Below are 57,671 nucleotides of genomic sequence, written 5' to 3'. Positions count from 1 at the left end.
AGAAGGCGGTCGAGGCCGTCGGCGGGCAGTACAAGGAGGTGGGCACCAGCAGCGCGACCGATACGGCCGGCCAGGTGTCCTATGTGAACACGCTGACCCAGCAGGGCGAGAACGCCATCATCCTGTCGGCGCAGGACCCGAACGCGCTGTGCACCTCGCTCAAGCAGGCGATGTCCGCGAAGGTCAGTGTCGTCACGTACGACTCGGACACCGCCCAGGACTGCCGGCAGGTGTTCATCAATCAGGCCAGCGCGGAGGCACTCGGGCGCTCCGAGGTGCAGCTGCTGGGCAAGGAGCTGAACTACCAGGGCGACATCGCGGTGCTGTCCGCGGCGCAGACGGCCACCAACCAGAACGCCTGGATCGGGTTCATGCAGGACGAGCTGAAGGACCCGAAGTACGCGAAGATGAAGCTCGTCAAGGTCGTCTACGGCAACGACGACGCGCAGATGTCGTTCCAGCAGACCCAGGGCCTGCTGCAGTCGGACCCGAACCTCAAGGGCATCATCGCGCCGACCACGGTGGGCATCAAGGCGGCCGCTCAGTACCTGGACGGCTCGCAGTACAAGGGCAAGGTGCAGCTGACCGGCCTCGGCGACCCGAACGACATGCGCCAGTACGTCAAGGACGGCACGGTGCAGGCGTTTGAGCTGTGGGACGAGGTCAAGCTCGGTGAGCTGGCCGGGTACACCGCCGCGGCGCTGGCCTCGGGCATCATCACCGGCGAGAAGGGCCAGAGCTACACCGCCGGCGAGCTGGGCAAGTACACCATCGGCGACAACGGCGAGGTGGTCCTCGGCGACCCGACGGTGTTCAACGCGCAGAACATCGACCAGTACCAGTTCTAGAGCCACCCGCGCCCCGGGGGCCCGCGCAGGCGGGTCCCCGGCGGCGTGCGGGGGCCGCGACCCAAACACCGGAAGGACGGACGCACCATGCGACGAATCTGTTTCCTGCTCAAGGTGCGTGCCGAGTGCATCGACGAGTACCGGCGCCGGCACGAGGCCGTCTGGCCGGAGATGTGCCAGGCGCTGCACGACACCGGCTGGCAGAACTATTCACTGTTCCTCCGAGAGGACGGCCTGCTGGTCGGTTACCTCGAGACGGAGGACTTCGAGGCGGCCAGGGCGGCGATGAACGCCACCGACGTGAACGCCCGCTGGCAGGATGAGATGGGCCCGCTGTTCGAGGCGCTGGACGGCACCGCGCCCGATGAGGCCATGCGGCCGTTGGCCGAGATCTTCCACTTAGCGTGAATCATCGGGCGGCGCGACCGGCCGGTTCGCGCCGCCACGCCGGGCCCCCAGCGGACAGCCCGAGGTCCGGCCCGCCGGCATTTCGGGACCGTCAGATCATGGTGGGGATCCCCCCTCCTGGGGCGGATCGCCACCATGATTTCGAGCGGGTGGGCTCGCGATGGCTGGGTCAGCAGCGGCCGGCGGCCATGTCCATGAGCCGGCCGAGCACCCGCGGGCCGGCCACCCGCACGCCGTCGTGCTCGTACTCGTTGGTCACCCAGACCCGGCTGTTCGCGACCGCGGCGGCCGTGCCCAGCTGCAGGCCCGCGTCGACGTACATGTCGTCGAAGTAGACCACCGCGAACAGCGGCACCTCGTTGTCGGCCAGCCGGGCCGGATCGTACAGCGCCGGCCAGTCGTCGGCGGCGGCCAGCAGGTCGGCGGCCTCGGCGAACGGTGCCAGGGCGGCGATCTCCCGGAACATCCAGGGGTACATCATCTCGCCGGTGAACAGCAGCGGATCGGCGTCGGCTGAGAATTCCGGCCGCTGGTCCAGGGCACGCTGCGCCGCCCAGCGGGTCGGTGCGCCCGGCTGCCCGTAGCAGTACTCCTGCAGGGCGAACAGGGGGCCCTCGGTGAACCCGGTCGCGGCCATCACCTGGTGCCGGAAGACGTCGGACAACTCGCCGCGCTGCCACGCCTCCTCCAGCATCCAGTGCACCCGGGTGAACCCGTCGCCCATGCCGAAGTTGTTGCCCAGCAACCGCAGCCGCCGGGTGGTCAGCCGGTCGCCGTCGGGCAGCCGCACGTCGGTCGAGTCCAGGTGATCGGCGATCTCGCGAACCAGCGCCGCGTCCTGCGGGAAGCGCCGGTAGTACTCACGGTTCTTCGCGGCCACCCGCGGGTAGGTCCGGGCGTACACGTCGTCCGCGGTCACCGACAGGCCGGCCAGCCCGCCGGTCACGAAACAGGTACGCAGGCCCTGCGGTGCCCGGGACAGGTAGGTGAGGGTGACGAACCCGCCGTAGCTCTGCCCGAGGGTGTCCCAGGTGGCTCCGCCGGCGATCCGGGCGCGCAGGATCTCGGCGTCCGCCACGATGCTGTCGGCGCGCATCAGCCTCAGGTAGGTGGCCAGTCCCCGGGGCTCGATGCCGGCCATGGTCCGGGCGTTCACCGGGGTGCTGCGGCCGGTGCCGCGCTGGTCGAGCAGCAGCACGCGGTGGGTGTTCAGCGCGTGGCCCAGCCAGCTGTCCGGACCGGTCGGCCGGGGCGACTTGCCGCCGGGGCCGCCCTGCAGGAACAGTAGCCAGGGCAGCTGCTCGCCGGCCTTGTCGGCGGCGACCACCTCCCTGGCGAACACGTCGATGGTCGGACCGTCCGGGTCGGCGTGGTCCAGCGGCACCGCGACGACGTGGTCCTTGACGGCCAGTCCCGAGATCATCACCATGCCGCTACGGTACCGGCCGGCGTCGATCCCGCCGCACGCGGCGCGGGAGCGTACTCCGGCACGCGCGAGACCTTGACAGGGTTGGGACGGCGCCGTACACATTCAGGTCATAGAGAGCGCTCTCTTATTCCGTCCCGTACCACCTCCGGCCAGGAAACGACCACGTTGCGGCGTGCCGTGCCGCGGGTGAGTCGCGTCCGGGCCGGAGCTGAGAGCGCGATCTGCGCTGGACAGGAGACATCGTGTCCGTTCTACCGCGCATTGGCCGCAGCACCGGCCGCGAGCCGAGATCACCCAGGAGGCTGTCCGGGCTGGCCGCGCTGGCGCTGCTCGCCGGGTGCCTGACCGGCGCCGTGAGCGCCACCGTGATCGGCGCCCCCGCGGCGCTGGCCGACCCGGTCCCACCGCCGCCGTCGGGCTGGACGACGGTGTTCGGCGACGACTTCGCCGGTACGGCCGGCTCGCCGCCGGCGGCGGCGAACTGGTTCTACGACATCGGCACCGGGTACGGCACCGGCGAGCGGGAGCAGACCACCAACTCGACCAACAACGTGTACCTGGACGGCAACGGCCACCTGGTACTCAAGGCGATCAACAACGGCGGGACGTGGACGTCCGCCCGCATCGAGAGCACCCGGGACGACTTCCAGGCCCCGCCCGGCGGGAAGCTGGAGATGACCGCGTCCATCCAGCAGCCCAACCCCGCCAACGGGCTGGGCTACTGGCCTGCCTTCTGGGCCCTGGGCTCGCCGATGCGCGCCGGTGGCGGCTGGCCACAGTCCGGTGAGATCGACATGATGGAGGACGTCAACGGCCTGAACGAGGCGTCCCAGACGCTGCACGACTCGGCCAACAGCCCCGGCCACGCGCTGATCCCGTGCCCCGGCGCGGGCTCCACCTGCCAGACCGGGTACCACACCTACTCGGTCATCATCGACCGGACCAACACCAGCGCCGAAACCCTGCAGTTCCTCATGGACGGCGTGGTCGAGAGCACCATCACCGAGGCGTCGGTGGGCACCGCGGCCTGGCAGGCGGCGATCGACCACGGGTTCTTCATCATCTGGGACCTGGCCATGGGCGGCAACTACCCGGACGGCATCTCGGGCCAGACCACGCCGACCGCGGCCACCTCCTCGGGCGCGTCGATGAGCGTGGCCTACGTGGCCGTGTACGAGCAGGGCGGCAACTCCACGCCGACCGGTGCGGCCACCGCGACCGGGCCGGTGCACGGCATCAACGGGCTGTGCCTGACCAACCAGAACTCGCTGAACACCGAGGGTAACCCGATGGGTGTGAGCGCCTGCAACGGTACCTCGGGCCAGAACTGGTCGCCGTACAGCGACGGCACGGTACGGGTGCAGGGCGGATGCCTGGACGTGGTCAGCGCCGGTACGACCAGCGGAACCAACGTCGACTGGTACCCGTGCAACGGCACCAACGCGCAGCTCTGGACGCACCAGGCCAACGGTGAGCTGGTCAACCCCAACTCCGGCCTGTGCCTGTCCGATCCGGGCGGCAACACCGGCGCCCGGCTGGTCATCGAGACCTGCACCGACTCGGCCCAGCAGCAGTGGACCCTGCCCACCGGCAGCGGCGGCGGTGGTGGCAACACGGTGACGGTGACAGGCCCGGGCAACCAGAGCGCCACCGTCGGCAGCCCGGTCAGCCTGCAGATGCACGCCAGCGACTCGGCGTCCGGCCAGACCCTCACGTACAGCGCCGCCGGCCTGCCCGCGGGCCTGTCCATCAACGCCTCCTCCGGGCTGATCTCCGGCACCCCGACCGCCGCGGGTACCTCGAACGTCACGGTCACCGCCAGGGACACCACCGGGGCGGCCGGCGTCGCGTCGTTCAGCTGGACCGTGAACCCGAACGGCGGCGGGACGGGCACCTGCGGTACCACCAATGTGGCGCTGGGCCGTCCGGCGACCGCGTCGTCCACGGAGAACGCCGGGACGCCGGCGGCCGACGCGGTGGACGGCAACGCCGGGACCCGGTGGTCGTCCGGGTTCGCCGATCCGCAGTGGCTGCAGGTGGATCTGGGGTCGACCCAGTCCATCTGCCAGGTGGTGTTGAACTGGGAAGCGGCGTACGCGACCGCGTACCAGATCCAGACGTCGGCCAACGGCACCACCTGGACCACCGTCTACTCCACCACGACGGGCACCGGCGGCGTGCAGACCCTGAACGTGTCCGGCTCCGGGCGCTACATCCGGGTGTACGGCACGGCCCGGGCCACCCAGTACGGGGATTCGCTGTGGGAGTTCGGCGTGTACACGACCGGCGGCGGTAGCACCGGGGGCGGCTGCGGCACCACCAATGTCGCGCAGGGCCGTCCGGCGACCGCGTCGTCCACGGAGAACGCCGGGACGCCGGCGGCCAACGCGGTGGACGGCAACGCCGGGACCCGGTGGTCGTCCGGGTTCGCCGATCCGCAGTGGCTGCAGGTGGATCTGGGGTCGACCCAGTCCATCTGCAAGGTGGTGCTGAACTGGGAGACGGCGTACGCGACCGCGTACCAGGTCCAGACCTCGGCCAACGGAACCACCTGGACGTCGATCTACTCGACCACCACCGGCACCGGCGGGGTGCAGACCCTGACCGTGTCCGGCTCCGGGCGTTACCTGCGCGTCTACGCCACCGCTCGGGCCACCCAGTACGGCGACTCGCTCTGGGAGCTGCAGGCGTTCGCCAGCAGCTGAGGGCGGACCACGCAGCGACGGGGCCGCGGGCAGTCGCCCGCGGCCCCGGACCGCGTGCCGACCCTCCGCACAGATCTTTTAGAGCTTAAATTTTCTGCCGTTGAACCCTTGACAGGGCATCGACACTACGACGAGTCTCTATCTCCAAGACGTTCGCTCCCGGCCCGCCCGCGGACCGCGGAGACTCCATCGCCACGCCTGACGCGCCGCACCGCGGTGCGGCCCGCCCGTGCGCCCGTCCCCCCGGGAGTCTTCATGCGCCACGCCTTACCCCGAGCCAGACGCCTGCTGCCGCGCGCCGGCGCCGCCCTGCTGCTCGCCATCGGCGGGCTCGGCGTGGCCGGCACCGCCGCGCACGCCGCCACCCAACCGTGGATGAACACCGCGCAGACCCCGCAGGATCGGGCCAATGAGCTGCTGGCCGCGATGACCCAGGCGGAGAAGCTGACGATGCTGCACGGCGGCGCGTCGTGCGGGTACGTCGGGTGCGTGGACGGCAACACCCGCCTGGGTATTCCGCCGCTGCACCTGCAGGACGGCCCGGTCGGTGCCGGCGACGGGTTCACCGGCGTGACCCAGCTGGCCGCCCCCGTGGCCGGCGCGGCGAGCTGGGACACCGACCTGATGCGGCAGTACGGCCAGGTGCTCGGCGCCGAGCAATGGGGCAAGGGCACCAACGTGGTGCTCGCGCCGACCATCAACATCGTGCGGGACCCGCGCTGGGGCCGGGCCTTCGAGTCGCTGGGTGAGGACCCCTACCTGGCCGGGCAGCTGGCCGCGACGGAAATCCAGGGCATCCAGAGCCAGGGCCCGATGGCGCAGGTGAAGCACTACGCGGTCTACAACCAGGAGACCAACCGCAACTCCACCGCCGACAACGCGATAGTTTCCGACCGCGCGGAGCGGGAGATCTACCTGCCGGCCTTCCAGGCCGCCATCCAGCAGGGCCAGGCCGACTCGGTGATGTGCTCGTACTCCGCGATCAACGGCCCGTTCGCCTGCGAGAACGGCCCGCTGCAGAACGGCATCCTCAAGGGGGAGCTGGGCTTCACCGGGTTCGTCACCTCCGACTGGGGAGCCACCCACTCCACCGTCGCCTCGGCCAACAACGGCCTGGACATGGAGATGCCCGGCAACACCTACTACGGCACCCCGCTGACCTCGGCGGTCAACTCCGGTCAGGTGTCACAGTCCACAATAGACGACCACGTACGGCGCATCCTGGTGTCGATGTTCCGCCAGGGGCTGTTCGACACCGCGCAGACCGGCTCCACCGGTGCGGTGGTCACCACCAGCGCGCACGCGGCCGTAGCCAAGCAGGTGGCGGCCGAGGGCAGCGTCCTGCTGAAGAACTCGTCGGTGCTGCCGATCGGCTCGTCGGTGCACTCGATAGCGGTGATCGGTGACGACGCCGGCACCGACGCGATGTCCCAGGGCGGCGGCAGCGCCGGGGTCAACCCGCCGTACCTGGTCACCCCGTACCAGGGCATCAGGACCCGGGCCGGATCGGGTGCCACGGTCAGCTTCGCGCAGGGCGTGGCCTCGTCCAGCGGGCAGCTTCCGCCGGTGGACACCTCGTACCTGACCCCGTCGTCGGGCACCGGCACCGGCCTGTTCGGCCAGTACCACAACAGCACCGACCTGTCCGGTGCCGTGGTGGCCAGCCGGGTCGACGGAGGCGTGGACGCGGTGTACGGCGGCGCCTCCCCGGCTCCCGGGGTCAACGCCACCAACTGGTCGGTGAAGTGGACCGGCACCCTGCACCCGCCAACCACCGGCAGCTACCAGTTCTCGCTCAACAGCGACGACGGCAGCCGGCTGTTCGTCAACGGCCAGCAGGTCATCAACAACTGGTTCGACCAGGGGCCGACCACCCGCACCGGCACCGTCAACCTCACCGCCGGCCAGGCGGTCAGCATCGAGGTCGACTACTACCAGGCGGGCGGCGGCTCGAACGTGAGCCTCGGCTGGCAGGTCCCCGGCCAGTCGCTGCACGATCAGGCTGTCGCCGCGGCGCGCAACGCCAACCTCGCGGTGCTGTTCGTGGACAAGTTCGAGTCCGAGGGCGGCGACCTGGCCAATCTCGACCTGTCCGCCGACCAGAACCAGTTGGTGTCCGACGTGGCGGCGGCCAACCCGAACACCGTGGTGGTCGTCAACAGCGGCTCCGCCCTCGCCTTGCCCTGGGCCAACTCGGTCAAGGGCATCATCGAGAACTGGTACCCCGGGCAGGAGGACGGCAACGCCATCGCCTCGCTGCTGTTCGGCGACACCAACTTCTCCGGCAAGCTGCCGGTCACCTTCCCCGCATCCCTGGGCGACGTGCCCGCGCACACCACCGCCCAGTGGCCCGGCCAGAACGGCACGGTCCAGTACTCCGAGGGCATCGACGTCGGGTACCGCTGGTATGACAGCCAGAACAAGACACCGCTGTACCCCTTCGGCTACGGGCTGTCCTACACCACCTTCGGCTACACCAACCTCACCGTCTCCGCCCCGGACTCGGCCGGCAACGTCGCCGTCGGCTTCGACGTGACCAACACCGGCACCCGCGCCGGCGCCGAGGTCGCCCAGGTCTACGTCGGCCAACCCGCCGCCACCGGGGAGCCACCGAAGAACCTGCGGGGCTTCCAGCGGGTCACCCTCAACCCCGGCGCCACCCAGCACGTCACCGTCGCCCTCGACGCCCGCAGCTTCCAGACCTGGACCAACAACACCTGGACCAACTCCGGCGGCACCAACCAGATCTATGTCGGCTCCTCCTCTCGCGACATCCGGCTGACCGGCCAGGCCACCATCGCCGGCGGCAGCACCGGTGGCGGCGGGACCGGCACCCAGACCGCGCTGTCTCGTACGGGTTGGACCGCCACGGCGTCGGTGAGCAGTGCGACGGATGTGCCGGCCCGGATGTTGGACGGGGACAGTGGTACCCGGTTCAGTACGGGGGTGCCGATGGCGAATGGTCAGGCCGTGACGGTGGACATGGGTGGTACCCATAGCGTTGATCAGATCACGATGGACTCGGCCGGTAGTGTGAACGATTTCGCGCATGGTTATTCGGTGAGCCTGTCGACGGACGGGGTGAACTGGGGCTCGCCGGTGGCGACGGGTGTGGGTAGTGCGGCGTTGGTGACGGTGTCGTTCCCGGCCGCGAACGCGCGGTACATCCGGGTGACCCAGACCGGTTCGAGTTCGTCGTGGTGGTCCATCGCCGAGTTCAACGCGTACACCGGTGGCGGCACCGTCCCGCCGCCACCGACCGCGCTGTCGCGTACGGGTTGGACCGCCACGGCGTCGGTGAGCAGTGCGACGGATGTGCCGGCCCGGATGTTGGATGGGGACAGTGGTACCCGGTTCAGTACGGGGGTGCCGATGGCGAATGGTCAGGCCGTGACGGTGGACATGGGTGGTACCCATAGCGTTGATCAGATCACGATGGACTCGGCCGGTAGTGTGAACGATTTCGCGCATGGTTATTCGGTGAGCCTGTCGACGGACGGGGTGAACTGGGGCTCGCCGGTGGCGACGGGTGTGGGTAGTGCGGCGTTGGTGACGGTGTCGTTCCCGGCCGCGAACGCGCGGTACATCCGGGTGACCCAGACCGGCTCCAGCAGCTCCTGGTGGTCCATCGCCGAGTTCAACGCGTACTCCTGAGTCCGAGGTCTTTCCGTCCGGCCGCCCGAAGCTGGCCGGGCCGCCGTCCGGGCGGCCCGGCCAGGGCGCCGTCCCGTGCGGGGCGTTAGCGTGGAGACATGTCGGTAGAGTCGATCGGTGTGCTGCGCGAGCCGGCGCGCCGCGCGGTGTACGAGTACGCGGTCGATCGCGGGGAGCTGGTCAGCCGCGACGAGGTGGCGCAGGCGCTGGGCATGGGGCGCACCCTCGCCGCGTTCCACCTTGACCGGCTGGCGGATGCCGGCCTGCTGGAGGTCTCCTACGCGCGGCGGTCGGGGCGCAGCGGCCCGGGAGCCGGCCGCCCGGCCAAGCTCTACCGGCGCTCCGATACCGAGCACGAGGTGAGCCTGCCGCCGCGGCGCTATCAGGCGGCGGCCGGGCTGCTCGCCGAGGCGCTGGAGCGCTCCGGCGCCGACGAGCGGCTGTTCGAGGTGGCCCGCGAGCGCGGCCGTGCGGCCGGCGACCGGTCTGGGTCGTCGCGCGGCGCCCGCCGCGCCGAGCCGGACCGGTCGAGGGAGGCGGAGAACGCCGAGTTGGTCGAGACGCTGGCCGGGCAGGGGTACGAGCCAGCGCGGCGGGACGGGTCGATCGTGCTGCGCAACTGCCCGTACCACGGGCTGGCCCGGGACTTCCCGCCGCTGGTGTGCGGCATGAACCTGGCCTCGGTGCAGGGCCTGATCGAGGGGCTGGGCTGCCGGGGCGCGGTGGCCCGGATGGCGCCCGAAGCAGGCGGGTGCTGTGTCGTCATCGACACGCCGGTCGGCGACGCCGCCCCGTGAAGCAAGGCCCCCGCTTCTAAAAACAAGACAGATTGACATAGAGGGCGACGTCATGGTGTGCTCGCACCATGACCGCCTATCACCTCGCCCAGTTGAACATCGCGCGTCCGCGCGGACCGCTCGACGGCCCGCTGATGGCCGACTTCATGTCCCGACTCGAGGAGATCAACGCGCTGGCCGACGCCGCGCCGGGGTTCGTCTGGCGCCTGGTCGGGGAGGGTGGCGCGGACGCCACGGCGCTGCGCCCGTACGGCCCGGACGTCATGGTGAACCTGTCGCTGTGGGAGTCGGTCGAGGCGCTGTACGACTTCACGTACCGCACCGCCCACCTCGACGTGCTGCGCCGCCGCAGGGAGTGGTTCCATCACGATGACCTGCCGGCGTACGCGGTGCTGTGGTGGGTGCCCGCCGGCACGATCCCCACGCTCGAAGAGGCGCACGAGCGGCTGACCATGCTGGCCAGCGACGGCCCGACGGCCCGCGCCTTCACCTACCGCGCCCCATTCCCGGCGCCGGCGACGTCGCCGACCGGGGAGCCCGCGAACGCCTGAGGCGCAAGGTTCTCCGGGCCCATCACCGCGCGGGCGCCGGCGGTCCATAGTGGAGCGCCGGCGGCGCGCGGACTATACCTGTCGGCCGCGACGATAACTAGGGGCATTTGATCCACAGCACAGGGTGAACCGATTGAGATACCCCTACGTGCCTGCTGAGTGGAAGCCAACCCCTCCACCTACCTTGGGGAGTGCACCTATGCGTAAGCGTGCCCTGGCAGCCTTCGGCTCCGCGGTACTCGGCTCCGCCCTGCTGGCCCTCACCTTCGGTTCCGCGCCGGCCTTCGCCGACCCCGGTACCCTGGCCAGCCTCAGCTTCAACCCTGAGGTCATCAACGGCAACGACTCCGCCACCGGGGTCGTCACGCTGACCGCGGCGGCCACCGACGACACGGTGGTGAGCCTCGACAACTTCGACTTCGGGCAGCTCATCGCCCCGACGAGCGTGACCGTCCCGGCCGGCGCGACCAGCACCTCGTTCACGGTGACCGCGCGCCCGATCACCACCGGGTCCGGCAACGCCTGCATCGTCGCCACGACCGCCGGCGGCAGCGAGACGTCGGGCTGCCTGTGGCTGGATGCCATCGGCGGGCCGAAGTTCCAGAATGTCGCCTACGTTCAGCAACTGGTGGCCGGCGGTAGCACGGCGACCGGCGTGATCAGCCTGGACAGCGTGACCGCCGGAGCGCCGGTGCAGCTGACCAGCTCCAACCCGGCGGTGGCCGCCGTGCCCGCCTCGGTGCAACTGCCAGCGTTCAAGACGTTCGTCGAGTTCCCGGTCACCACGACCGCGGTCAACGCGCCGACCACCGTCACCTTCACCGCCACCTTCAACGGGATGACGCAGACCAGCACCGCGCTGACCCTCACACCCGCGCCGGGCTCGCCCAACGCCGACACGGTGCGCATCACCAAGGCCGAGTGGAACCGTGGCCACGAGACGATCGAGGCCACCAGCACCAACCCCAAGGCCCAGCTCGACATCGTCAGCAACGGCCAGATCGGGTTCACCCTGACCAGCAAGGGCGGCGGTAAGTTCAGCGCCCAGTTCGACGAGGTGAACCGGCCGACCTCGGTCACCGTGATGAGCACCTTCGGCGGCACCGCCACGGCGGCCGTCAAGGACTGAGGTATCGCCTTCCGGTGCCGCCGCGCCCCCGTGGCGCACCGGACCGGTCCCGGGCTGCACAACCGGGACGCGCCCCCGCCGTTCCCCCGACGGCGGGGGCGTTTCGGGTGTCCGGGCACCTGGCCTGTCCGGAACCTTGTGATGGTCTGGGCGTTTGCCGTGGTCGGGGCGCTTGGCGTGTCTGGGCGCCTGGCGATCCATCGACCTCAGCCTATCGGTTGAGCCGGTCCGGCTCGGCGGTGGCCGGGTTCGTGGCCGCCCGGTCGCCGGCCTTGGCGCTTCCGGTCGCTTGCCCTGGCGTTCCCGCTTGCCGGCCTTGGCGTTCCCGGTCGCCGGCCCTGGCGTTGTTGGTGGTCGATCCCGCCACCGGGGGAGGGGCGCCGACCGGCCGGTTGATGGTGGCGAAGGGGGTGGCTCCGGGATAGTCGCGAACAACGGGTCGGATGCGGACGGTCGCGGGCGAGGTGGGCAGGGTGTTGCAATCCCTGCAAACCCTGCGATGTGATCGGACGAACCGACCCGCCCGTCCGTGAGCTGGGAGCACCATGACTGTGCGTGGATCGTCGGCACCGGAGATCGCCACCGAGCGGCCGGGGCTGCGCGTCGAGGCCGAAGACCTGGAACAGATCGTGCGCGGGGGACACCGCACGCTGCGGGGTGTCTCGCTGGCGGTGAGGCCGGGCGAACTGGTCGCGATCATCGGCGCGAGCGGCGTGGGTAAGACCATGCTGCTCGACGCGCTGGCCGGAATCAGACCGCCGGCCAGTGGCCGGGTCCGCTACGACGGCGTCGACCAGGGCAGGGTGCGGGCTCCGGTGGCGTACGTGCCGCAGGACGACATCATCCACACGTCGCTGCCGCTCGTGCGGGTGCTGCGGTACGCGGCGCGGCTGCGCCTTCCGGCCGGTACCGGCCCCGCCGAGCTCGACGCCCGGGTGGCCGAGGTGCTGTCGGTGCTCGGCCTGACGCACCGGGCCGGCCTGCGGGTCGGGTTGCTCTCCGGCGGAGAGCGCAAGCGCGCCAGCATCGGCGTGGAGCTGCTCGCCCGGCCGCGGGTGCTGTTTCTCGACGAGCCGACCTCCGGCCTGGACCCGCCCACCGCGATCGAACTGCTACGGCTGCTGCGCCGGCTGGCCGCCGACGGCGTACCGGTCGTGCTGACCACGCACAGCCCGACGGACGTGGACCACTGCGACAAAGTCGCAGTCCTCGCCCGGGACGGGCACCTCGCGTTCGCCGGCAACCCGGCGGCGGCCCTCGCCTACTTCGAGGTGGACACCGTCGCGGACATCTACGAGCGGGTCGCCGAGGAGCCCGACCCGGCGCAGTGGAGCCGGCGCCTCGCCGTCGTTCGGCAACCCGACCACGACCCGGCCGCGCCGTCCGACGCGGCGCCACCGCCCGATGCCGTACCGCTATCCCGGGCGGCACTGCCCGACGGCGTACCGCTCTGCCCGGCGGCGCCGCCTGACACCGGCGTGGCCGATGAGCGCCGAGTCGGCGGGCCCGATGGTCGCCGGGCCGGCGGGGCGCTGCGGCAGGACGGTTCCGGCGCGGCGACCGACCGGCAGCGTCGCCTCGGCCCGATCCGGCAGACCGCGCTGCTGACCGTGCGCGGCCTCGAGATCCTCGCCCGCAACCGGCTGACACTGGCGATCCTGGTCGGCTCGCCGGTGGCCGTCGTGCTGATGTTCCTGATGCTGTTCAAGGCCAACACGTTCTCGTTCGCCCGCCCCAGCCCGAGCGCCACCGTCATGGTGCTGTTCTGGATCGCGTTCGGCGTCTTCTTCTTCGGCCTCATCTACGGGCTGCTGCAGATCTGCACCGAGTTCGCCATCCTGCGCCGGGAGACCCGCGCCGGGCTCGGCGTCGTGCCCTACGCGGTGTCCAAGGTGGCGGTGCTGCTGCCCCTGCTGGCGGTTGCCGACCTGGTGTTGCTCGGCGTGCTGCGCGGGCTGGACCGGCTGCCCGCGCTGGCGTGGTCGCGCTTCGGCGAGCTGTACCTCACCGTGCTGCTCGCCTCGGCCGGCGCGCTCGCGCTCGGCCTGCTCTGCTCGGCCGCCGTCTCCGACCCCGCGCAGGCAACCCTGTCGCTGCCGATGCTGTGCTTCCCGCAGGTGCTGTTCGTCGGGGCGATCCTGCCGGTACCGGTGATGGCGCCGGTCGGGCGGTGGCTGAGCTGGGCCATGTCCAACCGGTGGTGCTTCGAGGCGCTCGGGCACACGCTGGGCGTCGAGCACCTGTGGCGCGACGGCGGATCCCCGCTGGGCCCGCCGCTGCTGGCCACCTACGGGCACACCTTCTCCCGTCCGGTATGGCAGGACTGGGCCGTGCTCGGGGGCTTCGCCGTACTGTTCTTCGCGGCCACCTGTGCCGTTCTCGCGGCCAAGTGCGGCCGGCCGGGCTCCACCCGGGGGCGTGGCGCATGACCGGAAACTTGACGCTGCCGGCCGCCCCGACCGACGGCAGCCCCGAGTTTCTGGCCCGGTACCCCCGGTACGCCGGCACCGGCCGGCTGGACGAGCTGCGCGCCACCGAGTACCCGCACCTGGACACCGACGGCGGGATATACCTGGACTACACCGGTGCCGGCGTACCCGCGGCGGCGCAGTTGGCCCGGCACGCCCAGCGTCTGACCACCCGCTGCTACGGCAACCCGCACTCGCAGAACCCAACCGCCCGCGCCTCCGACGACCTGGTGGCCTCCGCGCGCCGCGCCGTGCTGGCCCACCTCAACGCGCCGGCCGACCAGTACACGGTCGTCTTCACCGCGAACGCGACCGCCGCCTGCCGGCTGGTGGGCGAGGCGTATCCGTTCGGGTACCGGCGCGGGCTGGTCCTGACGTTCGACAACCACAACTCTGTCAACGGCATCCGGCAGTTCGCGCGCGGCCGGCACGCCCGGGTGCGCTACGTGCCGGTGACACCCGGAGACCTGCGGGTCGACGAGCGGGAGGTGGTGGCGGCACTGCGCCGATCCGGCCGCCTTGGTTCGCGTCGGCGCGGTCTTTTCGCGTTTCCGGCGCAGAGCAACTTCACCGGCGTGCGCCACCCGCTCGCCTGGGTCGGCCTGGCTCAGGAGCACGGGTACGACGTGCTGCTGGACGCCGCCGCGTACCTGCCGACCGGCCGCCTCGACCTGACCGAGGTGCCCGCCGACTTCGTCTGCGTCAGCTGGTACAAGGTGTTCGGGTACCCGACCGGGATCGGTTGCCTGGTCGCCCGCCGGGACGCGCTGGCGCGGCTGCGCCGGCCCTGGTTCGCCGGCGGCACCATCGTCGCGGTCAGCGTGCAGCCGAACTGGCATCTGTTGCTGGACAACGAGTCGGCGTTCGAGGACGGCACCCTCAACTTCCTCGGCATCCCGGACGTCGAGTTCGGGCTGTCCTGGGTCAACGGGATCGGCCTGGACGTGATCGGGTGCCGGGTCGAGTGCCTCACCGGCTGGCTGCTGGAGCGGCTGCGGGACCTCCGGCACAGCAACGGCGCCCCGATGGTTCTGTTGTATGGGCCCCCGGATTTGCGGGACCGGGGCGGCACGGTGGCCTTCAACTTCCTGGACCCGGACGGCGGCGTGGTCGACGAGCGCCTGGTCGCCGCCGAGTCGGCGCGGGCGGGCATCTCGCTGCGTACCGGGTGCTTCTGCAATCCGGGTGCGGGGGAGGGGGCGTTCGGCATCGGGCGCCGCCGGCTGCGCGGATCGACGGGCTGGGGGGTGCGTACGGTCGACGAGTACCTGAGGTTCATGGGATCGCCGACGGGGGGAGCGATCCGGGTCTCGCTGGGGCTGGCGTCGACGTTCTCGGACGTGGAGCGCTTCCTGGCGTTCGCGGAAGATACCTACCGGGACCGGCGGCCCGACCCTGCCGGCCTGCCGCCGCGCCTGGTCTGCTGAACCGATCCATTGATGCCGTCCGCGATTAGGCGATCGTGGTACGGCGCGAGAGGACCGAACAGCTGTGGCCGGGTTGTTCGGAGTAGGAGAGTTCGACGCGGTCTCGCCCGTTGGAACGGACGGAATCTCACGTTGAGATGGGGGCGACGATGCACCCCGTACTGAGTGAGTATGTGAAGCGGGCCGGGTTTGGCGAGGCCCGCTCGCGGCGCATGATCAACGGATTGCGGGTTTTGCGGGAAATCGCAGCTAAGGGCGACCAGCCGATTACCTACGCGGCCTTCGCCGAGATGCTACAGCCCGGGCTCGCGCCGCTAGCGACTGGTGCGATATTGGAGGACATTGGCGTCTTCTGCAATCGCGCCGGCTGGCCGAACGTCACCTGTTTCGTCATCTCCGCGACCTCCGGAGAGTGCTCGGAGGGATTTACCAAGGTCTCCAGCCCGGGTCTTCACGGGGAGCGTTGCCGGTGCGGTGCGCTCCCCGGAGCATCTCCCGCCCGTGCGCGGATGGCTCGGACGCTGGCGGGTGCGCGGCGGGGATAGCCTCGAGCCATGGAGCGCTTCGAGATCACACCTATCGGTACGGTCCGGAACGACCGGACGGACGTCCAGCACACGGACAACTGGGGCGCCGTCCGCAGCACGATCATCGTCGACGAGCGCTTCGGCGAGGCGTGCCTCCAGGGCCTGGAGGGCTTCTCACACGTGGAGGTCCTCTTCGTCCTCGACCAGTTCCCGGAGCACGACGACTACCGCGAACCCCGCCCGTACCGTGGCCGCGCCGACCTCCCGTCCGTTGGTGTGTTCGCTGGCCGCGGCCCCCGTAGACCGAACCGCATCGGGGTAACGTGCTGCGCCATCGAATCCGTCCACGGCCGCGAATTGACGGTGGTGGGCCTCGACGCGGTCTCGGGCACGCCGGTCATCGACCTGAAGCCGGCGATGGTGGAGTTCTCCCCGGTGGACATCGAGCAGCCGGAATGGGTCAGCCGCATGATGTCGGAGTACTTCCAGCCGTAAGCGGCCTTCGGCATACCGGCAGAGGCCGGCTGCTGCCTACCGGCCGGCGTCGGCGTCGCTGAGTAATCGGGCGGCCAAGGCGCGGACCTCGTTCCTGAGTTGGTCCGGTCGCTCGATCGTGAATGGCCAGCCGAGCCCGGCGAGCATCTGTGCCGCACCGTCGAGCCGTTCGACCCGGGCCGTGAGGCGCACTCCATCGGGCACCTCGGCAAGGGTGCCGACCGACGGCGGGATCCGCCGCCGCGCCTGCGCCAGGCTGGTGTGCAGCACCACGGACATGTCGTGCGCGTACGGCACGGCCGCCAGGCCGGCCAGCACCTGCGTGGTGGGATCGAAGCCGGCCGGGATGTCGAACTCACCCTCGGCGGGTCGCGCCGCTCCGATCCGGTCGAGCCGGAACGTCCGCACCGCCGCGCGGTTGTGGTCGTGACCGATGACGTACCACCGGCCGGAGTGGAAGACCAGCCCGTACGGGTCGAGCCGCCGCTGTCCGGTCTCGCCGCGCCAGGTGGTGTAGTCGATGCTCACCGGTCTCCTGTGCCGGGCCGCTTCGGCGAGCACCAGCAGCACCTCGATGCCGGGCGAGGCCGGCTGACGGACCGGTGCGGTGAAGTCCACGGTGGCCAGCAGCGAATCGATCCGCCGGGCGAGGACGGCCGGCAGTACCCTGCGGATCTTCGCGGTCGCGCTCTCGGTGGCCACGCCTTCAGCGGTGGCTAGCCCCGCCCGGGTGGCGACCACAAGCCCGAGCATGACTGCGACCGCCTCCTCGTCGGTGAGCATGAGTGGCGGCAACTTGTATCCGGGTGCGAGCCGGTACCCGCCGTAGCGACCGCGCCGGGCCTCGACCGGGATGCCGAGGTCGGCGAGGTGCGCGGCGTAGCGGCGGACCGTGCGCTCGTCAACACCCAGCCGGCCGGCCAGGTCGGTGAGGGTGAAGGCGCCGCCGATCTGAAGGATCTCCAGCAGCGCCAGTACCCGCGCGGTGGGCCGGACCAATGTTCTGACTCCTAATCCGGCGGAATCTGTCCAGTATTCACTCTAGCGTCTGGCGCGTGACAACATTCGTACTCGTTCCCGGATTCTGGCTCGGCGCGTGGGCCTGGCGTCCGGTCACCGCCGCTCTGCGTGGGCTCGGCCACGAGGTGTACCCGCTGAGCCTGACCGGCCTGGGTGAACGCGCCCACCTGGCGCGCCCGGACACCGACCTCGACGTCCACGTCACCGACGTGGTCAACCTCCTGCGCTACGAGGACCTGCACGACGTGGTCCTCGTCGGGCACAGCTACGCCGGCGCGGTCGTGACGACCGCCGCCGCCGATCGGCTGGCCGACCGCGTCGCTCAGCTGGTTTTCGTCGACACCGGCCCGCTGCCCGACGGGGTGGCCAACGTGGAGTTCGGCCCACCCCAGGAACACGAACGCAACGCGGCGATGGTCGCCCAGCACGGCGATGGCTGGCGGCTGCCGCCCCCGCCGTGGGTCGAACTGGCGGCGGGAGTAGCGGACGTGGATGAGTCGGTCGTCGCGCTGCTCGGTGAGCGGTCGGTGGCCCAACCGTGGGCGACCGCCACCACCCCGGTGCGGCTGTCCGGGGCGTGGGAGAAGCTGCCCCGCCTCGGCGTGCTGTCGAGCTTCACCGTCGAGCAGGTACGCCAGATGGCCGCCGCCATGCCGCTGTGCCGGCACATGACCGGCGACGCGTGGCGGTACGAGGAACTGCCGACGTGGCACTGGCCGATGCTCAGCCGGCCGCCCGAGCTGGCCCAGATCCTGCACCAGGCCAGGCCGGCGGCATAGCCCGCGGTGCCCGGGTGACCGGAAATCGGGTCACCCGGGCACCGATACCGGGCCGGTGCCGTCCCTCGGGCGGGACGGCACACCGCATGTCAGCGCCTACGGGCAGATGAAGTAATGCCCGGTCGACATGTTCGCGCCGTCGTTGGCGTAGCCGTCGGAGACGTGGAACACGACCCCGGTCGGGCTCACGATCTCCGTGTCTCCCCAGCCGACCCCCCACACCTGGTAAGAGGTGTTCACCCTGTTGGAGCACGAGCCATACGCGGCGCCCGCGACGGTGTAGTCCCAGGTGCGCGTCGAATCGTACAGTCGGCCGGCTGGGCAGTCACCGTTGCAACTGGTCCCATAGGTCGAAGTGGCCCCGGCTCCGGTTTCCAGAGTTGTGGAGTCGTTGATTTTGTCGCAGGCAACGAGCTGGTTCGTGTATGACTCGCACATCGCTTCCTCCCTGGCGGACACGTGGTAAACGCCCCCGCTTATGGAAGTCACGAGGTCAATGCAGACCACGGCCTCGTAATTGTTCGCTGGCCCGACGACATTGCACTTGTGGACCTGGTCGCCCTTGACGGCGTGGAGGATCGGGAAGCCGTCCGCGCCGTTGTCGGCGTTGGCCGTACCGGCAGTGGCAGACAACACGCCGGCTGCCGCTATGAGGACGGTGAGGGCGCCCCTCAGAATGCGTCGTTTGCTCACGTGCTACTCCTCGTTCATGCGAAACGGTCGCGGACATGGTCCGGCCCGCCAAGCTGATCTTGTGACCCCGTGACCGCCGCGACGAAGTGTGTCCCGACGATAGGGGTCACCGCTACGGCTTCGCTTCGGCCGCGCTATGCCGGGCACCGACCCAGGCCTTCGCGTAGGTGGTTGGTGAGCGCACGCGGTCGTCTGGCGGCGGACGCGGCCGCCAGCGCTACGCGAGAGTGGGCAGGCTCAGGGCGAAGCGAACGCGTTCGTGGCGTCGATGACCGCCTGGGACATGGCCTCGCTGCCGGTGTGGCCGGAGTCCTCGATGATGGTGAGCCGGGCGTCGGGCCAGACCTTCGCCAGTTCCCACGCCGTCTGCAGCGGGCTGCCCAGGTCCAGGCGGCCGTGGATCAGCACACCGGGGATCCCGGCCAACTTGTGCGCGTCGCGCAGCAGTTGACCCTCCTCCAGGAACCCGCCATTGCTGAAGTAGTGCGCGCAGATCCGCACGAACGCCAGCCGGTCGTCGTCGATCCGCGCGCTGTAGCTGCCGGGAACGCCGTTGGGCTCCCCGGAGATGACGGCGTCCTCCCAGGCGACCCAGTCGGCCGCGGCCTTCTCCCGGACGGTGCGGTCCGGGTTGGCCATCAGGCGGGCGTAGGCGGCGAGGAGGTCGCCGTCGCGGTCGGCCTCCGGCACGCCGTCGCGGAAGCGTTCCCAGGCATCGGGGAACATTCGGCCGACACCCCGGTAGAGCCAGTCGATCTCGGAGCGGCGGGTCGTGGTGACCGCCGGGATGATCATCTCACTGACCCGCTCGGGATACCGCTCGGCGTAGGCGAGAACCAGGGTCGAGCCCCAGGAACCGCCGTTCAGCAACCACTTCTCGATGCCGAGGCGCTCGCGGAGCTGTTCCATATCGGCGATGAGATGCGACGTGGTGTTGCGGCTCAGGTCCGTGGCCGGATCGGCCGCGTATGGGGTGCTGCGGCCGCAGCCCCGCTGGTCGTAGCGGATGACCCGGTAACGCTCGGGGTCCCACACCCGCGTCGGCTTCCGGTTGGCGCCGGAGCCGGGTCCGCCGTGCACCTGGAGGGCCGGCTTGCCCTCCGGGTTGCCGAGCTGCTCGTAGTAGATGCGGTTACCGTCACCGGTATCCATGAAGCCGCTGTCGTAAGGACCCATCGGGGGGTGGAAATCGACCATAGCCGGCGATTCTACGTGCGCCGACGACCACCCTTTTCATCCGTGTGCGCCGCGCCGGCCTCCGGCAGGGGCAGGCCCGACCGGGCGCGCACGTGCACCGCGCTCACCGCGTACGCCAGCGGCCCGGCCAGTACCAGGGCGAGCGCCGGCACGATGGCGACCAGGATGACGCAGACCGCCGCGGCGAGCACCACCAGCGGTACCGCCCATGGCGCGGCGCCCACCAGCGCGACCGCCCCGCGCAGGCTGTCCCCGACCGTGCCACCGGCGTGGGCCCGCTGTGCCGAGGCGAGCAGCACGAGCCCGATCGCGAACGCGGCCAGCAGCGCCACCGCGAACATCTCCAACCGTGCCCCGAACACGTGCGCGGCACCGGCCACCCGGACGTCGAAATAGCCGATAGCCGCGATCAGGCCGACCGCGCACTGCGCGCCGAGCCCGGCGCGCAGTTGGGTGCGTAGCGCCGCGACGAACGTGGCGACCAGCGGCGGCTCCTCGTCGTCGGCCCACCGGTCGAAGACGGTGGCGGCCGCCAGCCACGCCGCGCCCGCGGTGAACACCGGCAGCGAGAAGGCCGTCCACAGTAGGCCCACCGCGGCGCATTCGGCGGCGCGCCGGCCGTTCTCCAACTGCCGCTCGATCCACTGCTCGCGCCGCGCCCGGCGCCGGGCGCCCGCGCCCGCGCCCGCCAACCCCATCACCCCCGGATGCCGCTGGTGGCCACGCCCTCGACCAGCAGGCGCTGGAAGGCCAGGAAGAACAGGAAGACCGGCGCGACCGACAGCACGGCCATCGCCATCATCGGACCGTACGAGGAGAAGCCCGCCTGGTCGACGAACAGCGACAGGCCAACCGGCACGGTGAACTTGCTGGTGTCGTTGAGGTAGATGAGCTGGGTGAAGAAGTCGTTCCAGGTCCAGATGAAGGTGAAGATGGCGCTGGTGATCAGGGCGGGCCGGGCCAGCGGCAGGACGATGTGCCAGTAGGTGCGGTAGGGACCGCAGCCGTCCAGGGTGGCCGCCTCGTCCAACTCGCGCGGGATGCCGCGCATGAACTGCACCATCAGGAAGATGAAGAAGGCGTCGGTGGCCAGGAACTTGGGCACGATCAGCGGCCAGAACGTGTTGACCCAACCGAGGTGCTTGAAGATGGCATACTGCGGCACGATGAGTACGTGGTAGGGCAGCAGCAGGGTCACCACCACGATGGGGAACAGGAAGCGCCGGGCGCGGAAACGCAGTCGGGAGAACGCGAACGCGGCCAGCGAGCAGGCGAACAGGTTGCCCAGCACGGCGGCGAGCGAGATCACCGCCGAGTTCAGGAAGAACCGGCCGAAGGTGACGCCCGGGTTCCCGGTCCAGCCCTGGGGATAGTTGTGCAGGGTCGGCGAGGTCGGCCACGGACGGACCGACGAGACCACCTCGGTCGCCGGTTTGAACGACGTGCCGAGCATCCATACCACCGGGTAAATGACGATCAGCACGATCACGATGACCAGCAGATGCCACAGCCACCGGGGCAGCCGGCCGGGCCGGGCGCCCCTGCGCCGGGTGCCCGCGCGACCCAGACTCGGACGCCGGTCGGCCACGCCGGTGTTCGCCGCGACCGGCGCGCCCATCAGAACTCTCCCTCATCTGCGTAGAACACGACGAATCGCGAGGCCCAGAACAGGATCGCCGTCACGATCCCCACCACGGCCAGCAGCACCCAGGCCATCGCCGAGGCGTACCCGAACCGGAAGGACGAAAAGCCCTGCTGGTAGAGGTACAGCGTGTAGAACAGGGTGGAGTCGGCCGGCCCGCCGGTGCCCTGGCTGACCACGAACGCGGGCGTGAACGCCTGGAACGCGTTCACCGTCTCCAGCAGCACGTTGAAGAAGATGAGTGGGGACAGCATCGGCAGGGTGACGTGCCACCAGCGGGCCCAGCGCCCGGCGCCGTCCGCGGACGCGGCGTCGTGGAGTTCGGCCGGCACCTGTTTGAGCCCGGCCAGAAAGATGACCATCGGCGCGCCGAACTGCCAGCACGCCAGCACGATGATGGTGCCCAACGCCCAGCGGGGATTGTTGATCCAATCCTGGCCGTGCACCCCGACCGCGTGCAGGGCGCCGTCGACCGAGCCCGTCTGGCTGAACATGGACCGCCACACCAGCGCCACCGCGACGCTCGCGCCCAACAGGGACGGCAGGTAGAACAGGGAACGGTAGAGCCCGATGCCGCGCCGGGGACGGTTCAGCGCCTGCGCCACCACGAACGCGATGACGAGCTTGAGCGGCACCGAGACGAGCACGTACAACAGGGTGATGCGCACCGAGTGCAGGTACCGGGGATCGTCGGTGAACATCCTGCGGTAGTTCGCCAACCCGATCCAGGTCGGGGATTGCAGCAGGTTGTCGTCGGTGAACGACAGATACAGCGAGTACAGCAGCGGGCCGACGGTGAACACGGCCAGCCCGAGGAACCACGGCACCAGGAACAGGTACGGCGCCGCGCCGGCGCGCCGGGCCTGGCGGGACAGCGGGGAGGCGTTCGGGGTGCTCGCCCGGCTCAGGGCGGTGGTGGCCATCATCACGAGGTGATGGAGCTGGCCGCCTGCTGCATGAACGCGGCCGCGCCGGCGGACACGCTCTGCTGGCCGGCCGTGACGCCCTGGTAGATGCGGGTCATCGCGGCGAGCAGGTCGCTGTCGCCCTTGGGCGGGGCCTGCGGCGTGGGGATCAGCGAGGACTCCACCGACGCCTCGAGGTCGTACACCTGTTTGGTGGCACCGGTCGCGGTGCCGGCCAGGGAGGCCCGGACCTGAGTGTTGGGGAACAGGCCCCGGCCGTTGCCGAGGGCGTTCGCGGCACCGGCGTCGTTGACCAGGAAGCTCAGCAGCTCGGCCGCCTCGGTCGGGTGCTTGGACCGGGAGGACACGGCCAGCAGCATGGACGGCTTGGGGTACATCCCGGTCTGGCCGTCCACGCCGGGCAGCGCAAGGATTTCCAGCTGATCCTTGGTCGCGCCGACATAGCTGGCGAACACGCTGTCGTAGTCCCACTCGGCGACCGCGGCACCCTTGGCCACCGGCTCGTCCGCGGGCACGCCGTCGATCGTGGCCGTGACGGTCGCCTTGGTCGCCGCCCCGGACTTGGCGAGGCCCTGGGTGAAGTTCCAGAAGGATTCCAGGTCGGCCCGCGTGAACGCCACCTTGCCGTCCTGGTAGAGCTTCTTGCCGTGCTGGTACTGCCAGGACTCGAACGCGGCCCAGGTGCCGCCGGGGTCGGCGAGGCCGGCCACCTTGCCGCCGGACTTGTCGTGCACCTGCTGGGCCCACGCCTGAAGGTCCGGCCAGGTCCAGCCCGGCTGCGGGGCGGGCACGCGGAGCTGCTGAAGTTTGGTGGTGTCGACGACTATCACCTGGGTGGTCTGGCCGAACGGCACCGCGAGCTGCTTGCCGTCGTACTTGCCGCTGGCCACGAAGTTCGGGTCGAGCCCGGACAGGGTGAGCACGCTGCCGTACCGGCCGAGGTCGGCCAGCACGCCCTCGCTGGAGTACTGCGCCTGGTAGCTGCGGTCGACCTGGAACAGGTCGGGGGCGTCGCCGCCCGAGACCTGGGTGGCCAGCTTGGTGCCGTACTGGGCGAACGGCGCGTACTGCGTCTTGATGGTGATGTTCGGGTGTTGCTGGGAGAACAGGTTCAACGCGTCCTGGGTCACCTTGGCCCGGGTGTCGTCACCCCACCAGGAGAAGCTCAGCGTCACCTTGCCGTTCGAGCCGCCGGAGTCGCCGGAACCGCCGGACGAGCAGGCCGTGGCGGCGAGCGCGACCGTGGCGAGCACGGCGGTGGTTCGCGCTGCCGTGGCGAGCACGGCGGTGGTTCGCGCTGCCGTGGCGAGCACGGCGGTGACGCCGAGCCGGGGGCGCCGGCGACCCCGGCGATCGATGATCGATCCGCTCATCTTGGCACCTCTCGCGTGAGCCTGGCGGGTGGGACCCGCCGCGAACTGGAACGTTCAACTCCGCTGGCGGCCACCCGTGAACCCGAAGTATCTGACGTGAGCAGTACGCGTGAATTGAACCGTAGCAATCTCTCTATGTTCTGGAAAGGGCTTACCGGAAGGTTGATGCGGACCCGAGGCGCCCGGCCGGGCCCCGGGTGCGAGAATGCCGATCATGACCAGCGCCGACCGCCCCCGCTTCCACCTCGCCATCCCCGTGACCGACATCGAGGGGGCCCGGGCGTTCTACGGAGACGTGCTCGGGCTGGCCGAGGGGCGCTCGGCGGACAACTGGGTGGACTGGAACTTCTACGGCCACCAACTGGTGACGCACGTGGCCGCGCGGCCACGCGACCCGGACGCCGGGCACAGTTCGGTGGACGGGCACCGGGTGCCGGTGCCGCACTTCGGGCTGCTGCTGTCCATCGAGGACTTCCACGCGCTGGCCGATCGGTTGCGCGCGGCGGGCATCGCGTTCATCATCGAGCCGTACCTGCGCTTCGCCGGCCAGGCAGGCGAGCAGTGGACGATGTTCCTGCGCGACCCGGCCGGCAACGCCTTGGAATTCAAGGCTTTCCAGGACGACGCGCAGGTGTTCGCGAAGTAGCCCGCCTCGCTGGCGACGATCCGGGGTTGAGGGCGAGCCTTAACATGATCTTGTGCCGATGAGCCAGGGCGACCCCGCGCCTGCCAGGGGTACCGGCTTCCGCCACGGGGTCGACCACGGCCCGCCGTTCTGGCCCGGCCTGACCGGTGCGGGCGCCGGCGCCGGCTCCGCAGCCGACCCGCGACCGCCGGCGCCGGCCGGCACCGGACCCGTCGGGATGCTGCCGCCCGGCACCGGACCCACCGGGGTGCCGCCCGGCCCGTACGGCACGCCGCCGCCGCGACCGACGCGGCCGCCGAGCATCCCCTTCACCGTGATCGGCGTGCTCTTCTCGGCCGGTGTCATCGTGTTGGCGGTGTGGCTGGTCGGCATGGTGATCGGGGGCTTCCGCGCTTCGCTCGGATGGTCCGGAACGTCCGGCACCTTCACGGCCAGCGTGTGCGAACACCAGTCCGGCTCCCGTGGCGGGGGCCACGACAGGTGCTCGGGGACGTTCAGGTCGGCGGACGGCGCGATCGTGGACACCGGAGCCATCGCCGACGTCAGGCCGAATTTCACCTCCGGCGAGTCCGAGAAGCTGCAGCGCAAGCCCGACGGGGACTACGTCGAGACGCGGGCGGCGGACGCCTGGGAAGATGCCTTCGTCATCTTCCTGATGGTGGGCATCGCCGCCTGGCTGCTCTTCTTACCGTGTGCCGCGGTCGGCAAGGTCAGGGTGGAGAAGGGGGTACCGCTGCGGTCGAACCCGCAACCGTGGGGAACTCTGCTGCCCCTGCTCGCCTGGACGGGTCTGGGATTCGTGGCCCTGTCCTGCCTGACTCTGTTTGCCATGCTGCTGTTCCTGCTGATCAGCGCGCTGGTCTGACACCGGCCGTTCCGATGCCGCCGCGTTCGCAAGTCCACAATGGAGCGAGGTAGGCGGGGGTTCCCGGAGAGCTGCCGCGTGCCGTGGTGCCGGTTTTGACCGGGCCGTACCTGTTTCCGCCCAGGATCGCCTCCTGTACGCTATGCGCTCCCCGCATTCTGGATCATCGGGAGGGCCGTCGCATGACCGACCAGCGGATACCGTCCGGCATCGATACGAGCCGGCCGAGTGTCGCGCGGATGTACGACTACTACCTCGGTGGCAAGGACAACTTCGCCATCGACCGGGAGGCGGTCGGGCGGGTGGAGGCCGCCATGCCCGAGGTGCGACAGTTGGCACTGGAGAACAGAGCGTTCCTGCGTCGCGCCGTCCGGTACCTGGTCGCCAGCGGGGTGCGCCAGTTCATCGACATCGGGGCCGGCCTGCCGACCGCCGGTAACACCCATGAGGTCGCCCAGCGGGCGGCCCCCGAATCCCGGGTCGTCTACGTCGACAACGACCCGATCGTGCTGGCACACGGTCGCGCGCTGCTGGCCGCCGACGAGCTGACCACGGTCATCGGGGCCGACCTGCGGCGCCCCGCCGACGTCATCGGCGATCCCGAGCTGCGCCGTCTGATCGACTTCAGCGAGCCGGTCGGCGTGCTGCTCATCGCCATGACGCACTTCCTCGTGGAGGAGGAGTTCGAACCGGTGATGGGCAGCCTGCGCGACGCGCTGGCCCCGGGCAGTCACGTGGCCCTGACCCACGTGACGAGCGACCACCACTCGCCGGAGGCGGTCGTGGGCGTGGAGGCGGCGTACCGGGCGACCCCCACGCCCATCTACTTCCGCCGCCATGACGAGATCCTGCGGTTGTTCGACGGCTTCGACCTGGTCGAGCCCGGCCTGGTCACGATCGACGCGTGGCGCCCGGACCCGGCGGATCCCGCGCCCGAGGCCACCGGATGGCTGCACGGGGGAGTGGCCGTCCGGCGATAGGCGGCGCCGACCGCTCGCCTACCTCGACAGGACCGGCCATCGCCGCCGGCCGATTTCCCCCGGGCCGTAGCGCCGTCCTTACCGCCGTGCGCTGGCCTTACCGCCGTGCGCTGGCCTCACCGCCGTGCGCTGGCCTCGCTGCCGTGCGCCGGCCTCACCGCCGTGCGCCGGCCTCACCGCGCCGCGTGTCGATCTCACCGCGCCGCGTGCCGATCTCACCGCGCCGCGTGCCGATCTCACCGCCGCTCGCGATCCTCAGTGTCGTGCGCGACGTTCCCGGGCCACGAGGCCCGACCTCTCCGGGGTGGCGCCTGTGCTCGGCGGTGTTGACATTGGTCTGGCGCCACCATACTGTATGCAAGACGTTCATGAACAGTATTCAAAATACTGAGCCGGGGGTCGCACGTTGCCGTGCGCGCGGCCCCTCTCGGCCCAGCCTTCCGGCGCGCCCCATCGGCCCGGCCCCGAAGCGCGGCGCGCATCCTCGCCGTGAAGGAAAGGAACGAGATCTTGCAGATCAACACCGTTGAACAGGCCCACAACCTCTACGACGACGGGAACATCAGGCAGGGCGAGCGCACCGTGAAGTCGCTGCTCGTCGGCCAGGAGGGCGCCCCGGACAACTACAAGTTCGCGTACTCCTACGGCGAGGGCGACTCCGAGTGGGCCACGCCCCGCCACCGCCACCTGTTCGACCAGATCCGCCACCCCGTGGAGGGCGACTACTCCATCGGCAAGAACAGGGTGCTCCCCGCCGGGTGGGTCGGCTACTTCCCCGAGTCCGCCTACTACGGACCGCAGGTCATGAGCCCCAACCTGCGCATGTGCGTGCTGCAGTTCGGCGGCGCCACCGGCCGGGGCTTCTACAGCACCACTCAGCGCAAGCACGCCATCGCGCAGCTCAAGGCCAAGGGCACGCTCAAGAACGGCATCTTCCAGTGGGTCGACGAGCAGGGCCGGACCCACAACCAGGACGCGGGCGAGGCGCTCTGGGAGGCGGCGTGCAACGAGCCGGCCGACTACCCGCCGTCGCGCTACTCGGATCTGGTGCTCATCAACCCGGCCACCTTCGAGTGGCGTGAGGATCAGGGCGCGCCGGGCGTGGCCCGCAAGGTGCTGGGCAGCTTCACCGAGCGCGACATCCGCATCCAGCTGCTGCGCGTCGAGTCCGGCGCGACGCTCGAGTTCGGCACCCAGCCGTCGTCGGAGGTGCTGTTCCTCAAGGAGGGCAGGCTGGAGGCCGACGGTACCGTCCACGAGCGGCTGACCGGGTTCGGCTCGGCGGCCGCCGACCAGCCGGTCCAGCTGCGCGCCCACGAGCGCGCGGAGCTGCTGTACATCAAGCTGCCCACCTTCTGACGGTCGGCGCGCGGCCCCCCGTTACTACGCGGAGCCGCGCGCTCCGATCGCGGTGCGCCTCCGCCCGGCGTGGTGGCGAACATCGGTCGGTGGATACCGGTAGTCGGTGCCGGTGGTGGGCCGTTCGGTCAACCGATCAGGCCGTCCCAGGTGATCGTCTGCTCGAAAACCTCGGGAAACTTCTTCTTGGCGTACCGGGTGTACGCCTCGAGGTGCTCGCGCATCCGCTGCTCCGAGGCGCTCTCGTCGCGCCGGGCCAGCGCCTCGTAGATCTCCTCGTGCGCCTTGACGATCGCGGCGCGCCGCTGGCTCGGGTAGTCGATGCCGATGACGGTGCCGTCCAGGATGCCGAGCAGCGAGTCGACGATGTAGGCGAACAGCACGTTGCCGGACGACCAGGCGATGATGTCGTGAAACTGCCGGTTGGCGTCGCGGAACGAGTCGCGGTCGTTGACGTCGTCGCGCATCCGTTCGATGGTCGCGCCCAACTCGGCGAGGGATCCGTCGGTGATCTGTTTCGCCGCGAGCTGGCTGATCGTCGGCTCCAACACCGTGCGTACCTCGACGATGACCCGGTACGGGGCACGGTTGAGCTGCATCAGCAGCACCAGCGTGCTGGCCAGGTGGGACGCGGCCGGGGCCTGTAGCACGGGCCCGCCGCCGGGCCCGGGCTTGAGCGAGATCACGCCCTGGAACTCCAGCAGCCGCAGCGCTTCGCGCAGGGTGCCGCGGCCGGTCGAGTAGGTCTCCAGCATCACCCTCTCCGGCGGCAGCAGGTCGCCGGGCGTCATCCGACCCCGCACGACGTCGCGCACGATCCGCTGCGCGACCAGCATCGCCGCCTTGGGTGGCCGGCTGACGTCGCCCGCCGCCGAGGGCCGCGACGCGCCGGTGATGTGCAACTGCTCCACGGACACCGCTTCTCCGAAGGACACTGCTTCTCCCGAGGCCGGGGCATAGCCGTTCGCCGGCCTGCCGGATAGACCGACTCAATTAGATCCAGTTATAAACATTGCATTGTTAATCATGGTTTCGAGCCGCGACGTCGACCGATGTCGCGACCCGCGGTTTCGCGCGGGCACTGCGTGGGGCGGAAGTAGGCGTCAAGCGTAGCGGATCGACTAACGGGTATCACATGGTCCGCTTCCAGCAAACTGGGCCACAATCGGTCAGCGGGGACGGTCCGATGCTGTTGACGCGCGATTAAGCCTCAGCGAGGTGCGCTATTCGCTAAAGCCAATGTGCTGGCCGGGTTGTTAATGCGGCCGCAGGCGCACATTTCCGGCCGTTGGGGTGCCGTGGTGCCGCGTGCCGACGAAATAGCGGTCGGTACCGGGTGCCGATGGCGGGTGCCGCGCGCCTCGTCGCGGGGAGGGATCTGCCGCCGGCCGGTGCCGCGCACTGAACGTCACCGCCTCCACGAGGTCACCGAGGGCCAGCGCGCCGACCGTACCGGATCGGGTCAAAGCGGAAGTTCGTCCGCCGCGATCAGCGCGGGGAGGGGCGCGAGGAGCCGCACGTCATCCACTGTTTCGGTTCCGGTCACCGGACCTTGGCGCGCCTGGTGATCGCTACCGCGATAGTGCGAGGCGCAAGACTGTCATTCGCAGGGAGGCGAAAGTGGGCCTCAAGCCCAAGACCTGGAGTAGAAGGACTCGCCGTACGGTGGGTGCCGGCGCGGTGGTTGCCGCGGCGCTGGCCATCGCCGCGGCGTCGACGCCGGCCTTCGCTGGTACGCACGGTAACCAGACCAAGGCCGTGAAGACCGCTACTCCTATCAAGCACGTCGTGGTCATCTATGACGAGAACGTGTCGTTCGACCACTACTTCGGCACCTACCCCAAGGCCGCCAACACCGACGGCACCACGTTCAAGGCCAAGTCGGGTACCCCGGCGGTCAACGGCCTGACCAACAAGCTGCTGAACAACAACCCGAACGAGTACAACCCGAGCCGGCTCTCGCCGGACGAGGCCCTGACCTGCGACCAGAACCACAGCTACGGTCCGGAGCAGCAGGCGTACGACGGCGGCAAGGCCGACCAGTTCGTCCAGTTCACCGAGACCGACAAGTGCACCGGCCAGCCGATCCTCTTCGGTGAGCCGGGCCTGGTGATGGACTACTACGACGGCAACACCGTCACCGCGCTGTGGAACTACGCGCAGAACTACGCCATGTCGGACAACTCGTTCGACGCGGGTTTCGGCCCGTCCACCCCGGGCGCGCTGAACCTGATCTCCGGCCAGACCCACGGCGTTCAGGCCGTCAACTCGGTCACCGGCAAGCCGGTCAGCGACCCGCTGTCGGCCTCGCCGGACAAGAAGGGCGTCGGCACCGTCATCGGTGACCCGGACCCGGCGTTCGACGACTGCTCGGACACCAACCACACCTCCACCAACGCCCTGGCCAAGATGACCGGCCAGAACATTGGCGACCTGCTCAACAACGAGGGTGTGACCTGGGGCTGGTTCCAGGGCGGCTTCGCCCCGACCGGCGAGGCCAACGGGTACGCGGTCTGCGGCGCCACCCACACCAACGTGGGCGGCAACGCGGTGGTGGACTACAGCCCGCACCACGACCCGTTCCAGTACTACAAGTCGACCAGCAACCCGAAGCACCTGCCGCCGTCGTCGGTCAAGAACATCGGCAAGACCGACCAGGCCAACCACCAGTACGACCTGACCGACTTCGACGCCGCCGTGGCAGCCAACAACCTGCCCGCGGTCAGCTTCCTGAAGGCCGGGCAGTACGAGGACGGTCACCCGGGCACCTCGGACCCGCTGGACGAGCAGAAGTTCCTGGTGAAGACCATCAACGAGCTGCAGAAGTCCAAGGACTGGTCGTCGACCGCGGTTGTCATCGCGTACGACGACTCGGACGGCTGGTACGACCACGTCACGCCGCCGGCCGTCAACGGGTCGTCCGACCCGGCGAACGACCAGGCGATGTGCGCGCCGACCAAGAAGACCAAGCCGCTCAACGGGTACGAGGACCGTTGCGGCGACGGGCCGCGCCAGCCGCTGCTGGTGATCAGCCCGTACAGCAAGACGAACTACGTTGACCACAGCCAGACCACCCAGCCCTCGATCCTGCGGTTCATCGAGGACAACTGGAAGACCGGCCGGGTTGGCGACGGTTCGCTCGACGCTTCCGCGGGCAAGCTGACCAACATGTTCAACTTCAACCAGAAGCCCGTCACCAAGCCGCTCATCCTCGACCCGAAGACCGGCGCGGTAAAGAAGTAGCTTCACCCCGGTGGTCCGTGGCCACCGAATTCGGGGCCGGGCGGCATCCGCTGCCCGGCCCCGGTCTTTTTGCGGCTCCGGCTCATCCGCGCCGGGGCCCCGGGACTCCGGCCGCTGAGGGATCATGTCAGCCATGACGTTGGCAGATCGGGCGCCGGAGGCCATTCCGCCCGCGACGAACGTGCGCCGACCCGCCCCACCCCGAGCCGCCCTACCGCTGGTCGGGCTGCCGGTGCTCGTGATGCTCTGCGTCTGCGGGTACCGGGTGGGGCATCGCCAGCTGTGGGAGGACGAGTACTCCACCTGGCACGCCGCCGTGATGACGCTGCCGCAGCTGCGGTACCTGACGAGCCACCTGGACTTCGTGGTCCTGCCGTACTACCTGTTCATGCACTACTGGATCCACGCGTTCGGCGGCTCGCCGGGCTCGCTGCGGGCACCGTCCGTCGTGGCCATGTCGCTGGCGGCCGGGGTGGTGGCGCTGATCGGACGGCGGCTGTTCGGCACCGGCACCGGCCTGATCGCGGGCCTGCTGTTCGCCGCGGTGCCGGGCGTCTGCCGGTACGCGCAGGAGGCCCGGCCGTACGGGTTCGCCGTCTTCTTCACCTGCCTGGCGACGCTGCTGCTGCTGTCCGCCCTGGACCGGCCCACCTGGCCGCGCTGGCTGTTGTACGCGCTGGCCATGATCGCGGTGGGCGGCTCGCACATCGTGTCCCTGACCGTGCTGTCCGCCCACGCCCTCGTGGTGCTGCGGCTGGCGCTGCTGGCCGCGCACCGGGCGGGGTGGCACCGGCCCTGGCGGGCGATCGGGCGCCTGTGGTGGTTCATGGCGGCGGTCGCGCTCATCGTGGCGGTCATCTTCCCGATCGCCCGGACCGCGAACCAGCAGTCGTTCGCGGTCGCGTGGATCAAGGTGACCGGGGAGTCGGTGCGTGCCTTCCCGAAGCAGCTGTTCGGCTCCCAGGTCATCGCCGAGGTCATCGTCGCGCTGGCCGCGCTCGCCGCCGTCCTCCTGCTGCTGCCGCGCCGCGACCACCGACCCGGCGCCGCGCCACTGCCCCTTGCCGCGCCCACCGGTGACCCGCCGACCGGTGACGCGCTCACTGGCGACGCGCTCACCGGTGACGCGCTCACCGGCGACGTGCTGGCCCGTGACGTGCTGGCCGGAGGCGCACCGGCGGGCGACGGCTACGCCCTGACGATGCTCGCGAGCTGGGCGGTGGTGCCGGTCGGGCTGCTGCTGGCCGCCGTCCCCGCGCTGCACCTCCAGCTGTTCTTCTACCGGTACCTGCTGTTCATCGTGCCGGCGTGGGTGCTGCTGGCGGCGCGCGGCCTGGACGGGCTGGCGGGCCTCGCCGCGCGACGGTGGGCCCGGCTCGTGGCCGTCGCGGTCGCGCTGGCCGCCATCGGGTACCTGTCGGTGCCCGACCAGCAGCCGTTCCGGCAGCGCGTGCTGCCCGGCAGCCCGGACTACAGCGGCGTCGCCGCCGCCATCGCGGCCCAACTGCGCCCGCGCGACGGGATCGCGTACGCGGGCTGGAACTACAAGGGTCGGCGGGCGCTCACGTACGAGATGCGCAACTGGCGGGTGCGGCCACGCGACGTCTTTCTGGTCAAGGGGTTCGCGAAGGTCGGCCAGTTCGTGGCGCAGGAGTGCCAGGTGCCGGCGCCCTGCCTGCACGACACCGCGCGGATCTGGCTGGTGAACACCGCCATCCGCCCCGGCGACTTCGCGGAGCTGCCGCCCGCCACGGCCCAGGTGCTACGGACCCGGTTCACCGTCTCGCAACGGCGCCGGTTCGCCCGGGCCCGGCTGCTGCTGCTCACCCTGAACCCGGCGTGGGCGCCGAAGGCGGGCTTGGGAACGGGAAAGGGGCATCACGCGTGATCCTGGACTGGCCCGACTGCCGCAACGTGCGCGACGTCGGCGGGCTGCCCGCCGCCGGCGCCCGTGCGATCCGCGCCGGCGCGCTGCTGCGCTCCGACGGCCATCACCGGCTGACGGCCGCGGCGGTCCGAGCCGTGCGGGCCAGCGGGGTGAGCCGGATCATCGACCTGCGCTGGGCGCGCGAGTGCGAAGAATTTCCGAGCCCATTCGCCGGCGACCCCGTGTACCGGCACGTGCCGATGCTCAACGACGTGCTGGACTATGACATCCCGCCGGACACCTACCGCCCGATGCTCGACCACAACCGGCCGCGCGTCGCCGAGGCGTTCCTGGCCGTGGCGCAGGCCCCGCCGGGCGGGGTGGTCGTGCACTGCGCCGCCGGCAAGGACCGCACCGGGGTGCTCGTCGCCCTGCTCCTGGCCGTGGCAGGCGTCGCGGCGGCGGACATCGCCGAGGACTACGCACTGACCGACGGCTGCTCACCGGCGCCCATGCTCAACACCCTGGACCACCTGGACCGGCGGTACGGCGGCGCCGACGGGTACCTCGCGGAGGCCGGGGTCGGGGCGGGCCACGGGACGCGGTGCGCGCCCGGCTGCTGCGCTGACCCGCGGCTCCCGGTGTGCTGTCCGCTGTCCGGGGGCCCGCCGTCCGCAGCCGGGGCCCAGACGGCCGGGCCCCGGAACGCCGCCAGCGCTACGGTGCCGCCGGCAGGTTCGCGGCCCGCCATGCCTCGTACTCGCCGCGATGCGCGGGGTCGAGCGGGTAGTAGTCCGCCAGCGCGGCGCCCTCGTCGATGCGCAGCCGGCTGAACCGTTCCCACTCCTCGTGGTCGCGTGCCTTGGCGACGACCTCGCCGACCTTCCGTCGCGGCACCACCACCGCGCCGTCGTCGTCGGCCACCACCAGGTCGCCGGGCAGGCACAGCACCCCGCCGACCGCCACCGGCACCTCGTACGCCCAGGGGAACAGCTCGGACTGCGAGGCGTAGTGCGGGGTGTACCCGGTGCACCAGATGGGCAGCCCGAGGCGCCGTACCCGCTCGGCGTCCCGGATCCGACCGTCCACCACGATCCCGGCGCCGCCGCGTCGCTGGAAGTACCGCACCAGCATGTCGCCGAGGCACCCGGTGAACGCGCTGCCGTACGCCTGAACGACCAGCACGTCGCCCGGCCGCACCGCCTCCAGTACCGCCCACAGCGCCGTGTGCCGCTCCACCTGTTCCTGGGCGAGGCCGCTGGCGACATCCTCGCGCTGCGGCATGAACTGCAGGGTGAGGGCGGCGCCGACCACGCGCGATCCGGGCACCATGGGCCGCGGCCCGTCGACGAAGGTGCGCCGGACGCCGAGCTCGTGCAGTTTGGCGCACGCGGTCGCGGCACCCACCCCGCCCATCGCGCCTACCGCGTCCGGACCGGGCCGGTCATACGATCCGCCCCGGACCGGGAGTTCCCACACGGCGTCGGTCATGACTGTCTCTCCTGTCGCGCTTGGTTCGAGGGTTGCGCTCGGTTCGAGGGTTGCGCTCGGTCGGATGGATGCGCTTGGTTCGGTGGGGTCGGGACGGGCGGGGGATCCAGCCGGATCAGCTCGCGCGTGCCATCGGGCCAGTCGATGGCCACCGTGGCGCCGAGCGCGTCGCGCTCGACCCGCAGCCGGGGAGCCTCCCGAGGCGCGGCCGGCGCCCCGGACAACACCAGCGCCGCCGCGTAGACCTCGCCGTACTCGACGGCCTCTGGGGTGGACACCCACGGCACGGCGCAGTGCGCGCCCATCGGGTGCGCGTCCCGGTGCCGCGCGACGCCGCTCACGGTCAGGCCGCGTACGCCGATCGCCACGCTGCGCAGGCCGTCGGCGCGGCGTACCCCGGCGCCCGAGACCGGGTCGCACCGTGCCGGCGGGTCGTCACCGGCGATGGCCCAGCCACCCAGCCGCAGCCGCCAGGGGCCGGCCTGTTCGGGCCAATCCCAGCCACGGCCCCGCCCGCCGTCGGGATCCGCCTCGCCGGTGACCTCGAGTTCTGCGTCCGCATCGAGTTCTGCTACGGCATCGGTTTCGGCGCCGGCATCGAGTTCTGTTACGGCATCGGTTTCGGCGCCGGCATCGGGTTGTTCGGCGCGGTCGAGGCCGTCATCCGGGCCGGCCGGTGGATCGACCCGGCACAACCGCAGCTCGACCGGACCCCGCAGCACCGACGCGACGGTCAGCCAGGGCCCGACCGTCCAGCCCGGCGGCGCCTGGTCGAACTCGTACCGGTCGGGTGGGTCGCCGGCCGGCCAGTGGGCCCGGTACCGGGACACGCCACGGTTGCCGGTCACCGCGACCGTGACCGCGGGACGCCGGTGCGACGGGCGGGCGTCCGCGGTGACCAGTGCCGCGTGCGAGTCGACCGGTGCGGTCCGGGACCGCTGGCTCATCACCGGCGCGGCGTGGCTGGCGAACCCGAACCGGGCGTACACCTCGTCGTCGGTGGCGGGGCCGTCCGTGCCGGCGTGGTCCCCGCCGTGGCAGGCCATCCGCACCACCCCGTCGGCGGAGGTCGAGGACACCACCCAGCCGGGCACCCGCAGCGCCAGCGACACGTCCTCGAGCTGCGCGGCGGTCGGCACCTCGGGGTCCGTCCACACCGGATGGTCGGCCGGCAGGACCAGCCCGGCGAAGCCTTTGCTCGACCAGTACGGCGACCCCGGCCCCGAATATCCCTGGCGGATGGCCGGGAACTCCCGGTACCACCCGATCGGCTGCCGCCCGCCTTCGTCGAAGCAGCCGGATCGGATGAAGTGTCGCAGCACCGAGCTGGCCAGGTGCCGGGTCAGCCCGGGCGGCAGCGGGCTGGCGTCGAAGATGGCACCGGCCCAGAACGGTGCGAGGATCGCGTACCGATAGGTCAGCGAGCGGCCCCGCAGCACCGGTGCGCCGTCGGCTCCGATCAGGTGCTGGGCGTCGGCGAGGAAGCGGCGCAGCCGTTCGCGGTACCGCTCGGGCAGCCCGGGTGGTACCGCCTCGCCCGCGATCCGGCAGTACCACAGCGGGTAGAAGTGCATCGCCCAGCCGTTGTAGCTGTCGAACCCGCGCAGTTGCCCGGTGCCCTGCGCGCCGTCGGAGTACCACCCGCCGCCGGCGTACCACCGCTCGGTGCGGGCGAGGGCGTGCGCGATGTCCCCGGCGTCGAACGGCGCGCCGACCGAGCGCAGGAACGCCGCGGTGATGGCCCGGAACCACACCCAGTTGTTGTCCGGCACCGTAGTGCCGGCGATGCCCGACATCCAGTCGACCACCCGCTGCCGTACCGGATCGGCCAGCCGGTCCCAGATGACCCGCCGGGTCTCGTGCAGCGCGATGGCCAGCGACGCACACTCGACCCTCGCCTGCGGCACGGCCGCCGGGTCCGGCCAGCGGTCCGGCCGGGACGGGTCGGTACCCGCGGCCACCCCGGCCGCGTACCACTCGGCCAGGTTGTCCGGGTCGGGCTCACCGTCCACCGACAGCCGGAACCCGGCCAACAGGAAGGTACGGGCGAAGCCCTCCAGCCCGTCGCTGTGCCGGCCCGAGTAACTTTCCGGGCCGGGCAGGTCGATCAGGGCGTGCCCGGGCGAGGCGTACGGCCGGACCGCCGAGAGGGTGGCGTCGGCCAGTGCCCGCCAGGTGTCCCGGGTCCACCCGGTGTACGGCGACCGGACGGTGTCTTCACCGAATGGCGGATCGATCAGATCCTTGGGATGGTTGGTCATTCAGCCTCTCAGGATCAGCTCGATGACGGGTACCGCCACCTCCGGCCGGTGCGCCGGCAGCAGCAGGCTCAGCGTGTCCGGCGGTGCCGCGGTGGCGAAGTGCTGGAGGAGCCCGTCCGGGTCGGCCTCGGCCCGGCGGACCTCGGAGCCGTCGTGGAGCATCCGCGCGTAGGCCACCCGGCCGGCCAGGCCGGGCAGGTGGAGGTGTCGCATGGGCCAGGCGAACAGGTGCAGGTACAGGCGGTTGCCGACCTGGGTGTAGCGGGCGTCGGGCGGCGGGGTGTACGGGCTGGGGCCGGCACCCCGGATGGACCGCTCGTGCGGCCGCATCCAGTCGCCGATGGCGCGCAGCCGCTCGCGAGCCCGGGGCTCGAACTCGCCGCGCGCGTTGGGCCCGACGTTGAGCAGCAGGTTGCCGCCCAGCGACACGGTGTCCACCAGCATCCGGATCAGCAGTTCGGGTGACTTCCAGTCCAGGTTGTCGCGGTCGTAGCCCCACGACCCGTTGAGCGTCTGGCAGGCCTCCCACGGCACGCCGGGCGGGAACTGCGCCACGGTGGCGGCGTCGGGCTGGATCTGCTCCGGGGTGAGGAAGTCACCGGTGCCGAGGTCGAGCCGGTTGTTGACGAGGATATCCGGCTGGAGTTCGCGGACCATGGCCAGCAACTGGTCGGAGCGCCACTGCGGTGCGCCCTTGGCGTTCTCACCCTGTCCGGGAAAGGAGAAGTCGAACCAGGCCAGGTCGATGCGGCCGTAGCCGGTCATCAGCTCGCGGACCTGGCCGTGCAGGTAGTCGGCGTACCGGGCGACGTCGCGCGGTCGCGCCCGGGCGGCGGGGTCGTCGCGCTGGGGGTGGTGGAGGTCGATCGGGTACTCGGGGTGGTGCCAGTCGAGCAGGGAGTGGTAGAGCCCGATGCGCAGGCCGCGCTCCCGGAACGCGTCGAGCATCGGCCGCAGCAGGTCCCTGCCGTGTGGTGTGTGCGTGGCCGTGTAGCCGGTCAGCGCCGAGTCCCACAGGCAGAATCCGTCGTGATGCTTGGTGGTGATCACCACGTACCGCATGCCGGCCCGCCACGCCTGGTCGGCCCACGCCTCGGGGTCGTACAGGTCCGGCTCGAAGTGGTCGAAGTACGGCCGGTACTGGTCCTCGGTCATCCGCTCGCGGGAGCGGACCCACTCGTGCCGGGCCGCGCCGGCGTAGATGCCCCAGTGGATGAACAGGCCGAAGCGGGCCTGCTCGAACCATTCGGTTGGTCTGTCCATCAGCACACCACCCCGGCGGCGCGCAGCCAGGCCTGCGCCAGCAGGGCGTGGCCGGCCGGGGTCAGGTGCACGCCGTCGGGGGACCACTCGTGGGGCCCGCTGGCGGCGGTGGCCGCGGCCATCACCCCGTCGGCCGGCACGAGGGCGGCGCCGAACTCGGCCGCCAGCCGCCGCACCACACCGATCTTGGGGTCGAGGTCCTCGCGGCGCGCCCACAGCTGTTCCCGCGCGGGCAGCAGGAACGGCTCGACCAGGATGAGCGCGGCACCCTGCCCGGCCGCCCGGTCGAGGATCGTGCGGTAGTGCTCGGCGAAGGTATCCGGCGGCGTGGGGTCGTCGCGCTCGTACCGGCCCCAGACGTCGTTGATGCCGACCAGTACCGATACCAGGTCGGCCTTGACCGCGAGGCAGTCGGTGTCCCAGCGGGCGTGCAGATCCACCACCCGGTCTCCGCCGATGCCCCGGTTGACGAAGCGCACCCGAGAGCCGGGGTGGCGGGTGGCGAACCAGCCGGCGGCCATCGCCACGTACCCGGCGCCGAGGCTGTCCGGGCTGTCGCGGTCGCGGTCGCAGTCGGTGATGCTGTCGCCGATGAACAGCACTGTGCTGCCCGGCGCGATGCTGATGTTCACAGTGATCTCTCCAAGGGATGGTCGAGTCCGGCCGCCGGCGTCAGCCGCGCGCCCGGCTGGCCTTGGCCGCCGGCAGGTGCCGGTCCAGCCACTCCAGCACGGCGTCGACCTGCCGGGCGTCGAACTCGTGGCCGACCTCCTCCAGCACCACATGGCGAAGGTTGGCCTGGGCCTTGGCCTTGCGGTATGCCGGTGCGATCCCGTCGACGAACACCTGGATGTGCTCCGGGGTGGTGAGGCTGTCCTTGCCGCCGGCGATGACCAGCAGCGGGCGCGGGGCCAGTGAGGGGCCCAGCCGCGGGCTGGGTCCGCTGACCGCGATGCGTTCGGAGTCGCCCAGGTTGGCGAAGTCCGGCATCACCGTGACGTCGCAGACCGGCATGATGGCGGCGCCGCAGGCGATCCGCTCATCGCTGGCCAGCTTCAGCAGCGTCTGCAATCCACCCCAGGACTGGCCCACCACGGCGATGCGCTTGGCCGAGGACACCACGCCCAGCTCCAGCGCCCCGTCGACCAGCGCGGTGGTCTCGGCGCGGGCGGTGGCCAGCAGGTCGGGGCCGCTGCCGGTGAAGCTGCGCTGGTGCAGCGCGACGATGTCCTGCCAGGCGCGCTTCCGGTCGCCGTGGCCGGGGGCGTCCGGGACCAGCACGTCATAGCCGGCGTTGATCAGCGCGGCCACGATGTTGGGGCTGACCCGGTTCTGCGGGACACCGGGCGGCAGCGCCTGCTCCTTGTTGCCGCTGAAGCCGTTGTAGAAGATGACCAGGGCGCCCCGCCGGGCGGCGGCCGGGGCGTCGATGTGAATGGCCGGGATGGGTTCGTCGCCGGCGGGCAGGAACACGGTGCGGGCGTGCGGCCAGCTTCGCCACGGCGAGACCGGACCGGGCGGGCCGGCCAGGTGTGAGGCGGCGCGGACCGCGTCGACCAGCGCGTCGGCCACCAGCAGGCCGACGAGTTCGGCGGAGGGCCCCTCGGGCAGCGGCACCGAGACGTCGGCCTCCTTGAGCAGCCGCCGCGACGGCTGCGCGGCGAGGTAGATGAGCTGCGCGCCGGACTCGCGCGTGGCGGCCAGCGCCGCGGCCGGGAGGAAGTCCTCGCTGCCGTAGCCGAGCAGCATGACCACGCTGCCCGGCGGCAGGCCCCGGGCCCGGGTCGCCCAGTGCGCCGGGACCGCCCCGGACGCGGCGGGCACGGACAGTTCGGCCAGGCCCGCGGCCAGCACCCCACCGGCGCCGGCCTGCTCCGGTGCTGCCCAGATCTCCACCCACGTTGCCATGCGCAGCGCCCGCGCGGCGGCCGGCATGGTGGCGTCGGTGCGCAGCCGCTGCGCCAGCACGCCCATCGCATCGGGCGCGGTGTCGGCGGCCCGGTGGCTTTCGGCGGCGAAGTCGTTGGCGATGCCCAGTCGTAGCGCCGGATAGCCGGGGAATCCCAGGTTGCGGCAGAACCTCGACACGGTCGGCTGCGCGACGTCGCACAGCTGAGCGAACTCGCTGATGGACAGCGCTATCGCACGGGCGGGGTCGGCGAGGATGCGCTCCGCGACGCGCCGCTCGGCCGGGGCCAGATCGGGCAGCGCGGCCCGGATGCGATCCAGAGCGGCGGTACGGGTACCCGGCGACGGGGGTTGCTCAAGCAATGCCATGTGGCTAGTATATTGCAGACCAACGATAAGTAAAGAAATATAGCAACGACGCCGAGACTGATATTTAATACTTGGCAACGTCGCCCGGGCGGGTCGTCCCCGCCGGTGGGTGACTACCGCACCGACGCAGGTCGCGTCGGCCCTGCCTCGAACTTCCATCAGGAGGGCACATGTCTGCCCCAAGTGCCGTCGGCACGGCTCCCGGTTCGTCGCCGGAGCGCCCGCACAGCCCGCCCGGTAGCGCACCCGGTCCCGTCCACCGCAAGCGGCGGCGGTTCCGGCGCGCGGACGGCGTGCTGCTGCTCATGGGGCTGCCCGCCCTGCTGCTCCTGTTCGTGTTCAGCTACGTTCCGATGGCCGGCCTGGTGCTCGCCTTCGAGAACTACCGGCCCCGGCAGGGCATCTTCGGCAGCGCCTGGGTGGGGCTGCAGAACTTCAAGTTCCTGTTCGTCGGCGGCGACGCGTGGCGCATCACCGTCAACACGGTCGGCATGAACGCACTGTTCATCGTGGCCAATCTGGTGGTGGCGCTGGGCCTGGCGCTGCTGCTCAACGAGGTGCGCGACCGCTCGCCGAGGCTGGCCAAGCTGTACCAGTCGGCGATGTTCCTGCCCTACGTCTTCTCCTACGTGGTGGTCACCTACTTCGTGGTGGCCTTCCTCGACGCCGACAGCGGGCTGGCCAACCACCTCCTGCTCGACGTCGGCATGAAGCCGATCGACTGGTACGCCCGGTCGGGCTTCTGGCCGGTCATCCTCACCGTGGTCGAGGTGTGGAAGACGGTCGGGTTCTGGGTCATCGCGTACCTGGCCGCGATCATCGCCATCAACCCGGAGTACTACGAGGCCGCCTCGATGGACGGGGCCGGGAAGTGGCAGCAGACCCGGCGCATCACGCTGCCTCTGCTGTCCCCGCTGATCACCATCAACCTGCTGCTGTCGGTCGGGCACGTGTTCCACGCGGACTTCGGGCTGTTCTTCCAGGTGCCCCGCAACAGCTCACTGCTGTACCCGACGACCGACGTCATCGACACGTACGTCTACCGCGCCCTGACCTCGCTCGGGGACGTGGGCATGTCCGCCGCGGCCGGCCTCTACCAGGCGGTCGTGGGCTTTGTCCTGGTGCTCGTCGCGAACTGGCTGGTTCGCCGGCGCGACCCGGCCAAGGCGCTGTTCTAGGAGGTTGGCATGGTAGTCCAAACCGCCACACCGGGGGCCCGCCCGCCGGTCCGGGGCACGCGCCGCAACGCCACGGGTGTGCCGCGCCGCCAGGCGGTGCGCCCGCACTGGAGCCGGATGCTCATCCACCTCCTGCTGGCGCTGTGCGCGGTGGCGTTCGTCGCGCCGCTGCTGATGGTGCTGAGCGCCTCGTTCTCCTCGGAGAACGCCATCAACCGGCACGGGTACTCGTTCCTGCCGCGGCAGTTCACCACGTTCGCGTACCGGTACGTCATCGGCGACTCCAGCCAACTGGTGCAGGCGTACGGGGTGTCCATTGTGGTCACCGTCGTGGGTACCCTGGTGTCGCTGCTGGTGATGTCGATGCTGGCGTACACGTTGTCTCGCCGGGAGTTCGCGCTGCGCCGGTCGATCGGCTTCTACCTGCTGTTCGCCATGCTGTTCAGCGGTGGACTGGTGCCCAGCTACATCCTCATCACGCAGTACCTGCACCTGCAGGACACCCTGTTCGCGCTGATCCTGCCGTACCTGGTCTCGCCCTGGTTCGTGGTGATCCTGCGTACCTACTTCATGTCGTTGCCCAACGACATCATGGACGCGGCGCGCATCGACGGCGCGGGCGAGTTCCGCACCTTCTTCCGCATCGTGCTCCCGCTGTCCGGCCCGGCCATGGCCACGGTCGGCCTGTTCACCGCCCTGACCTACTGGAACGACTGGTGGCTCGGGCTGCTCTACATCGACAACGACAAGCTGGCCCCGGTGCAGTTGCTGCTGTACCGGATCATCTCCAACATCGACTTCGCGGCGAGCAACCAGACCGCCAACCACCTGGTGGGCGTGCCGGTGCAGACCGTGCGGATGGCCATCGCGGTTCTCGCGATCGGTCCGATCATCATCGCGTTCGGATTCGTACAGCGTTTCTTCGTCCGTGGCATCACCATCGGCGGACTCAAGGACTGACCTTTTCAACGACCGGAGGTAACCCCCACCATGACCGGTATCTCGCGGAGAAGCCTGCTCGGATACGGCGGCAAGGCGCTGCTCGCCGCCGGTGCGGCCGGCGCCGCCGCACCCCTGCTGGCCGCCTGTTCCAGTTCGTCCGGCAGCGGCGGCGCCGTGAACATCACCTATCAGTACATGGCCTTCGTCAACGCGCCGGACCAGGGGTTGGTACAGCAGGCGGTAAACGCTTACCTGAAGAAGCTGGGCCGCACCTTCACCGTCACCCTGGCCCCCGTGCTGAACTACGACCAGAAGATGACGCTGGACATGTCCGCCGGCAACGTGGGCGACGCGTTCTTCACGGCCGCGTGGGCCAACGACTTCTTCAAAAACGCGGGCAGCGGCAACCTGTTGGCCCTGGACGACCTGCTGCCCAAGTACGCGCCGAAGCTGTACGCCAGCATGTCGCAGTCGCTGTGGCAGGGCGCCAAGGTGAACGGGAAGATCTACGGCGTCATCAACCAGCAGCGCTTCCCGAAGCTGTGGGGGTTCTGCGCCACGAAGGCCATGGCGGATAAGTACGACCTGGACCTGGACTCGGTGAAGACCTACGCCGACCTGGAGCCGTGGCTGGCGAAGGTCAAGGCGGGGGAAAAGGACGTCATCTGCTGGGGCACGGACGTGGACACCACCGGCACGATGTTCTACCCGGAGATCTTCGGCCTCGACCCGATCGCCACCGCGTACGGGCTGGCGGTGCGGTACGACGACGCCCAGCGCAAGGTGCTCAATGTCTACGCCACCGACGAGTACAAGGCCGCCGCGGAGCTGATGTACCGGTGGCACCAGATCGGGTACACCACCAAGGACCCGCTGCCCGACGCCGACCGGGCCAGCAAGCAGCACGCCGGCAGCATCGCGGCGTGGTCCACCCAGGCGCCGCCGACCAACCCGCAGCTGGAGACCTTCCCGACCGTAGCCAAGAGCTTCGTGGCCACGCCGTTGCTCAACACCGACGGGGTCAGCGCCACGCTGACCGGCCTCTCCGCCGACACCGAGCACGCCCAGGAGGTCATGGAGTTCCTGGAACTGCTCAACAATGACAAGTACCTCTACAACCTGATCTGCTTCGGCATCGAGGGCAAGGACTACGTGGTGGCCGACCAGGCGCTCGGCGTGGTCGGCTTCCCGCAGGGGGTGACCTCGACCAGCGACCGGTACAACCCGAACCTGGACTGGCAGTTCGGTAACCAGTTCAACGCCTACTACCGCACCGAGGACGACGCCAAGGCCAAGCGCTGGGAGGTGGAGAAGGCGCTGAACACCAGCGCCGCGACGTCGGTCGCGCTCGGCTTCTCGTTGGACACCACCGACCTGCGGACCCAGGTGTCCACCGTCTCGGCCGCCATCAAGGAGTACCAGCAGCAGGTGGCCATCGGCCTGGTCGATCCGGGCAAGGGCATCCCGCAGTTCCTGGGCAAGCTCGACCAGGCCGGCATGCCGGCCCTTCTGGAGGCGGCCCAGCAGCAGATGGACAAATGGGCCAAGAACAAATGACCTGGCCAACCGTGCGGGCCGGGCGCAGCTGCCCGGCCCCGCCGGACTGGGCCGTGCTCCAGCGGCAACTGTTCGACGCGCTGGACAAGGCATGGCGGGTGTTCTCCGACCGGTACACCGCTGCGGACGGGAGCCTGGTGTTCTCCGGCCGGCTCGGCGAGCCGCCGGACGACCGGGACGGGGTGGACGACTTCTACGAGCCGTTCTTCAACTGGCCGCTGCTGTACCTGCTCGGCGGGGGCGACGACCTGCTCGCCGCCGCCAAGCGGCACTGGTCCGGGGTCAGCCGGCAGCTGACCGAGCTGGGCATGATGCGCGACGGGCACGACCGCGGGTACGACTGGTTCCACCAGGGCGAGGGACTGCTGTTCTTCTACCACCTCTGCCTGGCCGACCCCGACGACGCGGACCTGCGCGCGCAGGCGGTGCGCTCCGCCGAGCTGTACCTCGGCGGAGCGCCCGGCAACTACGATCCGGTCGCCAACCTCATCACCGCCCCGCACAACGGATCGGACGGCCCGCGCCGGGGCCTGACCGGCGGCCGGCCGGTCTTCCCGTGGAGTCCGGTGTTTGTCTACTATGGACTGCCGCTGGACTGGCTGCCCGGGATCACCGGCTACGACCAGTTGCTCGCCGACCCGGAGCTGAGCAGGCGGATGGGTCGGGAGATGCGCGACCGGATGGGGCGCGGCGACACCGCGGTCAATCTGGCCGCCACCAGCCTGATGGCCAACGCGTACCTGATGACCGGACGGCCGGAGTTCCGGGACTGGGTGCTGCGCTACGCCGGTGGGTGGCTTGCGCGCACCCGGGCGGCCGGCGGCGTCCTGCCGGACAATGTCGGGCTCTCCGGAACCGTGGGGGAGTACCTGGGTGGCCGCTGGTACGGCGGGCACTACGGCTGGGCCTGGCCGCACGGCCTGCACAGCGTCGGTGCCGCCGCGATCGTGGCGGCGTGCAACGCGGTGCTGGTCGGCGGCGACGACGGGTACCTCGACCTGGGCAGGGCGCCGCTGGAGATGACGATGGCGCGGCTGCGCTTCGCGCCCGACGGCACCGCCATGGTGCCGTACAAGCACAACGACGGCGGCTGGTTCGTCGAGAAGCCCATGCAGATGGCGCTGCCCACCGCGCTGTGGCAGATCGCGCAGGCCCGGCCCGACGCCGACCGGCTGACCCGGCTGGGTGGCCCGGCCGGGCCCGGCTGGCGCGACGTGGAACCGGTGCGCTCCAAGGAGGAGGCCGGGCACGAACGTCCCTGGCTGGCCTACCTGTCCGGGCACAACCCGGACTATCCCGAGCGGACGCTGCGGGTGGCGCTGGACCTGGTGGCGCAGCGGATGGCCAGGATCGAGGCCGATCCGACCGACCGGCACGCCGGACCGTCCACAGCGGACATTCACCACTGGCAGGACCACAACCCGGTGCTGACCGAGGCACTGAGCCAGCTCAGCTGCGGGGCGCCGCAGCCGCTGTACAACGGCGGGCTGTGGCACGCCCGGCTGCGTTACCACGATCCGTCGCGCGACCGCCCCGGGCTGCCGCCCGAGGTGGCCGCCCTGGTCGAGCGGATCGAGCCGGACTCCGTGACGCTCCGGCTGGTCAACCTGGACCCGGCGCGGCCCCGCCGGGTACTCGTTCAGGCCGGCGCGTACGGCGAACACACCATCGGCGTGGCCCGCGCCGACGGGTCGGCCGAACCGGTACCGGTCGGCGGCCCGTTGCTGGAGGTGGCGCTGGATCCCGCCACCGAGGCGACGCTCCACCTGTCCCTGTCCCTTCGCGATCGAGTTCCCCGCGCCACCACGCCGAGGAGAGCATCGTGTACCGAAGAAGAGTCGCGACCGCCGTCCTGACCGTCCTGTCCCCGGCACCGACCCCGGATACGCCGACCCGGCCGACCGCGACTTCCGGCTCGCCGCAGGCTCGCCGGCCCGCAACGCCGGCGCGTACCTCCCCGGCGTCACCATCAACTACACCGACCCGAAGCCGTCCATCGGCGCGTACCAGTACGGTGCGCCGTTCTGGTCGGCCGGTGCCCCGGGCGGCGGTTTCGTGACCGACGACGGCGGGACGTACCGGATCGTCACCACCGGATACAACATCTGGAGCGCGGCGGACGGCGGCACCTTCCTGCACAGCGACCTGTCCGGCGCCACCAACGTGACGGTCACCGCCACCATCGAAACCAAGACCGCGCCGCCGTCCGGCGTCGGCCTGATGGTCCGCGACGGCGACTCGCCCAGTGCCAAGGAGGTCAGCTTCCGGGCGCAGGACGACGGGCTGCGCTTCGTGTTCCGCAACGACCAGTTCCCGAACACCTCGTACCTGGCCACCGCCAAGCCGGTGCTCGCGGTGCCGGTCACGCTCAAGCTCGTCAAGCAGGGCAACACGTTCACCGGCTACTACCTGTCCGGGCCGGCGATCGGTCCGGGGCGGCCACCCGGCCGCCCCGGCCAACCGTTGCGCCGCACCACGGTCTGCCGCGGGTCTGCGCGTCAGGAGACCAGCCAGACCCGCCACATGGCGGCCGGGTCCGACAGCGGATCCCCGTGTACGAGCACGAAGTCCGCCGGCCCGCCCTCCCGGATCACGCCCGCCTCCGGCTCGCCCAGCAGCGTGCCGCCGTTGCGGGTGGCGGCCGCCAGCGCCTGCCACGGCTGGAGCCCGGCGGTCACCAGGCACTCGATCTCCCACGCCAGCTGGTTGGCGCGCAGCGAACCGCCGCCGAAGTCCGTACCAGCCGCGATGAGCACGCCCGCCCGCGCGGCCAGCCGCACGCTCTCGTGCGCCCATTCCCGCCGCGCGGCAAGTGCCGCGCGACCGGACGGCTCGGCGAAACGGGGCAGGGTGGTGGTCTGCCCGAAGGACCGCCAGGATTCCAGCACCGCGAGCGTGGAGACCATCGCCACCCCGCCCTCGGCCATCTCCCGCACCACCTCGGCGTCGAGCTGGAAGCCGTGCTCCAGGCAGTCGACGCCGGCCCGCACCCCGTTCCGGGCGCCGGCCAGCTGGCCGGAGTGGGCGGTGACCCGCGCGCCGCGCCGGTGCGCCGCGTCCACCGCCGCCCGCACCTCGTCCACGGTGAACGGGGCGGTGTCCCGGTCCGGGCCGTCGAGGTACAGCTTCACGAAGTCGGCGCCGTCGTCGAGCTGCCGGGTCACCGCGGCCACCAGCCCGTCGCCGTCGGCCACCTCGACGCCGAGCCCGTGCGGCAGGCTCCCCACGCGGGTGACCCAGGAGCCCGCCGCGCGCACGTACGGGTACTCGCGGTGACCGGCCCAGCGGTCACGCAGTCCGAGGGTCAGTGCCCGGGTGCGCCCGTCGCTCGGATCGGTCCTCGTCGGCGCACCCACGTCGCGGGCCCACCGCACGCCCGCGGCCCGCTGCAGGCGCGCGTTGTCCTCGGCGACCCGCAGCAGCCGGTCGGTCGGGTCGAACCCGCGGTCGATCCAGTGCGCCCCGCCGGGCAGGGTGAGGTGGCTGTGGCTGTCCACCAGGCCCGGCACGATGGTGGCGCCCGAGGCGTCGATGACCTCGACGTCGGGGCCGGGATCCGGCTCGTCGTCGGCCGGGCGGATCCACTCGATCCGGTGGTCGTCCACGAGCAGGCTCACCCCGACCCGCAGTTGTGGACCGGTGCCGTCGGCGAGAGCCGCGTCGCGATAGAGAACACGTGCCATGGCCGACACTATGTCAGGTCAGAACCTCCGGGCGAACGGCGCGGGTCTGCGCATCCTTATCAGCAACAGCAGCGGTACCAGCACGTAGGCCAGATTGAACGCCAGGAACTTGGCCGGGTTGTGGGTGCGCCAGGCCGGTTCGCCGAAGAACTCGACGCCGAACACCACGATGCCGGTGAGCGACACGATCATCGTCGCGTAGATGACCGACGGCAGCTGGATCCAGTTCTTGCCGGTCAGCAGCGAGAAGACCAGCACCACGTAGAACGGCATGTACCCGAACGCCGACAGTCCGGTGACGATGCGCATCCACGTCGGCGGGTGCATGAACAGCGGGTCGGCGTCGTGCGCGTACCAGTAGTTGGAGTTCACGAAGAAGTTGCTGGACGGGTGCGAGAAGTTGACGCCGACGGTCGGCAGCAGGTCGCTGATGACGGACGTCACCGTGAACGCCGCGAACACAACCGCGAAGAAGATGTCGACCCTGCGATCGCGCAGCGCGAGATTGGCCGGGGAGGGGTCCGTCATGTTGGGCGATCTTACTCAGTATCGGCGGGCGGCAACGTGTCCCATTCCAACGCGGTGACAGGCCACGGCCCGCCCGGGGGCGCCGGAGCCAGCCAATCGATCTCGACCCGCTTCGGCCGGCGGGGGTCCACCCTGACCGGAATCACGTTGCCCGGCTGAAGGCGGGCCAGTTGGATCAGGTCCATCGCCGTGCGCAGGGTCACCCGGTAGAGCGGCCGGCCCGGGACGCTCACGCTCGCTCCGATGACCACCAACGGTTGGCGGTGGGCGGTGACTGCGCTGTGCCGGAGCGACTGGACCCTGGCCGTACCCGACAGGCCCCCGCGCCGGACGCGGCGGGCCCGGGATCTCCCGCGCACGACGGACAGGCCGACCAGCAGCAGAACGGTCCCCATGACGGTGAACAGAATGCCCAACTCCTGGTCGGCCAACCGACAGCGGCTTCCCGCCCGCCGCCCCGAGCGACCCCTGTGACAGGCTGTCGACGTGGCGCGGGCGGCACCCGGCGTCGCGGTCGGGTCGTCAAGCGGTCGGGCCGTGAAGCGGGCGGGTGGTCGAGCGGTCGGGTCGTCGAGCGAGCGGGAGGTCCGATGCGGGTACTGGTCACCGGCGGCCTGGGCTTTGTCGGGCGGGCCGTCGCCACGGAGTTGGTCGGCGCCGGGCACCGGGTCGACGTGCTCACCCGGGGCGCGACCGGGACGAAGCCACCGGCGGGGGCCGATCCGGTCGAAGCGGACGTGCGGGACCGGGTCCGGATCGCCGAGGTGGTGGCGCGCGGGCGGTACGACGGGATCTGCCACCTCGCCGCGCTGACCCGGGGACGCGATTCGGTGGCGGATCCGCTCACGTACTACGACGTCAACGTGGGCGGCACCCTCAACCTGCTGCTCGCGGCCCGGGCGGCCGGCCCGGTGCGGTTCGTGTTCGCCTCCACCAGCATCGTGTACGGGTCCCGGCGCACCGGAGCACTTCAAGAGGACCTGCCGCCGGCGCCGGAGAACCCGTACGGCGCCTCGAAGGTGGCGGCCGAGCAGCTGGTCGGGTACCACGCGGCGACGGGCGATATCTCCGCCGCCACGCTGCGCTGCTTCAACGTCGCCGGCGCGGTCGACGGGTACCCGGACGCCGACCCGACCCGCATCATCCCCAACGTGCTGCGCGCCATCCGGGGCGAGCTTCCACACGTGACGGTCAACGGCGACGGCTCGGCGGTACGGGAGTTCACCCACGTGCTCGACGTGGCCGCCGCGTTCCGGCTGGCGCTCGAATCCACCGCAACGGCCGGGCCCGGGGCGCCGGTGTACAACGTGGGCACCGGCCGGGGCGTGAGCGTCGCAGAGATCATCGCCGCGGCCGAAAGCGTTACCGGCAAACGGGTTCCGGTGCGGCACCTGCCGCCGAGGCAGGAGCCGCACACGTTGATCTGCGACCCGCGCCGGATCGCCGGCGAACTCGGCTGGCGCGCGCAGCGCTCCGACCTCCCGGACATCATCCGCGGCGCCTGGGAAGCGACCGGCTGACCCACCGGCCGCTCGCCGCCCGGCGCCTCTCGCATCGAGCACGCGGGCGGGAGCGCGTTCAGCGGCGCATGCTCCTGGTCGGATTTCCGGTGGCGAGGATCGCCGAGGTGAGCGCGTCGACCGCGCCCGGCGCCGCGCGCGGGTTGGTCAGCAGCACGAGGTCGATTTCGCTGAGGGTCGGCAGCGCCGCGCTGACCGGCAGCTCGACCAGGTCCTCCGGCACCAGGCTGCGCGCGAAGATGGCGATACCCAGCCCCGCCCGCACCGCCGCGAGCACCCCGTTGACCCCCTGCACCGTGCAGGTGACGCGGTAGCTGATGCCGGCGTCCTCCAACGCCTGCACCCCGGTGGAGCGGCTCAGGCTCGGCGCCCGGTACACGATCAGTGGCACGGGCCGGTCCTGCCCCATCCGGGTGCCCTCGATGCCGGCCCAGACCAGCCGGTCGCGACGCACCAGGCGGCCCTGTCCCTCGCCCGGGCTGTCCTTGACGAACGCGACATCGAGATGCCCCGTCTCCACCCGGCGCCGCAGCGTGATGCTCTGCGAGACGGTCAGCTCCAGCACGATGCGCGGGTACAGCTGGCGGAAGTCGCGCAGGATCCTCGGCACCGAGGTGAGCGCCAGGTCGTCGGTGACGCCGAAGCGCAGCCGGCCGCTCAGGTCGGAGCCGGTGAAGTAGCCCATCGCAGGCTCGTACGCGGCGAGAATCGAACGGGCGAAACCGGCCATCACCTCACCGTCGGCGGTCAGCGCGACGGTGCGTGTGTCGCGGATGAACAGCGGCCGGCCCACCGCCTGTTCGAGCTTGCGGACGTGCTGGCTGACGGTCGGTTGGCGGATGCCCAGCGACGTGGCGGCCTGAGTGAAGCTGAGCGACCGGGCCACCGCCAGGAACGTGCGCAGCAGTTCGGGGTCGTACACCGCTCGTCCCTTCTTATTGCGATCCGCTATCACAGTAATATGATCAATTCGCTTTAGGAATGCCCTGGGCGCGGCCAGGATGAGAGGCGCAGGCAACAACCCTAGGTTTGGACGACCGTTGAGTAGTGCGCCGATCAGCGCCCAAGACTCCTGTTCCTCCGACTTTCCATCCACCCCGCACCGCCCCGCCGCGGCGAGTCTCGCGTCGACCTTCGCGTCGCTGTCGGTGCCCAATTTCCGGCGCTTCGCCTCCGGGCAGATCGTCGCCAACACCGGCGGCTGGGTGCAGCGCATCGCCCAGGACTGGCTGGTCCTGACCATCACCGGCAGCGCCACCGCGGTCGGCGTCACCACCGCCCTGCAGTTCCTGCCGACGCTGCTGTTCGGCCTGGTCGGCGGGATGGTCGCCGACCGCTATCCGAAGCGCCGCATTCTGCTCTGTACCCAGTTGGGCATGGCGCTGATGGCGGCGGTGCTGGCCAGCCTGACCCTCAGCGGTCAGGTGCGCGCCTGGCACGTGTACGCCGTGGCGGCCGGCCTCGGCCTGCTGACCGCCCTCGACAACCCCACCCGCCAGTCGTTCGTCAACGAGATGGTGGGCCCGGAGCACCTGCGCAACGCCATCAGCATCAACTCGTCCATCTTCCAGGCCGCCGCGCTCATCGGCCCGGCCATCAGCGGGGTGCTCATCCACGCGGTCGGCCCCGGGTACGCCTTCACCGTCAACGCCCTCGCGTACGCCGGCCCCATCACCGCCCTGCTGCTGCTGCGCGGCGACGCGCTCGCCACGCGCCCGGCCGCCGCGGCGGCACCCGGCCGGCTCGGCGACGGACTGCGCTACCTGGCCGCCCGCCCGCACATGCTGTGGCCGACCGTCCTGGTGGGCGTCTTCGGTCTGTTCACCATCAACCTGCCGGTGACCCTGGCCGCCTACGCGAGGTCGGTGTACCACTCGGGTCCGGGCGGGTACGGGCTGCTCAGCTCGGTGGTGGCGGTCGGCTCGCTGGCCGGTTGCCTGGTCTCGGCGCGGCGCTCACGCACCCGGCTGCGTGGCCTGGTCGCCATCGGCCTGGCGCTGGCGGCGGCGGAGATGCTCGCCGCTTCGGCGCCCAACGAGTGGAGCTACTGCCTGGTCCTGACGGTGGTCGGCGCGACCACGCTGCTCATGCAGACCTCCGCCAACTCGATGGTGCAGCTCGCGGCCGACGACGCGGTACGCGGCCGGGTCATGGGCGTGTACCTGCTGGTCTTCTTCGGCAGCGGGTCGCTCGGCGGCCCGCTGGTGGGCGGCATCGACCAGCACCTCGGGCCCCGGATCGGCATGCTGCTGGCCGGCGCGGCACCGGCGCTGGCGACCGTGGCCGTCGCGGTCAAGCTGGCGCGCGAGGGCCGGCTGTCGGCGAGCGCGGCGTGATCCGGCCGGGCCGGCCCCGTTCGCATCCGGGGCCGGCCCGGTCGCGAAATCGGGGCCGGGCCGACCGCGTGCTCAGAGCCGGTCCGGCTTCGTGGGGGTGAGTAGCCCCTGGTTGAACGCCACGGCCACGGCCGCCGCCCGGTCGCCGACGCCGAGCTTGCCGTAGATGTTGAGCAGGTGGGATTTGACGGTGGACTCGCTGATGAACAGCCGGGCGGCCACCTCCCGGTTGGTGCTGCCGGCCGCCACCAACTCCAGCACGTTGAGTTCCCGCTGGGACAGCGGCCCCGCCCCGGGTGCGCGTACCCGGCTCATCAGGCGGGCCGCCACCGACGGCGCGAGTACCGCCTCGCCGCCTGCCGCCGCCCGGACCGCCCGCAGCAGTTCGTCGCGCGGAGCGTCCTTGAGCAGGTACCCGGTGGCCCCCGCCTCGATCGCGGGCAGCACATAGCTGTCGGTGTCGTACGTGGTCAGCACCAGTACCCGAGCGCTGCTGCCCGACCGGGCCAGCTCGGTGATCGCGGCCACCCCGTCCATGCCGGGCATCCGCAGGTCCATCAGGATCACGTCGGGTCGCAGCGCCCGGGCGAGCCGGACCGCCTCGGCGCCGTCGGCGGCCTCGCCGAGCACCTCGAAGTCCGGGTCGGCGGCGAACATGCCGCTCAGCCCGTCCCTGACCACCGGGTGGTCGTCCGCGATGAGCAGTCGGATCGGTGCCGCGCCATTGGTGCCGGCAGCGCCACTGGTGCCGGTGGTGGCGCTCATCCCCGTACCCCCGCCGGGACCCTGGCCGCGTCGGGCGCGGCCGGACACTCGTCCGGGATGCGGGCCGAGATCGCGGTGCCGGCGCCCGGCTCCGACTCGACCTGCACGGTGCCGGACAGGGCCTCGATCCGTTGCCGCATGGCGACCAGGCCGAACCCGGACCCCGGTCCGCCGCCGGCCCGGCGGCCGGCGCCCGCGTCACCGCCCAGCCCGTTCACCCCGTCCAGCCCGTCCCGCCCATCCGGGTCGAAGCCCGTGCCGTCGTCGCGCACGTCCAGCGCCACCTCGTGCTCCAGGTAGGACAGGGTCACCCCGACCCTGGTCGCCCCCGCGTGCTTGGCCACGTTGGCCAGCGCCTCCTGTGCCGCGCGCAGCAGCGCGACCTCGGCCTCCGGCGGCATCGGTCGCACCGTGCCGGTCGTGGCGACCTGAACCGGCACGCCCTGCCGCGCCGACCAGCGCTCGGCGACGCCGGACACCGCCTCGCTGAGCCGGGCCGTCTCCAGCGGCTCGGGGCGCAGCTCGTGCACCGAGCGCCGGGCCTCCGACAGGCTCTCCCTGGCCAGCGCGGTCGCGGCCGCGAGGTGCCGGCGCCAGCCGGTCGGGTCCTCGCTGGCCTGCTCGGCCGCCTGCAGTTGGGTAACGATGCCGGTCAGCCCCTGAGCCAGGGTGTCGTGGATCTCCCGCGCCATGCGCTGCCGCTCGTCGAGGACGCCGGCCTCCCTGGCCTGGGCCATCAGCTGCTGCTGGAGGCCGGCGTTCTCGGCCAGCGCCGCCTCCAGCCGGCGGTTCGCCTCGCTGACCTCCCGCAGGGCCTGCTCGCGCTGGTCGTTGTGCCGGTCGTGCCGCCGACCGAGCCAGGCCAGGCCGCACATCGGGATCGCGTTGACGACGATCACGGCGAGGTAGGCGAACACCCCGGCCAGCGTCGTCTTGGGCTCACCGGACGCCTGCGCGGTACCCGCGATGGCCGCCACCGCGGCGACGCCGACCACCTCCCACGGCCACGGCAGCACACTGAACGCGTACAGGTAGCAGGCGGGCGTGAAGACCCCGAACCAGGGATCGCGGAGCACCAGCACAGCGGTGATCACGAGCAGCCCGGCCAGGAACACGGCCATCAGCCACGGGCGCTGCTGCCAGGCGGGGTGCAGGGTGTACATCCACAGCATCCACGCCGCCGCCAGCGCGCACAGGGCAAGATCGATGATCATAGAGCCCGGGGCGGAGATCTTCACGGCCACCGTGAACGCGGCCAGGATCGCCAGCAGCGCGTACGGCACGGGACGCACCCGCCGCTCCCAGACCCGCTCGAAGACCCGATCCGGACTGGCGGTGGCCGCCGTCACGCCCATGTCTCTACTCCCACCGGAACAATTTAGCCGCGGCCAGCCCAAACACCACCGCGTACGCAGCCATGGTCCCCAATTGCAGCGGGTGTGGCCAGTGCCCCTGGGCCGAGTCCTGCAGCGCCTGCACCGCCGCGCCCAGCGGGGCGGCGTGGCTGATGTGCTGCAACACCCGGGGCATCTGCGCGATGGGCAGCCACAGGCCGGCGAAGAACATCATCGGGAAGAACAGCAGCGTGCCGATCGCCTGGGCGGCCTTGCCGGTGGGCGCCAGCGCGGCGACGAAGAGGCCGACGGCCATCAGCGCGGCCACGGCCAGCAACGTCGCGACCACGAACCCACCGAACTGCTTGGGCAGGGCCACGCCGTACCCGAGCCGGGCCACCGCGAGGAGCACAGCCACCGTGACCACCACCGTTCCGAGGCTGACGCACAACTGGGCGATCAGGACCCGGCCCGGCCCCACCGGCGTGGTGCGCAGCCGGCGCAGGATGCCCCGCTCCCGGTAGCCGGCGAGCACGATCGGCAGGGAGACCAGGGAGAGCATGGTCACCACGAACGCGACCAGCACCGGTACGTAGACGTCCAGTTCGGTAAGGCCGCCGAGGTCGGCGCTCGGGCGCCTGAACGACGGAATGCTGCCGAAGATGACCAGAAGGAGCAGCGGGAACCCCACGCCCCAGACGGGGCCGATCCTCTCCCGCAGGTACAGCTTGAATTCGGTGAGAACCATTCGCCGCAGCGCGGACGCCTTGGCGGTTGCGGGCGCGGGCGCGGTGGTGACTGACATGACGGGTACTCCCTAGTTCTTCGAATCCGAGTGCTTCGCGGTGAGCTCGACGAAGGCGTCCTCCAGGCTGGCCTGCTCGACGCGCAGCTGCTGGGCGACGACTCCCCGGCGGGCCAGCAGCGAGGTGACCGCGCCCAGCGCGTTGCTGTTGCCGGTGATCAGCACCAGGTCGCCTCGGTGGGTGACCTCGGTCACGTCGGGCAGGTCCGCCAGCAGCCGGTCGTCCACCGGGGCCGACGGGCGGAACTGGATGCGCTGCTGCACCTGGGCCCGTTCGGCGAGCGCGGCCGGGCTGTCCACCGTCACGACGCGGCCCGCGTCGATCAGCGCCAGCCGGTCGCAGAGCCGCTCGGCCTCCTCCATGAAGTGGGTGACCAGCACGATCGTGACGCCGCGGGAGCGCACGTCCTCGATCAGGGCCCAGGTGTCGCGCCGGGCCTGCGGGTCCAGCCCGGTGGTCAGCTCGTCGAGCACGGCCACCCGCGGGCCGCCGACCAGGGCCAGGGCGATGGACAGCCGCTGCTTCTGGCCGCCGGACAGCTTCCCGAACCGGGTATCGGCCTTGTCCGCCAGCCCGAGCGTGTCCATCAGCGCCCGCCAGTCGGTCGGGTCGCGGTAGAACGAGCTGTACAGCTCGAGCGCCTCCGCGACCCGCAGCCGGTCGGGCAGCTGGCTGTCCTGAAGCTGGACGCCGACCCGCTGGGTCAGCTCGGCGCGGTCCCGCTGGGGATCGAGGCCGAGCACGCTGATCTCGCCCCGGTCGCGGTTGCGCAGCCCCTCGATGCACTCCACGGTGGTGGTCTTGCCCGCGCCGTTGGGACCGAGAATCCCGAAGATCTCGCCCTCCTGTACGGCGAAGGAGACATCGTCGACCGCCACGGTGTCTCCGTAGCGCTTGTGCAGGTTCCGCACCTCGATCACTGGTGGCATTTGCGTCCCTTCGGCCTCGCCTGTCGCGTGTACGCCGTCCGGGGTGCGCGCGCCACGACTCGACTGGGGCGCGCCTACCGGACGTACCCAATCTCGCAATCCGGGGCCGTCGCGCGCATCGGCCGGCCTACGGGTCCGGCGGCTGAGCCTCGCGGTGGATCGGATGGTGGAGGCGATCCACCGATCGGTGGATAACCCGCCCCGGTGGCGCCGTCCGCGTCACCGTGCCGGGGTGGTGTGGTGACGCGCGGTCAGCGCGCCCGGTGCGGGGCGCTCAGGTGGCTCCGTGCCGGGCCCGCAGCCCGGGATCCGCCGGCGTGCCGGCGTGACGCGACGGCGATATGGTAGTAACGTATCTACCGTCAAGTTTATTTGTGCGTCACCCGCTAACGGAAGCCGTGAGGCGTCCGGCATGAACGACATGCGTCTATATAATGCGCCTACTCCCGGTGAGCCGGTGGGTGGCGCGCACGCGCCGAGGAGGGATCAATCCATGAACGCGTACACCCTGGCGTGGGGTCACGATGAACGCGACCCCAGCGGGCAGCACACCGTCGCGGTGCGCACCATCGCCGAGCTGGACGACGCCCTCGACCGGCTGGCCGCGGACGGTGCGGTACGCCTGATCGACGTGTACGAGGGCCGGTGGGCCGAGGGCGAGCCGGAGCCGCCGTACGGGTTCCAGCTCGTCTGGGGGCATCCCGAACGCGCCGCCCTGACCTGGCTGGGCGGCGATTCCGCCATCGCGGTCGACCCCTCGCTGCCGCACTGGCCCGAGGTGATCCGGGACGACCAGGACGAGTCCTCGCCCCGCTACACCCGGATCGCGCCGAGGCAGGCGCGGGCGGCCGTCCGTCAGTATGTCCAGACTGGACGGCGGCCCACCAACGTGCTCTGGGAGCAGCGTTAGCGGGGCCGGGATCAGGCGAGGACCGACCCGACCTCCGCGCCGGAGTAGGCCCGCCACTGCGCGGCGTAGGCGCCGTCCCGGGCCAGCAGTTCGGTGTGCGAGCCGGACTCCACCACCTGCCCGTGGGCGAGCACCACTATCCGGTCGGCGCGTGCCGCGGTCGTCAGCCGGTGCGCCACCACTATCGTGGTGCGCCGCCGGGCGAGCCGGTCCAGCGCCCGGGTCACCTCCGCCTCGGTGGCCAGGTCGAGCGCCGCCGTCGCCTCGTCCATCAGCAGGATGTCCGGGTCCACCAGCTCCGCCCTGGCCAGCGCGATCAGTTGCCGCTGCCCGGCGGAGAGGTTGTGGCCCCGCTCGGCGACCCGGTGCCGATACCCGTCGGCCAGCGTCGAGATCATCCGGTGCGCGCCGACCGCCCGCGCCGCGGCCTCCACCTCGGCGTCGGTCGCGCCGGGCCGGCCGTAGGCGATGGCGTCGCGGATCGTCCCGCCGAACAGGTAGGCCTCCTGCGGGATCACGCCGATGCGGTGCCGGTACCCGGCGAGGTCGAACTCCCGCACGTCGGTCCCGTCCACCCGCAGTGCGCCGCTCGTCGCGTCGTAGAACCGGCTGATCAGCTTGACCACGGTGGACTTCCCGGCGCCGGTCTGCCCGACCAGGGCGACGGTCTCGCCCGGCTCGACGGCGACGTCCACACCGGACAGTGCCTCGGGTCCGCCGCCGCGGTAGGCGAACCGGACCGCGTCCAGCCGGATCGCGCCCCGCAGCCGGCCCGGCACCGGCACCGGGTGCGATGCCGCCGGCGTGGAGGTGGGGGTGCGCAGCAGGTCCCGGACCCGCCGCAGACCCACGGACGCCTGCTG

General features: G+C 71.0%; 49 protein-coding genes (2 of these 49 cut by a window edge). 25 read left to right on the top strand and 24 right to left on the bottom strand.

The window, feature by feature from the left end; all coding sequences use genetic code 11:
* Together rhaS and ABEA87_RS23340 are read left to right on the top strand one after the other, a co-directional pair.
* Positions 1-848: the 3' portion of a rhamnose ABC transporter substrate-binding protein gene (gene rhaS / locus ABEA87_RS23345; protein ID WP_345632829.1), read on the top strand. The gene continues 247 nt to the left of window position 1, outside the view; the window shows 848 of its 1,095 coding nt (coding positions 248-1,095); its start codon lies beyond the left edge, outside the window; its stop codon occupies positions 846-848.
* A gap of 87 nt (positions 849-935) precedes the next feature.
* Positions 936-1,256 carry an L-rhamnose mutarotase gene (locus ABEA87_RS23340; RefSeq protein ID WP_345632828.1) on the top strand — a complete coding sequence of 107 codons (321 nt, stop codon included), beginning with the start codon at positions 936-938 and terminating at the stop codon, positions 1,254-1,256.
* Positions 1,257-1,425: 169 nt separating this feature from the next.
* Here the strand turns inward: ABEA87_RS23340 and ABEA87_RS23335 are convergent, their stop codons facing one another.
* Positions 1,426-2,685 carry an alpha/beta fold hydrolase gene (locus tag ABEA87_RS23335; protein ID WP_345632826.1) on the bottom strand — a complete coding sequence of 420 codons (1,260 nt, stop codon included), beginning with the start codon at positions 2,683-2,685 and terminating at the stop codon, positions 1,426-1,428.
* Between the two features lie 242 nt (positions 2,686-2,927).
* On the opposite strand from ABEA87_RS23335, the gene ABEA87_RS23330 reads away from it, so the two are divergent.
* The 8 genes from ABEA87_RS23330 (at position 2,928) to ABEA87_RS23295 (ending at position 16,438) form a co-directional block, all read left to right on the top strand.
* Complete coding sequence (locus ABEA87_RS23330) at positions 2,928-5,390, top strand: discoidin domain-containing protein (protein ID WP_345632824.1); 2,463 nt, start codon at positions 2,928-2,930, stop codon at positions 5,388-5,390.
* Between the two features lie 255 nt (positions 5,391-5,645).
* Positions 5,646-9,044, top strand: coding sequence for a glycoside hydrolase family 3 C-terminal domain-containing protein (locus ABEA87_RS23325; RefSeq protein ID WP_345632822.1), 3,399 nt, complete (start codon positions 5,646-5,648; stop codon positions 9,042-9,044).
* A gap of 98 nt (positions 9,045-9,142) precedes the next feature.
* Complete coding sequence (locus ABEA87_RS23320) at positions 9,143-9,841, top strand: helix-turn-helix transcriptional regulator (protein ID WP_345632821.1); 699 nt, start codon at positions 9,143-9,145, stop codon at positions 9,839-9,841.
* 68 nt (positions 9,842-9,909) lie between these two features.
* Positions 9,910-10,392, top strand: a complete 483-nt coding sequence (locus tag ABEA87_RS23315) for a DUF3291 domain-containing protein (protein ID WP_345632819.1) — start codon at positions 9,910-9,912, stop codon at positions 10,390-10,392.
* 199 nt (positions 10,393-10,591) lie between these two features.
* Entirely contained in the window at positions 10,592-11,521 is a 930-nt protein-coding gene (locus tag ABEA87_RS23310) for a hypothetical protein (protein WP_345632818.1), read from the top strand.
* Between the two features lie 545 nt (positions 11,522-12,066).
* On the top strand, positions 12,067-13,950 hold the full coding sequence (locus tag ABEA87_RS23305; RefSeq protein ID WP_345632816.1) for an ATP-binding cassette domain-containing protein: 1,884 nt from the start codon (positions 12,067-12,069) through the stop codon (positions 13,948-13,950).
* Entirely contained in the window at positions 13,947-15,416 is a 1,470-nt protein-coding gene (locus ABEA87_RS23300; protein WP_345632814.1) for an aminotransferase class V-fold PLP-dependent enzyme, read from the top strand. The genes ABEA87_RS23305 and ABEA87_RS23300 overlap by 4 nt, the downstream gene beginning before the upstream one ends.
* A 554-nt stretch (positions 15,417-15,970) precedes the next feature.
* Complete coding sequence (locus tag ABEA87_RS23295; RefSeq protein WP_345632812.1) at positions 15,971-16,438, top strand: SAM-dependent methyltransferase; 468 nt, start codon at positions 15,971-15,973, stop codon at positions 16,436-16,438.
* A 36-nt stretch (positions 16,439-16,474) separates the two neighbouring features.
* Here ABEA87_RS23295 and ABEA87_RS23290 read toward each other — a convergent pair whose 3' ends face one another.
* On the bottom strand, positions 16,475-17,437 hold the full coding sequence (locus ABEA87_RS23290; protein WP_345632811.1) for a helix-turn-helix transcriptional regulator: 963 nt from the start codon (positions 17,435-17,437) through the stop codon (positions 16,475-16,477).
* Positions 17,438-17,493: 56 nt separating this feature from the next.
* Between ABEA87_RS23290 and ABEA87_RS23285 the strand changes: the two genes are divergently transcribed.
* Positions 17,494-18,237 (top strand): alpha/beta fold hydrolase, encoded by a 744-nt coding sequence (locus ABEA87_RS23285; RefSeq protein ID WP_345632810.1) that lies wholly within the window; start codon positions 17,494-17,496, stop codon positions 18,235-18,237.
* 96 nt (positions 18,238-18,333) lie between these two features.
* On the opposite strand, the gene ABEA87_RS23280 is transcribed toward ABEA87_RS23285, so the two are convergent.
* From ABEA87_RS23280 to ABEA87_RS23255, 6 genes are all read right to left on the bottom strand, one after another.
* Positions 18,334-18,930 (bottom strand): hypothetical protein, encoded by a 597-nt coding sequence (locus tag ABEA87_RS23280; protein WP_345632808.1) that lies wholly within the window; start codon positions 18,928-18,930, stop codon positions 18,334-18,336.
* 237 nt (positions 18,931-19,167) lie between these two features.
* Entirely contained in the window at positions 19,168-20,127 is a 960-nt protein-coding gene (gene pip, locus ABEA87_RS23275) for a prolyl aminopeptidase (protein WP_345632806.1), read from the bottom strand.
* A gap of 11 nt (positions 20,128-20,138) precedes the next feature.
* Entirely contained in the window at positions 20,139-20,825 is a 687-nt protein-coding gene (locus ABEA87_RS23270) for a DUF624 domain-containing protein (RefSeq protein WP_345632923.1), read from the bottom strand.
* The gene (locus tag ABEA87_RS23265; protein WP_345632804.1) at positions 20,825-21,745 is read right to left on the bottom strand and encodes a carbohydrate ABC transporter permease; all 921 of its coding nucleotides are present in this window, start codon (positions 21,743-21,745) and stop codon (positions 20,825-20,827) included. Before ABEA87_RS23265 ends, ABEA87_RS23270 begins: the two co-directional genes overlap by 1 nt.
* On the bottom strand, positions 21,745-22,695 hold the full coding sequence (locus ABEA87_RS23260) for a carbohydrate ABC transporter permease (RefSeq protein WP_345632802.1): 951 nt from the start codon (positions 22,693-22,695) through the stop codon (positions 21,745-21,747). The genes ABEA87_RS23265 and ABEA87_RS23260 overlap by 1 nt, the downstream gene beginning before the upstream one ends.
* Complete coding sequence (locus tag ABEA87_RS23255) at positions 22,695-24,068, bottom strand: ABC transporter substrate-binding protein (RefSeq protein ID WP_345632800.1); 1,374 nt, start codon at positions 24,066-24,068, stop codon at positions 22,695-22,697. The genes ABEA87_RS23260 and ABEA87_RS23255 overlap by 1 nt, the downstream gene beginning before the upstream one ends.
* Before the next feature lie 214 nt (positions 24,069-24,282).
* Here ABEA87_RS23255 and ABEA87_RS23250 point away from each other — a divergent pair, with 214 nt between their 5' ends.
* The 4 genes from ABEA87_RS23250 (at position 24,283) to ABEA87_RS23235 (ending at position 27,918) form a co-directional block, all read left to right on the top strand.
* Positions 24,283-24,714 carry a VOC family protein gene (locus tag ABEA87_RS23250; RefSeq protein ID WP_345632798.1) on the top strand — a complete coding sequence of 144 codons (432 nt, stop codon included), beginning with the start codon at positions 24,283-24,285 and terminating at the stop codon, positions 24,712-24,714.
* A 58-nt stretch (positions 24,715-24,772) separates the two neighbouring features.
* On the top strand, positions 24,773-25,579 hold the full coding sequence (locus ABEA87_RS23245) for a hypothetical protein (protein ID WP_345632797.1): 807 nt from the start codon (positions 24,773-24,775) through the stop codon (positions 25,577-25,579).
* Between the two features lie 182 nt (positions 25,580-25,761).
* A complete protein-coding gene (locus tag ABEA87_RS23240; protein WP_345632795.1) occupies positions 25,762-26,559 on the top strand; it encodes an SAM-dependent methyltransferase in 798 nt (265 codons plus the stop codon).
* A 489-nt stretch (positions 26,560-27,048) separates the two neighbouring features.
* On the top strand, positions 27,049-27,918 hold the full coding sequence (locus ABEA87_RS23235; RefSeq protein WP_345632793.1) for a hypothetical protein: 870 nt from the start codon (positions 27,049-27,051) through the stop codon (positions 27,916-27,918).
* A gap of 128 nt (positions 27,919-28,046) precedes the next feature.
* On the opposite strand, the gene ABEA87_RS23230 is transcribed toward ABEA87_RS23235, so the two are convergent.
* Complete coding sequence (locus tag ABEA87_RS23230) at positions 28,047-28,853, bottom strand: FadR/GntR family transcriptional regulator (protein ID WP_345632792.1); 807 nt, start codon at positions 28,851-28,853, stop codon at positions 28,047-28,049.
* A gap of 685 nt (positions 28,854-29,538) precedes the next feature.
* Here ABEA87_RS23230 and ABEA87_RS23225 point away from each other — a divergent pair.
* The 3 genes from ABEA87_RS23225 to ABEA87_RS23215 all read left to right on the top strand — a co-directional run bounded on the left by ABEA87_RS23225 (position 29,539) and on the right by ABEA87_RS23215 (position 33,861).
* Positions 29,539-31,161, top strand: coding sequence for a phospholipase C (locus ABEA87_RS23225; protein WP_345632790.1), 1,623 nt, complete (start codon positions 29,539-29,541; stop codon positions 31,159-31,161).
* Positions 31,162-31,294: 133 nt separating this feature from the next.
* Positions 31,295-33,049 carry a glycosyltransferase family 39 protein gene (locus ABEA87_RS23220; protein WP_345632788.1) on the top strand — a complete coding sequence of 585 codons (1,755 nt, stop codon included), beginning with the start codon at positions 31,295-31,297 and terminating at the stop codon, positions 33,047-33,049.
* On the top strand, positions 33,046-33,861 hold the full coding sequence (locus ABEA87_RS23215) for a tyrosine-protein phosphatase (protein WP_345632785.1): 816 nt from the start codon (positions 33,046-33,048) through the stop codon (positions 33,859-33,861). The genes ABEA87_RS23220 and ABEA87_RS23215 overlap by 4 nt, the downstream gene beginning before the upstream one ends.
* On the opposite strand, the gene ABEA87_RS23210 is transcribed toward ABEA87_RS23215, so the two are convergent.
* From ABEA87_RS23210 to ABEA87_RS23190, 5 genes are read right to left on the bottom strand one after another with little or no spacing between them, the layout of a single operon-like run.
* Positions 33,746-34,519 (bottom strand): RraA family protein, encoded by a 774-nt coding sequence (locus tag ABEA87_RS23210; protein ID WP_345632783.1) that lies wholly within the window; start codon positions 34,517-34,519, stop codon positions 33,746-33,748. The genes ABEA87_RS23215 and ABEA87_RS23210 overlap by 116 nt on opposite strands.
* On the bottom strand, positions 34,516-36,780 hold the full coding sequence (locus tag ABEA87_RS23205; RefSeq protein ID WP_345632781.1) for a DUF2264 domain-containing protein: 2,265 nt from the start codon (positions 36,778-36,780) through the stop codon (positions 34,516-34,518). Before ABEA87_RS23205 ends, ABEA87_RS23210 begins: the two co-directional genes overlap by 4 nt.
* The gene (locus ABEA87_RS23200) at positions 36,781-38,043 is read right to left on the bottom strand and encodes an alpha-L-fucosidase (protein ID WP_345632779.1); all 1,263 of its coding nucleotides are present in this window, start codon (positions 38,041-38,043) and stop codon (positions 36,781-36,783) included.
* Positions 38,043-38,675, bottom strand: coding sequence for an SGNH/GDSL hydrolase family protein (locus tag ABEA87_RS23195; RefSeq protein ID WP_345632777.1), 633 nt, complete (start codon positions 38,673-38,675; stop codon positions 38,043-38,045). The genes ABEA87_RS23200 and ABEA87_RS23195 overlap by 1 nt, the downstream gene beginning before the upstream one ends.
* Positions 38,676-38,715: 40 nt before the next feature.
* Entirely contained in the window at positions 38,716-40,320 is a 1,605-nt protein-coding gene (locus ABEA87_RS23190) for an alpha/beta fold hydrolase (RefSeq protein WP_345632775.1), read from the bottom strand.
* 170 nt (positions 40,321-40,490) lie between these two features.
* Here ABEA87_RS23190 and ABEA87_RS23185 point away from each other — a divergent pair, with 170 nt between their 5' ends.
* The 4 genes from ABEA87_RS23185 to ABEA87_RS23170 are packed head-to-tail and all read left to right on the top strand — an operon-like array spanning position 40,491 to position 45,853.
* A complete protein-coding gene (locus tag ABEA87_RS23185; protein WP_345632773.1) occupies positions 40,491-41,498 on the top strand; it encodes an ABC transporter permease in 1,008 nt (335 codons plus the stop codon).
* 9 nt (positions 41,499-41,507) lie between these two features.
* Positions 41,508-42,458 carry a carbohydrate ABC transporter permease gene (locus ABEA87_RS23180; protein WP_345632771.1) on the top strand — a complete coding sequence of 317 codons (951 nt, stop codon included), beginning with the start codon at positions 41,508-41,510 and terminating at the stop codon, positions 42,456-42,458.
* Between the two features lie 30 nt (positions 42,459-42,488).
* A complete protein-coding gene (locus ABEA87_RS23175; protein WP_345632769.1) occupies positions 42,489-43,997 on the top strand; it encodes an ABC transporter substrate-binding protein in 1,509 nt (502 codons plus the stop codon).
* On the top strand, positions 43,994-45,853 hold the full coding sequence (locus ABEA87_RS23170; protein ID WP_345632767.1) for a hypothetical protein: 1,860 nt from the start codon (positions 43,994-43,996) through the stop codon (positions 45,851-45,853). Before ABEA87_RS23175 ends, ABEA87_RS23170 begins: the two co-directional genes overlap by 4 nt.
* A gap of 117 nt (positions 45,854-45,970) precedes the next feature.
* Here the strand turns inward: ABEA87_RS23170 and ABEA87_RS23165 are convergent, their stop codons facing one another.
* From ABEA87_RS23165 to ABEA87_RS23150, 4 genes are all read right to left on the bottom strand, one after another.
* A complete protein-coding gene (locus ABEA87_RS23165; protein ID WP_345632765.1) occupies positions 45,971-46,363 on the bottom strand; it encodes a hypothetical protein in 393 nt (130 codons plus the stop codon).
* A 132-nt stretch (positions 46,364-46,495) separates the two neighbouring features.
* On the bottom strand, positions 46,496-47,680 hold the full coding sequence (locus tag ABEA87_RS23160) for an amidohydrolase family protein (protein WP_345632763.1): 1,185 nt from the start codon (positions 47,678-47,680) through the stop codon (positions 46,496-46,498).
* Positions 47,681-47,698: 18 nt separating this feature from the next.
* Positions 47,699-48,208, bottom strand: coding sequence for an EXPERA domain-containing protein (locus tag ABEA87_RS23155; protein WP_345632761.1), 510 nt, complete (start codon positions 48,206-48,208; stop codon positions 47,699-47,701).
* An 11-nt stretch (positions 48,209-48,219) separates the two neighbouring features.
* The gene (locus tag ABEA87_RS23150) at positions 48,220-48,603 is read right to left on the bottom strand and encodes a hypothetical protein (RefSeq protein ID WP_345632759.1); all 384 of its coding nucleotides are present in this window, start codon (positions 48,601-48,603) and stop codon (positions 48,220-48,222) included.
* Positions 48,604-48,798: 195 nt separating this feature from the next.
* Here ABEA87_RS23150 and ABEA87_RS23145 point away from each other — a divergent pair, with 195 nt between their 5' ends.
* Complete coding sequence (locus ABEA87_RS23145; protein WP_345632757.1) at positions 48,799-49,728, top strand: NAD-dependent epimerase/dehydratase family protein; 930 nt, start codon at positions 48,799-48,801, stop codon at positions 49,726-49,728.
* Positions 49,729-49,786: 58 nt separating this feature from the next.
* Here the strand turns inward: ABEA87_RS23145 and ABEA87_RS23140 are convergent, their stop codons facing one another.
* The gene (locus ABEA87_RS23140) at positions 49,787-50,683 is read right to left on the bottom strand and encodes a LysR substrate-binding domain-containing protein (protein ID WP_345632755.1); all 897 of its coding nucleotides are present in this window, start codon (positions 50,681-50,683) and stop codon (positions 49,787-49,789) included.
* 85 nt (positions 50,684-50,768) lie between these two features.
* Here ABEA87_RS23140 and ABEA87_RS23135 point away from each other — a divergent pair, with 85 nt between their 5' ends.
* The gene (locus ABEA87_RS23135; RefSeq protein WP_345632753.1) at positions 50,769-52,064 is read left to right on the top strand and encodes an MFS transporter; all 1,296 of its coding nucleotides are present in this window, start codon (positions 50,769-50,771) and stop codon (positions 52,062-52,064) included.
* Positions 52,065-52,136: 72 nt separating this feature from the next.
* On the opposite strand, the gene ABEA87_RS23130 is transcribed toward ABEA87_RS23135, so the two are convergent.
* Genes ABEA87_RS23130 through ABEA87_RS23115 form a run of 4 tightly spaced genes read right to left on the bottom strand, consistent with a single transcriptional unit; the run spans position 52,137 to position 55,898 of the window.
* Positions 52,137-52,829 (bottom strand): response regulator transcription factor, encoded by a 693-nt coding sequence (locus ABEA87_RS23130; RefSeq protein WP_345632751.1) that lies wholly within the window; start codon positions 52,827-52,829, stop codon positions 52,137-52,139.
* Entirely contained in the window at positions 52,826-54,184 is a 1,359-nt protein-coding gene (locus ABEA87_RS23125) for a sensor histidine kinase (RefSeq protein ID WP_345632749.1), read from the bottom strand. The genes ABEA87_RS23130 and ABEA87_RS23125 overlap by 4 nt, the downstream gene beginning before the upstream one ends.
* A gap of 4 nt (positions 54,185-54,188) precedes the next feature.
* On the bottom strand, positions 54,189-54,968 hold the full coding sequence (locus tag ABEA87_RS23120) for an ABC transporter permease (RefSeq protein ID WP_345632747.1): 780 nt from the start codon (positions 54,966-54,968) through the stop codon (positions 54,189-54,191).
* Positions 54,969-54,980: 12 nt separating this feature from the next.
* Positions 54,981-55,898, bottom strand: coding sequence for an ABC transporter ATP-binding protein (locus ABEA87_RS23115; protein ID WP_345632745.1), 918 nt, complete (start codon positions 55,896-55,898; stop codon positions 54,981-54,983).
* A 493-nt stretch (positions 55,899-56,391) separates the two neighbouring features.
* Between ABEA87_RS23115 and ABEA87_RS23110 the strand changes: the two genes are divergently transcribed.
* Positions 56,392-56,808, top strand: a complete 417-nt coding sequence (locus tag ABEA87_RS23110; protein WP_345632743.1) for an Imm1 family immunity protein — start codon at positions 56,392-56,394, stop codon at positions 56,806-56,808.
* 11 nt (positions 56,809-56,819) lie between these two features.
* On the opposite strand, the gene ABEA87_RS23105 is transcribed toward ABEA87_RS23110, so the two are convergent.
* Positions 56,820-57,671 carry the final stretch of an ABC transporter ATP-binding protein gene (locus ABEA87_RS23105; RefSeq protein WP_345632741.1) on the bottom strand. It continues 3,042 nt past the right edge of the window, so 852 of the gene's 3,894 nt are visible here — the last part of the coding sequence; its start codon lies beyond the right edge, outside the window; its stop codon occupies positions 56,820-56,822.

Source organism: Rugosimonospora acidiphila, assembly GCF_039543385.1.
In the GTDB taxonomy this organism is placed as follows: domain Bacteria; phylum Actinomycetota; class Actinomycetes; order Mycobacteriales; family Micromonosporaceae; genus Rugosimonospora; species Rugosimonospora acidiphila.
Note: the sequence above shows the minus strand (reverse complement) of the source record. Positions and strands in the feature narration are given on the sequence as shown.

Coding starts and splice junctions, on each gene's coding strand:
- ABEA87_RS23175 (WP_345632769.1), top strand. CDS start 42,489: ATGACCGGTATCTCGCGGAGAAGCCTGCTCGGATACGGCGGCAAGGCG.
- ABEA87_RS23130 (WP_345632751.1), bottom strand. CDS start 52,829: ATGAGCGCCACCACCGGCACCAGTGGCGCTGCCGGCACCAATGGCGCG.
- ABEA87_RS23220 (WP_345632788.1), top strand. CDS start 31,295: ATGACGTTGGCAGATCGGGCGCCGGAGGCCATTCCGCCCGCGACGAAC.
- ABEA87_RS23295 (WP_345632812.1), top strand. CDS start 15,971: ATGGAGCGCTTCGAGATCACACCTATCGGTACGGTCCGGAACGACCGG.
- pip (WP_345632806.1), bottom strand. CDS start 20,127: ATGGTCGATTTCCACCCCCCGATGGGTCCTTACGACAGCGGCTTCATG.
- ABEA87_RS23170 (WP_345632767.1), top strand. CDS start 43,994: ATGACCTGGCCAACCGTGCGGGCCGGGCGCAGCTGCCCGGCCCCGCCG.
- ABEA87_RS23245 (WP_345632797.1), top strand. CDS start 24,773: ATGAGCCAGGGCGACCCCGCGCCTGCCAGGGGTACCGGCTTCCGCCAC.
- ABEA87_RS23120 (WP_345632747.1), bottom strand. CDS start 54,968: ATGTCAGTCACCACCGCGCCCGCGCCCGCAACCGCCAAGGCGTCCGCG.
- ABEA87_RS23150 (WP_345632759.1), bottom strand. CDS start 48,603: ATGGGGACCGTTCTGCTGCTGGTCGGCCTGTCCGTCGTGCGCGGGAGA.
- ABEA87_RS23110 (WP_345632743.1), top strand. CDS start 56,392: ATGAACGCGTACACCCTGGCGTGGGGTCACGATGAACGCGACCCCAGC.
- ABEA87_RS23115 (WP_345632745.1), bottom strand. CDS start 55,898: ATGCCACCAGTGATCGAGGTGCGGAACCTGCACAAGCGCTACGGAGAC.
- ABEA87_RS23145 (WP_345632757.1), top strand. CDS start 48,799: ATGCGGGTACTGGTCACCGGCGGCCTGGGCTTTGTCGGGCGGGCCGTC.
- ABEA87_RS23300 (WP_345632814.1), top strand. CDS start 13,947: ATGACCGGAAACTTGACGCTGCCGGCCGCCCCGACCGACGGCAGCCCC.
- ABEA87_RS23335 (WP_345632826.1), bottom strand. CDS start 2,685: ATGGTGATGATCTCGGGACTGGCCGTCAAGGACCACGTCGTCGCGGTG.
- ABEA87_RS23270 (WP_345632923.1), bottom strand. CDS start 20,825: ATGGGGTTGGCGGGCGCGGGCGCGGGCGCCCGGCGCCGGGCGCGGCGC.
- ABEA87_RS23310 (WP_345632818.1), top strand. CDS start 10,592: ATGCGTAAGCGTGCCCTGGCAGCCTTCGGCTCCGCGGTACTCGGCTCC.
- ABEA87_RS23315 (WP_345632819.1), top strand. CDS start 9,910: ATGACCGCCTATCACCTCGCCCAGTTGAACATCGCGCGTCCGCGCGGA.
- ABEA87_RS23185 (WP_345632773.1), top strand. CDS start 40,491: ATGTCTGCCCCAAGTGCCGTCGGCACGGCTCCCGGTTCGTCGCCGGAG.
- ABEA87_RS23210 (WP_345632783.1), bottom strand. CDS start 34,519: ATGACCGACGCCGTGTGGGAACTCCCGGTCCGGGGCGGATCGTATGAC.
- ABEA87_RS23190 (WP_345632775.1), bottom strand. CDS start 40,320: ATGGCATTGCTTGAGCAACCCCCGTCGCCGGGTACCCGTACCGCCGCT.
- ABEA87_RS23265 (WP_345632804.1), bottom strand. CDS start 21,745: ATGGGCGCGCCGGTCGCGGCGAACACCGGCGTGGCCGACCGGCGTCCG.
- ABEA87_RS23240 (WP_345632795.1), top strand. CDS start 25,762: ATGACCGACCAGCGGATACCGTCCGGCATCGATACGAGCCGGCCGAGT.
- ABEA87_RS23320 (WP_345632821.1), top strand. CDS start 9,143: ATGTCGGTAGAGTCGATCGGTGTGCTGCGCGAGCCGGCGCGCCGCGCG.
- ABEA87_RS23160 (WP_345632763.1), bottom strand. CDS start 47,680: ATGGCACGTGTTCTCTATCGCGACGCGGCTCTCGCCGACGGCACCGGT.
- ABEA87_RS23155 (WP_345632761.1), bottom strand. CDS start 48,208: ATGACGGACCCCTCCCCGGCCAATCTCGCGCTGCGCGATCGCAGGGTC.
- ABEA87_RS23125 (WP_345632749.1), bottom strand. CDS start 54,184: ATGGGCGTGACGGCGGCCACCGCCAGTCCGGATCGGGTCTTCGAGCGG.
- ABEA87_RS23305 (WP_345632816.1), top strand. CDS start 12,067: ATGACTGTGCGTGGATCGTCGGCACCGGAGATCGCCACCGAGCGGCCG.
- ABEA87_RS23205 (WP_345632781.1), bottom strand. CDS start 36,780: ATGACCAACCATCCCAAGGATCTGATCGATCCGCCATTCGGTGAAGAC.
- ABEA87_RS23250 (WP_345632798.1), top strand. CDS start 24,283: ATGACCAGCGCCGACCGCCCCCGCTTCCACCTCGCCATCCCCGTGACC.
- ABEA87_RS23180 (WP_345632771.1), top strand. CDS start 41,508: ATGGTAGTCCAAACCGCCACACCGGGGGCCCGCCCGCCGGTCCGGGGC.
- ABEA87_RS23200 (WP_345632779.1), bottom strand. CDS start 38,043: ATGGACAGACCAACCGAATGGTTCGAGCAGGCCCGCTTCGGCCTGTTC.
- ABEA87_RS23325 (WP_345632822.1), top strand. CDS start 5,646: ATGCGCCACGCCTTACCCCGAGCCAGACGCCTGCTGCCGCGCGCCGGC.
- ABEA87_RS23255 (WP_345632800.1), bottom strand. CDS start 24,068: ATGAGCGGATCGATCATCGATCGCCGGGGTCGCCGGCGCCCCCGGCTC.
- ABEA87_RS23340 (WP_345632828.1), top strand. CDS start 936: ATGCGACGAATCTGTTTCCTGCTCAAGGTGCGTGCCGAGTGCATCGAC.
- ABEA87_RS23260 (WP_345632802.1), bottom strand. CDS start 22,695: ATGATGGCCACCACCGCCCTGAGCCGGGCGAGCACCCCGAACGCCTCC.